This window comes from Streptomyces sp. NPDC049541, assembly GCF_044465725.1.
Lineage (GTDB): Bacteria > Actinomycetota > Actinomycetes > Streptomycetales > Streptomycetaceae > Streptomyces.
Genome location: NZ_JBITLY010000001.1, coordinates 1,460,657 through 1,516,719 on the forward strand (window position 1 = coordinate 1,460,657; position 56,063 = coordinate 1,516,719).

General features: G+C 71.6%; 53 protein-coding genes, 1 pseudogene and 1 riboswitch (2 of these 55 running past the window's edge). Of the genes and pseudogenes, 25 read left to right on the forward strand and 29 right to left on the reverse strand.

Annotated elements, in window-relative coordinates; all coding sequences use genetic code 11:
• Positions 1 to 915, forward strand: the 3' portion of a protein-coding gene (locus tag ACIBW9_RS06705; protein WP_398951837.1) for an NCS2 family permease. The gene continues 537 nt to the left of window position 1, outside the view; the window shows 915 of its 1,452 coding nt (coding positions 538–1,452); its start codon lies off the left edge, out of view; its stop codon occupies positions 913 to 915.
• A gap of 14 nt (positions 916 to 929) precedes the next feature.
• On the opposite strand, the gene ACIBW9_RS06710 is transcribed toward ACIBW9_RS06705, so the two are convergent.
• The 3 genes from ACIBW9_RS06710 to ACIBW9_RS06720 all read right to left on the reverse strand — a co-directional run bounded on the left by ACIBW9_RS06710 (position 930) and on the right by ACIBW9_RS06720 (position 3,724).
• A complete protein-coding gene (locus tag ACIBW9_RS06710; protein WP_398951839.1) occupies positions 930 to 2,381 on the reverse strand; it encodes a peptidoglycan D,D-transpeptidase FtsI family protein in 1,452 nt (483 codons plus the stop codon).
• 80 nt (positions 2,382 to 2,461) lie between these two features.
• Positions 2,462 to 2,932 carry a GNAT family N-acetyltransferase gene (locus ACIBW9_RS06715; RefSeq protein ID WP_398951841.1) on the reverse strand — a complete coding sequence of 157 codons (471 nt, stop codon included), beginning with the start codon at positions 2,930 to 2,932 and terminating at the stop codon, positions 2,462 to 2,464.
• An 18-nt stretch (positions 2,933 to 2,950) separates the two neighbouring features.
• The gene (locus tag ACIBW9_RS06720) at positions 2,951 to 3,724 is read right to left on the reverse strand and encodes an IclR family transcriptional regulator (RefSeq protein ID WP_115908899.1); all 774 of its coding nucleotides are present in this window, start codon (positions 3,722 to 3,724) and stop codon (positions 2,951 to 2,953) included.
• Between the two features lie 164 nt (positions 3,725 to 3,888).
• Here ACIBW9_RS06720 and ACIBW9_RS06725 point away from each other — a divergent pair, with 164 nt between their 5' ends.
• Both ACIBW9_RS06725 and ACIBW9_RS06730 read left to right on the forward strand, forming a co-directional pair.
• Positions 3,889 to 5,418: an aldehyde dehydrogenase (NADP(+)) gene (locus ACIBW9_RS06725; RefSeq protein ID WP_398951843.1), complete on the forward strand. Its 1,530-nt coding sequence runs from the start codon at positions 3,889 to 3,891 to the stop codon at positions 5,416 to 5,418.
• A gap of 37 nt (positions 5,419 to 5,455) precedes the next feature.
• Positions 5,456 to 6,064, forward strand: a complete 609-nt coding sequence (locus tag ACIBW9_RS06730; protein WP_398951845.1) for a DUF1349 domain-containing protein — start codon at positions 5,456 to 5,458, stop codon at positions 6,062 to 6,064.
• An 85-nt stretch (positions 6,065 to 6,149) separates the two neighbouring features.
• On the opposite strand, the gene ACIBW9_RS06735 is transcribed toward ACIBW9_RS06730, so the two are convergent.
• On the reverse strand, positions 6,150 to 7,517 hold the full coding sequence (locus ACIBW9_RS06735) for an MFS transporter (protein WP_398951848.1): 1,368 nt from the start codon (positions 7,515 to 7,517) through the stop codon (positions 6,150 to 6,152).
• Positions 7,518 to 7,588: 71 nt separating this feature from the next.
• Here ACIBW9_RS06735 and ACIBW9_RS06740 point away from each other — a divergent pair, with 71 nt between their 5' ends.
• From ACIBW9_RS06740 to ACIBW9_RS06755, 4 genes are all read left to right on the forward strand, one after another.
• Positions 7,589 to 8,584 (forward strand): GlxA family transcriptional regulator, encoded by a 996-nt coding sequence (locus tag ACIBW9_RS06740; RefSeq protein WP_398951850.1) that lies wholly within the window; start codon positions 7,589 to 7,591, stop codon positions 8,582 to 8,584.
• Positions 8,581 to 9,087 carry a GNAT family N-acetyltransferase gene (locus ACIBW9_RS06745; protein ID WP_398951853.1) on the forward strand — a complete coding sequence of 169 codons (507 nt, stop codon included), beginning with the start codon at positions 8,581 to 8,583 and terminating at the stop codon, positions 9,085 to 9,087. The genes ACIBW9_RS06740 and ACIBW9_RS06745 overlap by 4 nt, the downstream gene beginning before the upstream one ends.
• 69 nt (positions 9,088 to 9,156) lie before the next feature.
• The gene (locus ACIBW9_RS06750; RefSeq protein WP_389083013.1) at positions 9,157 to 9,873 is read left to right on the forward strand and encodes a DsbA family oxidoreductase; all 717 of its coding nucleotides are present in this window, start codon (positions 9,157 to 9,159) and stop codon (positions 9,871 to 9,873) included.
• Positions 9,874 to 9,970: 97 nt separating this feature from the next.
• Positions 9,971 to 11,020, forward strand: a complete 1,050-nt coding sequence (locus ACIBW9_RS06755; protein ID WP_398951856.1) for an aminotransferase class V-fold PLP-dependent enzyme — start codon at positions 9,971 to 9,973, stop codon at positions 11,018 to 11,020.
• A 67-nt stretch (positions 11,021 to 11,087) separates the two neighbouring features.
• Here ACIBW9_RS06755 and thpD read toward each other — a convergent pair whose 3' ends face one another.
• The 6 genes from thpD to ACIBW9_RS06785 all read right to left on the reverse strand — a co-directional run bounded on the left by thpD (position 11,088) and on the right by ACIBW9_RS06785 (position 16,463).
• Complete coding sequence (gene thpD, locus ACIBW9_RS06760; RefSeq protein ID WP_351481750.1) at positions 11,088 to 11,975, reverse strand: ectoine hydroxylase; 888 nt, start codon at positions 11,973 to 11,975, stop codon at positions 11,088 to 11,090.
• A 7-nt stretch (positions 11,976 to 11,982) separates the two neighbouring features.
• On the reverse strand, positions 11,983 to 12,393 hold the full coding sequence (locus ACIBW9_RS06765; RefSeq protein ID WP_030933607.1) for an ectoine synthase: 411 nt from the start codon (positions 12,391 to 12,393) through the stop codon (positions 11,983 to 11,985).
• A gap of 30 nt (positions 12,394 to 12,423) precedes the next feature.
• Positions 12,424 to 13,695 (reverse strand): diaminobutyrate--2-oxoglutarate transaminase, encoded by a 1,272-nt coding sequence (gene ectB / locus ACIBW9_RS06770; RefSeq protein WP_398951859.1) that lies wholly within the window; start codon positions 13,693 to 13,695, stop codon positions 12,424 to 12,426.
• Positions 13,696 to 13,799: 104 nt separating this feature from the next.
• Positions 13,800 to 14,306 (reverse strand): diaminobutyrate acetyltransferase, encoded by a 507-nt coding sequence (gene ectA / locus ACIBW9_RS06775; protein ID WP_398951862.1) that lies wholly within the window; start codon positions 14,304 to 14,306, stop codon positions 13,800 to 13,802.
• Between the two features lie 318 nt (positions 14,307 to 14,624).
• Positions 14,625 to 15,143: a DinB family protein gene (locus ACIBW9_RS06780; protein ID WP_398951864.1), complete on the reverse strand. Its 519-nt coding sequence runs from the start codon at positions 15,141 to 15,143 to the stop codon at positions 14,625 to 14,627.
• A 219-nt stretch (positions 15,144 to 15,362) separates the two neighbouring features.
• Positions 15,363 to 16,463 carry a pyridoxal-phosphate-dependent aminotransferase family protein gene (locus ACIBW9_RS06785; protein WP_398951866.1) on the reverse strand — a complete coding sequence of 367 codons (1,101 nt, stop codon included), beginning with the start codon at positions 16,461 to 16,463 and terminating at the stop codon, positions 15,363 to 15,365.
• A 189-nt stretch (positions 16,464 to 16,652) separates the two neighbouring features.
• On the opposite strand from ACIBW9_RS06785, the gene ACIBW9_RS06790 reads away from it, so the two are divergent.
• From ACIBW9_RS06790 to ACIBW9_RS06810, 5 genes are all read left to right on the forward strand, one after another.
• Positions 16,653 to 17,510 (forward strand): transporter substrate-binding domain-containing protein, encoded by an 858-nt coding sequence (locus tag ACIBW9_RS06790; RefSeq protein WP_398951868.1) that lies wholly within the window; start codon positions 16,653 to 16,655, stop codon positions 17,508 to 17,510.
• 3 nt (positions 17,511 to 17,513) lie between these two features.
• On the forward strand, positions 17,514 to 18,350 hold the full coding sequence (locus ACIBW9_RS06795; RefSeq protein WP_389082995.1) for an amino acid ABC transporter permease: 837 nt from the start codon (positions 17,514 to 17,516) through the stop codon (positions 18,348 to 18,350).
• Positions 18,347 to 19,138 carry an amino acid ABC transporter ATP-binding protein gene (locus tag ACIBW9_RS06800; protein WP_398951870.1) on the forward strand — a complete coding sequence of 264 codons (792 nt, stop codon included), beginning with the start codon at positions 18,347 to 18,349 and terminating at the stop codon, positions 19,136 to 19,138. Before ACIBW9_RS06795 ends, ACIBW9_RS06800 begins: the two co-directional genes overlap by 4 nt.
• Before the next feature lie 21 nt (positions 19,139 to 19,159).
• Positions 19,160 to 20,251 (forward strand): amidohydrolase family protein, encoded by a 1,092-nt coding sequence (locus ACIBW9_RS06805; protein ID WP_398951872.1) that lies wholly within the window; start codon positions 19,160 to 19,162, stop codon positions 20,249 to 20,251.
• A gap of 187 nt (positions 20,252 to 20,438) precedes the next feature.
• Positions 20,439 to 21,341: an SCO1860 family LAETG-anchored protein gene (locus tag ACIBW9_RS06810; protein ID WP_398951874.1), complete on the forward strand. Its 903-nt coding sequence runs from the start codon at positions 20,439 to 20,441 to the stop codon at positions 21,339 to 21,341.
• Between the two features lie 97 nt (positions 21,342 to 21,438).
• Here ACIBW9_RS06810 and cobC read toward each other — a convergent pair whose 3' ends face one another.
• The 6 genes from cobC to cobM are packed head-to-tail and all read right to left on the reverse strand — an operon-like array spanning position 21,439 to position 27,747.
• Entirely contained in the window at positions 21,439 to 22,506 is a 1,068-nt protein-coding gene (gene cobC / locus ACIBW9_RS06815) for an Rv2231c family pyridoxal phosphate-dependent protein CobC (protein WP_398951877.1), read from the reverse strand.
• Positions 22,496 to 23,422, reverse strand: coding sequence for a sirohydrochlorin chelatase (locus ACIBW9_RS06820; protein ID WP_398951880.1), 927 nt, complete (start codon positions 23,420 to 23,422; stop codon positions 22,496 to 22,498). Before ACIBW9_RS06820 ends, cobC begins: the two co-directional genes overlap by 11 nt.
• Positions 23,419 to 24,009, reverse strand: a complete 591-nt coding sequence (locus ACIBW9_RS06825; protein ID WP_398951882.1) for a precorrin-8X methylmutase — start codon at positions 24,007 to 24,009, stop codon at positions 23,419 to 23,421. Before ACIBW9_RS06825 ends, ACIBW9_RS06820 begins: the two co-directional genes overlap by 4 nt.
• Complete coding sequence (cobJ, locus tag ACIBW9_RS06830; protein WP_398951885.1) at positions 24,006 to 25,697, reverse strand: precorrin-3B C(17)-methyltransferase; 1,692 nt, start codon at positions 25,695 to 25,697, stop codon at positions 24,006 to 24,008. The genes ACIBW9_RS06825 and cobJ overlap by 4 nt, the downstream gene beginning before the upstream one ends.
• The gene (gene cbiE / locus ACIBW9_RS06835; RefSeq protein WP_398951887.1) at positions 25,694 to 26,932 is read right to left on the reverse strand and encodes a precorrin-6y C5,15-methyltransferase (decarboxylating) subunit CbiE; all 1,239 of its coding nucleotides are present in this window, start codon (positions 26,930 to 26,932) and stop codon (positions 25,694 to 25,696) included. The genes cobJ and cbiE overlap by 4 nt, the downstream gene beginning before the upstream one ends.
• Positions 26,929 to 27,747, reverse strand: coding sequence for a precorrin-4 C(11)-methyltransferase (gene cobM / locus ACIBW9_RS06840; protein WP_398951889.1), 819 nt, complete (start codon positions 27,745 to 27,747; stop codon positions 26,929 to 26,931). Before cobM ends, cbiE begins: the two co-directional genes overlap by 4 nt.
• 118 nt (positions 27,748 to 27,865) lie before the next feature.
• On the opposite strand from cobM, the gene ACIBW9_RS06845 reads away from it, so the two are divergent.
• Complete coding sequence (locus ACIBW9_RS06845) at positions 27,866 to 28,594, forward strand: ZIP family metal transporter (RefSeq protein WP_398951892.1); 729 nt, start codon at positions 27,866 to 27,868, stop codon at positions 28,592 to 28,594.
• Positions 28,595 to 28,605: 11 nt separating this feature from the next.
• On the opposite strand, the gene cobI is transcribed toward ACIBW9_RS06845, so the two are convergent.
• The 10 genes and pseudogenes from cobI to ACIBW9_RS06895 form a co-directional block, all read right to left on the reverse strand.
• Positions 28,606 to 29,361, reverse strand: a complete 756-nt coding sequence (cobI, locus tag ACIBW9_RS06850; protein WP_398951895.1) for a precorrin-2 C(20)-methyltransferase — start codon at positions 29,359 to 29,361, stop codon at positions 28,606 to 28,608.
• Positions 29,346 to 30,923: pseudogene (locus ACIBW9_RS06855) on the reverse strand (cobyrinate a,c-diamide synthase); the annotation flags it as partial. The pseudogene ACIBW9_RS06855 and the gene cobI, both read right to left, overlap by 16 nt.
• 13 nt (positions 30,924 to 30,936) lie before the next feature.
• Positions 30,937 to 31,536 (reverse strand): cob(I)yrinic acid a,c-diamide adenosyltransferase, encoded by a 600-nt coding sequence (gene cobO, locus ACIBW9_RS06860; protein ID WP_123964296.1) that lies wholly within the window; start codon positions 31,534 to 31,536, stop codon positions 30,937 to 30,939.
• The gene (locus ACIBW9_RS06865) at positions 31,536 to 33,539 is read right to left on the reverse strand and encodes a putative cobaltochelatase (RefSeq protein WP_398951897.1); all 2,004 of its coding nucleotides are present in this window, start codon (positions 33,537 to 33,539) and stop codon (positions 31,536 to 31,538) included. Before ACIBW9_RS06865 ends, cobO begins: the two co-directional genes overlap by 1 nt.
• Positions 33,536 to 37,204 carry a cobaltochelatase subunit CobN gene (cobN, locus tag ACIBW9_RS06870; RefSeq protein WP_398951899.1) on the reverse strand — a complete coding sequence of 1,223 codons (3,669 nt, stop codon included), beginning with the start codon at positions 37,202 to 37,204 and terminating at the stop codon, positions 33,536 to 33,538. Before cobN ends, ACIBW9_RS06865 begins: the two co-directional genes overlap by 4 nt.
• Complete coding sequence (locus tag ACIBW9_RS06875; protein WP_398951901.1) at positions 37,201 to 38,712, reverse strand: cobyric acid synthase; 1,512 nt, start codon at positions 38,710 to 38,712, stop codon at positions 37,201 to 37,203. Before ACIBW9_RS06875 ends, cobN begins: the two co-directional genes overlap by 4 nt.
• Positions 38,709 to 39,725, reverse strand: a complete 1,017-nt coding sequence (locus tag ACIBW9_RS06880) for a cobalamin biosynthesis protein (protein ID WP_398951904.1) — start codon at positions 39,723 to 39,725, stop codon at positions 38,709 to 38,711. The genes ACIBW9_RS06875 and ACIBW9_RS06880 overlap by 4 nt, the downstream gene beginning before the upstream one ends.
• 105 nt (positions 39,726 to 39,830) lie before the next feature.
• Positions 39,831 to 39,973: riboswitch (cobalamin riboswitch) on the reverse strand.
• Between the two features lie 270 nt (positions 39,974 to 40,243).
• Complete coding sequence (locus ACIBW9_RS06885; RefSeq protein WP_398951906.1) at positions 40,244 to 40,471, reverse strand: hypothetical protein; 228 nt, start codon at positions 40,469 to 40,471, stop codon at positions 40,244 to 40,246.
• A gap of 34 nt (positions 40,472 to 40,505) precedes the next feature.
• Positions 40,506 to 41,756: an anion permease gene (locus ACIBW9_RS06890; RefSeq protein WP_398951909.1), complete on the reverse strand. Its 1,251-nt coding sequence runs from the start codon at positions 41,754 to 41,756 to the stop codon at positions 40,506 to 40,508.
• 153 nt (positions 41,757 to 41,909) lie between these two features.
• A complete protein-coding gene (locus tag ACIBW9_RS06895) occupies positions 41,910 to 42,659 on the reverse strand; it encodes a lysozyme (protein WP_398951911.1) in 750 nt (249 codons plus the stop codon).
• Positions 42,660 to 42,854: 195 nt separating this feature from the next.
• Between ACIBW9_RS06895 and ACIBW9_RS06900 the strand changes: the two genes are divergently transcribed.
• The 7 genes from ACIBW9_RS06900 (at position 42,855) to ACIBW9_RS06930 (ending at position 50,277) form a co-directional block, all read left to right on the forward strand.
• The gene (locus ACIBW9_RS06900) at positions 42,855 to 43,586 is read left to right on the forward strand and encodes a class II aldolase/adducin family protein (RefSeq protein ID WP_398951913.1); all 732 of its coding nucleotides are present in this window, start codon (positions 42,855 to 42,857) and stop codon (positions 43,584 to 43,586) included.
• Positions 43,587 to 43,695: 109 nt separating this feature from the next.
• Positions 43,696 to 44,814 (forward strand): alpha/beta hydrolase family protein, encoded by a 1,119-nt coding sequence (locus ACIBW9_RS06905; protein WP_398951915.1) that lies wholly within the window; start codon positions 43,696 to 43,698, stop codon positions 44,812 to 44,814.
• Positions 44,815 to 45,052: 238 nt separating this feature from the next.
• On the forward strand, positions 45,053 to 46,453 hold the full coding sequence (locus ACIBW9_RS06910; protein ID WP_398951918.1) for a hypothetical protein: 1,401 nt from the start codon (positions 45,053 to 45,055) through the stop codon (positions 46,451 to 46,453).
• Positions 46,454 to 46,879: 426 nt separating this feature from the next.
• Positions 46,880 to 47,071 (forward strand): hypothetical protein, encoded by a 192-nt coding sequence (locus ACIBW9_RS06915; RefSeq protein ID WP_398951920.1) that lies wholly within the window; start codon positions 46,880 to 46,882, stop codon positions 47,069 to 47,071.
• A gap of 90 nt (positions 47,072 to 47,161) precedes the next feature.
• Positions 47,162 to 48,760 (forward strand): ribosomal protection-like ABC-F family protein, encoded by a 1,599-nt coding sequence (gene abc-f / locus ACIBW9_RS06920; RefSeq protein WP_398951922.1) that lies wholly within the window; start codon positions 47,162 to 47,164, stop codon positions 48,758 to 48,760.
• Between the two features lie 362 nt (positions 48,761 to 49,122).
• Entirely contained in the window at positions 49,123 to 49,344 is a 222-nt protein-coding gene (locus ACIBW9_RS06925) for a helix-turn-helix domain-containing protein (protein WP_004002281.1), read from the forward strand.
• Between the two features lie 129 nt (positions 49,345 to 49,473).
• Positions 49,474 to 50,277, forward strand: coding sequence for an enoyl-CoA hydratase/isomerase family protein (locus ACIBW9_RS06930; protein WP_398951925.1), 804 nt, complete (start codon positions 49,474 to 49,476; stop codon positions 50,275 to 50,277).
• 104 nt (positions 50,278 to 50,381) lie between these two features.
• Here ACIBW9_RS06930 and ACIBW9_RS06935 read toward each other — a convergent pair whose 3' ends face one another.
• Positions 50,382 to 51,095 carry a nucleopolyhedrovirus P10 family protein gene (locus tag ACIBW9_RS06935; RefSeq protein ID WP_398951927.1) on the reverse strand — a complete coding sequence of 238 codons (714 nt, stop codon included), beginning with the start codon at positions 51,093 to 51,095 and terminating at the stop codon, positions 50,382 to 50,384.
• A gap of 88 nt (positions 51,096 to 51,183) precedes the next feature.
• Here ACIBW9_RS06935 and ACIBW9_RS06940 point away from each other — a divergent pair, with 88 nt between their 5' ends.
• Genes ACIBW9_RS06940 through amaP form a run of 5 tightly spaced genes read left to right on the forward strand, consistent with a single transcriptional unit; the run spans position 51,184 to position 53,521 of the window.
• The gene (locus ACIBW9_RS06940) at positions 51,184 to 51,681 is read left to right on the forward strand and encodes an Asp23/Gls24 family envelope stress response protein (RefSeq protein ID WP_115908935.1); all 498 of its coding nucleotides are present in this window, start codon (positions 51,184 to 51,186) and stop codon (positions 51,679 to 51,681) included.
• Between the two features lie 43 nt (positions 51,682 to 51,724).
• Positions 51,725 to 51,910: a hypothetical protein gene (locus ACIBW9_RS06945; RefSeq protein WP_099927891.1), complete on the forward strand. Its 186-nt coding sequence runs from the start codon at positions 51,725 to 51,727 to the stop codon at positions 51,908 to 51,910.
• Entirely contained in the window at positions 51,907 to 52,290 is a 384-nt protein-coding gene (locus ACIBW9_RS06950) for an Asp23/Gls24 family envelope stress response protein (RefSeq protein WP_398951930.1), read from the forward strand. The genes ACIBW9_RS06945 and ACIBW9_RS06950 overlap by 4 nt, the downstream gene beginning before the upstream one ends.
• Positions 52,287 to 52,937 carry a DUF6286 domain-containing protein gene (locus ACIBW9_RS06955; RefSeq protein ID WP_398951932.1) on the forward strand — a complete coding sequence of 217 codons (651 nt, stop codon included), beginning with the start codon at positions 52,287 to 52,289 and terminating at the stop codon, positions 52,935 to 52,937. Before ACIBW9_RS06950 ends, ACIBW9_RS06955 begins: the two co-directional genes overlap by 4 nt.
• A gap of 5 nt (positions 52,938 to 52,942) precedes the next feature.
• A complete protein-coding gene (amaP, locus tag ACIBW9_RS06960) occupies positions 52,943 to 53,521 on the forward strand; it encodes an alkaline shock response membrane anchor protein AmaP (protein WP_398951934.1) in 579 nt (192 codons plus the stop codon).
• 27 nt (positions 53,522 to 53,548) lie between these two features.
• On the opposite strand, the gene ACIBW9_RS06965 is transcribed toward amaP, so the two are convergent.
• Both ACIBW9_RS06965 and ACIBW9_RS06970 read right to left on the reverse strand, forming a co-directional pair.
• On the reverse strand, positions 53,549 to 54,304 hold the full coding sequence (locus ACIBW9_RS06965; RefSeq protein WP_398951936.1) for an SDR family oxidoreductase: 756 nt from the start codon (positions 54,302 to 54,304) through the stop codon (positions 53,549 to 53,551).
• Between the two features lie 5 nt (positions 54,305 to 54,309).
• Positions 54,310 to 56,063: the 3' portion of a glycoside hydrolase family 15 protein gene (locus tag ACIBW9_RS06970; RefSeq protein WP_398951938.1), read on the reverse strand. It continues 31 nt past the right edge of the window; only the last 1,754 of its 1,785 coding nucleotides appear in the window; its start codon lies off the right edge, out of view — the gene reads right to left on this strand; it ends in the stop codon at positions 54,310 to 54,312.

Below are 56,063 nucleotides of genomic sequence, written 5' to 3' on the forward strand. Positions count from 1 at the left end.
ATCCCGGACGCGGCACAGACCACCGTGCCGGTGCAGCTGGGGGCCGTGGGCCGGCTGACCGGCTGGCCCGTCCTCGTCTTCTGTCTCGGCGTGCTGCTCACCATCGCGCTGCTCGCGCGCAAGGTGAAGGGCGCGATCCTGATCAGCATCGTGACCATGACGATCGTCGCGATCATCATCGACGCGGTGGCGGACATCAAGAGCTGGGGCCTGACCACCCCGCATGTGCCCGACAAGATCGTCTCGCCCCCCGACTTCGGACTCATCGGTCACTTCAGCCTGTTCGGCGGCTTCGCCAAGGCCGGCGTCCTCACCGCCGTTCTGCTGGTGTTCACCCTGATCCTGTCCGACTTCTTCGACGCCATGGGCACCGTCGTCGGCATCAGCGCGGAGGCCGGACTGCTCGACGAGCAGGGGCAGGTGCCGGGGATCGGCCGCGTGCTGTTCATCGACGGCGCGGCGGCGGTGGCCGGCGGTCTGGGGTCCGCCTCCTCCAACACCGCCTACATCGAGTCGGCGGCCGGTGTGGGCGAGGGCGCGCGCACCGGCTTCGCGAACCTGATCACCGGTGGGCTGTTCGGGCTCGCGCTGTTCCTGACGCCGTTGCTGACGATCGTGCCGCTGCAGGCGGCCGCACCTGCGCTGATCGCGGTCGGGTTCCTGATGATGACGCACGTCAAGCACATCGACTGGGACCGGTACGAGATCGCCATCCCGGCGTTTCTGACCATCGCCGCGATGCCGTTCACCTACTCGATCACCGACGGCATCGGGGCGGGCTTCCTGGCCTACGTCGTCATCAAGGCGGTGCTCGGCAAGGCGAAGGAGGTTCACTGGCTGCTGTGGGGGGTTTCGGCGCTGTTCCTGGTGTACTTCGCGATCGACCCCGTGGAGCAGATCCTGGGCGTGAAGTAGGCACGAACCGGGCCTCAGTTCTTCAGTGCCGCCTCCATCATGGCCTTGGCCACGGGGGCGGCCAGGCCGTTGCCGCTGACCTCCGAGCGGGCCGCGTTCGACTGCTCGACCATGACCGCCACGGCGACCTCCTTGCCGCCCTCCTTGCCGTAGGACGTGAACCAGGCGTACGGCGTCTTGCTGTTGTTCTCGCCGTGCTGGGCCGTGCCGGTCTTGCCGCCCACGGTGGCGCCGGATATCTGGGCGTTGGTGCCGGTGCCCTTCTCCACGACCGTCTGCATCGCCGACTGCAGTTGCTCTGCGGTCGAGGAGCTGACGATCTCCTTGGTGCTCGCGCTGTCGTCGTAGTTCTTCAGCACGTCACCGCCGCTGTCGGTGATCTGAGAGACCATATGCGGGGAAACCAGCTTGCCGCCGTTGGCTATGGCGGCGGAGACCATGGCCATCTGGAGCGGGGTCGCGGTGACGTCGTACTGGCCGATGCCCGTCAGGGCCGTGGAGGGCCTGTCCATGTCGGAGGGGTAGACGCTGGTGTACGCCCGAACCGGCACGTCCTGCTCCTTGTCGTTGAAGCCGAACTTCTCGGCCATCGCCCGCACCTTGTCCTGGCCCAGGTTGACGGCCATCTTCGCGAAGACGTTGTTGCAGGAGTACTGCAGCGCGGTGCGGATCGTCGCGTTCTCGCAGGGCGCGTTCGGGTTCTCGTTGGACAGGTCGCGGGTGGTGCCCGGGAGCGTGTACGGGTCCGGGCTCTTCGTGTGCTCGTCCACCGACGAGTACAGCCCGTCCTCCAACGCCGCGGCCGCGACGACCAGTTTGAACGTCGAGCCAGGCGGCAGCGGCTGGCGCAGCGCGCGGTTGGTGAGGGGCTTGTCGGGGTCGTCGTTGAGCTTCTTCCAGGCCGTGCCCGCGGTGTTGGCGTCCGTCAGCGTCGACGGGTCGAACGACGGCGTCGACACCACCGCCAGGATCCTGCCGGTCTTCGGATCGATCGCGACGGCCCCGCCCTTCTTGTCGCCGAGCGCGTCGTACGCCGCCTTCTGCACGTCCGGGTCGATGGTCGTGACCACGTTGCCCGGGTCGGCCCGCTTGCCGGTGATCGTGTCCAGCACGGTCTTGAGGCGGTTGTCCGTCCCGTCCAGGAGGTCCTGGTAGATGCCCTCCAGCTGGGTCGGCGCATAGGCCTGCGAGGCGTAGCCCGTCACCGCCGCGTACAGCTTGCCGTCCTTGTACGTGCGCTTGTACTTGAGGTCGCTGTTCTTCGTCACCGCGGAACCGGTGATCGCATTGCCGCCCACGATGATGTTCCCGAGCGGGTCCGCGTACGTCTGGATCGCGTTGCGCCGGTTGTCCTTGTCGTCCGCAAGGGCCTTGCCGTCATAGAACTGCACCCAGGTCGCCCTGACCAGCAGGGCGATCACCAGCAGCAGTGAGAAGACGGCGGCCCGCCTGATCGTCTTGTTCATCCCACTCGGAAGACGACCGGAAGCGGGTCGATCGTTCCCGTGTGTCCGACTTTCTCATCGGACGCTCATCCACGGCGGTGTCAGGCGTCCAGCGCGAGCACGAACTCCTCGATCTCCTCGCCGCGCGCGTTGGCGAACCCGGAGGCCCGCGCGGTCACCCGGAATCCGCACTTGCCCAGGACCCGCAGGGAGCCGGTGTTGTCGGCGGCCGCACGGGCGTACAGCGGACGCTCGGGCACCTGGGCCACCAGCTCCCGCAGCGCGGCCGTGGCGATGCCCCGGCCCCAGTGCGCGCGGTCGATCCAGTAGGTGACCTCGCGCTCGCCCGGCTCGCCGTACACCGCGGCGCTGCCCACCACGTCACCGTCGACCAGAACCGTGCGCAGCACGTCCCCGGAGGCCCGGATCCGTTTCCAGTGGGCCTCGAAGGCGTCCCGGTCGGCCGGGTCCTTCGGGGTGAACGCGGCCATGTGGAGGGCCTCGGGATCGTTCATCTGCCGGAAGAAGACCGGCAGATCGCTGTCGTGCACTTCACGCAGTACGACGTCCATGACGCCGCAGCCTAGGAGTCAGAGCCTGCGTGTCGCCAGGGTCAGTCGGTCGCGCGCGTCGAACAGGGCGTCCTTGACCATCTGTTCATGGGCCGGGGTGAGCCGCGCCACCGGCACCGAGCAGCTGATCGCGTCGCGCGCCGGAGTGCGGTAGGGAATGGCGACACCGAAGCAGCGCAGCCCCAGCGTGTTCTCCTCGCGGTCCACGGCGAAGCCCTGCTCCCGTACCTGGTGCAGCTCCTCGATGAGCTTCTCCCGGTCGGTGATGGTGTTCTCGGTCAGTGCCGGCAGGGTCTCCGGGAGCATCTTGCGGACCTGCTCGTCGGTGTACGTGCTCAGCAGCGCCTTGCCCAGCGAGGTGGAGTGCGCGGGCAGCCGGCGCCCCACCCGGGTGAACGGGCGCAGATAGTGCTGCGACTGCCGGGTGGCCAGGTACACCACGTTCGTGCCGTCCAGGCGGGCCAGGTGAATGGTCTCCGTGGTGTCGTCCGACAGCCGGTCCAGGGTCGGGCGGGCCGCGGCCACCACCTCGTCGCCGTCGATGTACGAGGTGCCGACCAGCAGGGCCCGCACGCCGATGCCGTAGCGCGTGCCCGTCGCGTCCGTCTCCACCCAGCCCAGCTCCACCAGGGTGCGCAGCAGCATGTACAGGCTGGACTTGGGATACCCGACGGCCTCCTGGACCGATGCGAGGGAGTGCATTCCGGGCCGGCCGGCGAAGTACTCGAGCAGCTCGACCGTCCGCACCGCGGACTTGACCTGTGCCCCGCCGCCTGTCTCGGCTACCGACATCGCCCTTGACCCCTTCGTTCGACGGGAAACCGAAGATATAGTCTCCGACAGCATATTCATCATCAGAGACAGCGTTCAGTATATCGAACGACCCTGGTGGATGACCCAGATACTGCGGCAATACAAGCAGGACATACCGCAAGACATACGTGGAGGGACCCGCGGTGGCAGCAGCACCAGTCTGGAGTGTCGACCCCCGTACCGGGAAGCAGCGTGAACAGGTTGCGGTGGAGGCCACAGCCCAGGAGGTGGACGCCGCCGTCCGCGCCGCGCACGCCGCGCGGGGCGCCCTCGCCGACCGCGCGGTCCGCTCGGCCTTCCTGCGCACCGCCGCCGAGCAGTTGCAGGCGGCCAAGGACGGGCTCGTCGAGACCGCCGACGCCGAGACCGCGCTCGGCCCGGTCCGGCTCACCGGCGAACTCGCCCGCACCTGCTACCAGTTGCGGGCCTTCGCGGACATCGTCGACGAGGGCGCCTTCCTCGACGTGATCATCAACCACCCCGACGACACCGCGACCCCGCCCATCCCTGACCTGCGCCGCTACAAGGTGCCCCTGGGCGTCGTCGCCGTGTACTCGGCCTCCAACTTCCCCTTCGCGTTCTCGGTCGCCGGCGGTGACACCGCGAGCGCGCTGGCCGCGGGCTGCCCGGTCGTCGTCAAGGCGCACCCCGACCACCCGGCCCTGTCCGAACTGGTCGCCAAGGTGCTGCGCCGGGCCGCCGCCGCGCACGGCATCCCCGACGGCGTCGTCGGCCTGGTCCACGGTTTCGAGGCCGGCGTGGAGCTGGTCAAGCACCCCCTCGTCGCGGCGGCCGGCTTCACCGGTTCCGTACGCGGCGGCCGCGCCCTCTTCGACGCCGCCGCGGCCCGCCCGACCCCGATCCCCTTCCACGGCGAGCTGGGCTCCCTGAACCCGGTCGTCATCACCGAGGCCGCGGCGGCCGAGCGCGCCGAGGCCATCGGCGCGGGCCTCGCCGGGTCGATGACGCTGGGCGTCGGCCAGTTCTGTGTGAAGCCGGGCCTGGTGCTCGCGCCGAGCGGTGCGGCGGGCGACCGCCTGGTCAAGTCCCTCACGGACGCGGTCAGCGACACGGACGCCGGAGTCCTGCTGGACCACCGCATGCGCGACAACTTCATCGCCGGGGTCGCCGAGCGTGCGGAGCTTCCCGAGGTCGAGTCCCCGGTGACGCCGGGCGCGGGCGGCGAGCACACCGTCAGCGCCGGGTTCCTGACGGTCTCGGCGGACAAGCTGACCGAGGAAGGCCAGTACGACCTGCTCCTGGAGGAGTGCTTCGGGCCGGTCACCGTGGTGGCTCGCTACGAGGACGAGGCCGAGGTGCAGCGGGTGCTGTCGCGACTGCCGGGCAATCTCACGGCGACGGTACATCTGTCGGCGGAGGAGGCCGCCGGGGAGGGCCGCGGCGCGGAACTGCTGGCCGAGCTGACACCGCTCGCGGGCCGGGTGCTGGTGAACGGCTGGCCGACGGGTGTCGCGGTGGCACCCGCCCAGCACCACGGCGGCCCGTACCCGGCGACCACGTCCACGTCGACGTCGGTCGGCGGCACGGCCATCGAGCGGTGGATGCGACCGGTGACGTACCAGACGGCACCGGAGGCGATCCTTCCCCCGGAGCTCCGGGACGACAACCCGCTGGGACTGCCCCGGCGGTTCAACGGGCGGCTGGAGCGCTAGGCCCAAGGCGGCTCACCGGGCCTGCGACAATCTGCTGATGGACGTGGAACTTCCCGAACTGCCTTTCGCCCTTCGCACCTACGGCCCCGACGGGCACTGGCTGTACGAGGACGGCATCCTCAGCGGATGGGCGGGCCCCCGGCAGGATCGTTTCGTGCCGCCCACCGGGGAGGCGTTGGAGCCCGCCTCCGACGCGCCCCGGTTGCTCGGGGCGCCCGAGGGGGACTTCCAGCTGATCGCGCGCGTCACGGTCGGGTTCGCCTCGGCCTTCGACGCGGGGGTCCTCTACGTCCATGTCGGCGAGCGCGCCTGGGCCAAGCTCTGCCTGGAGTACTCCCCGGACGTGCCCACCGTCTGCACGGTGGTCACCCGGGGCCACTCCGACGACGCCAACTCCTTCACCGTGGACGGCAGTTCGGTCTGGCTCCGGGTGAGCCGCACCGGCCGCGCCTTCGCCTTCCACGCCTCACGGGACGGCAGACGCTGGACCTTCATCCGCCTGTTCACCCTGGGCGACGAGAAGGAGACCGGCGACGCACTCGTCGGCTTCATGACCCAGTCACCGATGGGGGAGGGCTGCGTGGTCACCTACGAGCACATAGAGTTCCGGCCCGACTGGCCGGCAGATCTGCGAGACGGTAGCTGACAAACCAGCGTCTTCAGCCCGTCCGGCGTGTGAGGACAAGGCCCCTTCAGGGCCGAACGGGGTCTGGGGGCGGAACCCCCAGCACTCACCGCAACCGAGACGTAGCCGCACAAGTCAGCGCGAGCGCCCCCGCACTGATCGCCAGGCTCACCCGCATCCCCTCCGCGAACCCGTGGGACACCAACGTCCCGAACACGGCGATCCCCAAACCCCCCGCCACCTGCCGCGCCGCATTGAGCACACCCGCCGCGAGCCCGGCACGCTCCGCCGGTACCGCGTCCATCATCGCGGCCGTCAGCGGCGGCACCGTCAGCGCGCAGCCCAGGGCCAGCGGTACGAGCAGCGCCGCCGTCAGGACGGAGGACGTGCCAGCGTCGACGTACAGCAGGACCAGCAGTCCCACGACCGCCAGGGCCTGCCCCACCAGCATCGGCAGTCGCGGCCCGTAGCGTCCCGCGAGCTTGCCCGCCGCCACGTTCGTCACCGCGATCAGGCCCGTCATGGGCAGGAAGGCCAGCCCGGCGCGCAGCGCGGACAGGCCCTGGACCTGCTGGAAGAAGAGGGAGAAGACGAACACCACGCTGTAGAAGGCCACGCTCACCGCCGCGCCCGCCGCGACCGCCACGGCCACCGTCCGGTTCCGGAAGAGCCCGAGGGGGACGACCGGATGCGGGCTGCGTGCCTCCACGCGGAAGAAGACCACGGCCGCCAGGACGGCGACGGCCAGGGCCGCCCATCCCGCCGTACCGCCCTCGATCGTCGCGAACGTCAGGCCCGTGAGCGCCACCACCGCCGTCGCCTGCCCCGGCAGGTCCAGAGGGGAGGGGCGGCGTTCGGAGCGCGGGGCCCGTACCAGCAGGGCTACGATCAGCGCCCCCACCGGCAGATTGACGAAGAAGATCCCGCGCCAGTCCCAGGCGGTGGTCAGCAGGCCGCCCGCCACCGGGCCGAGCGCCACCGCCACGGAACCGCCGGCGGCCCACGTCGCCACCGCACGCGCACGCCGCTGCGGCTCCGGGTACGCCTGCCGCACCAGCGCCAGCGAGGCCGGGAGCACGACGGCCGCCGCCGCGCCCTGCACCACCCGCGCGCCGATCAGCGACGGCAGGTTCGGCGCCAGTCCGCAGGCCGCCGAGGCGAGCGTGAAGACCGTCGTGCCGAGCGCGAACGCGCGGCTCGCGCCGGTCCGGTCCGCGAAGGCCCCGGTGGACAGCATCAGCGCGGCGAAGGGGAGGGTGTACGCGTCCACCACCCACTGCAGGCCGGACATCCGCGCGCCGAGGGAGGAGCCGATCGCGGGCAGCGCCACGTTCACCACGGACGCGTCGAGGCAGATCAGCGCGAAGCCGAGGAGGGCGGCGACGAGGGTGAGCCCGGGGGAGGGCCGCTTCGGCGTCACATCCCGCTCGGTGAGGGTGGGTTGTACGTCCTTGAGGATCCGGTCGGTCGACATGGCTCCATGCTGCGGATCTCCGCCGTCGTACAGTAGTGGCCCGAATGCCATGCACCCGGAGGTTCTGGCCAATGTCCGACCGCCTCGTTCCGCACCGCATCGCCGTGATCGCGCCCTCGCCCGTCTCGATGTTCAACCTGGCCATCCCCGAGCTGCTGTTCGGCAAGGTCGAGGTGGCCGGGCGGCCGGGCTACGACGTGGTCATCTGCGCCGCCGAGCCGGGGCCCGTACCCACCAGCGGAGGGCTCGACCTGTATGTGCGCGACGGGCTGGAGGCCGTGCGGGAGGCGGACACGGTGGTCGTGGCCGGCACGGGCGCGCCCTACGAGCCGGACCCGCGGATCGTGGCCGCCGTCCGCGAGGCCGCTGACGCCGGCAAGCGGATCGCCTCCCTGTGCACCGGCGCCTTCCAGCTCGCCGAGGCGGGGCTGCTGGAGGGGCGCAGGGCCACGACGTACTGGGCGCACGCCGAGGAACTGCGCCGACGCTACCCGCAGGTCGACCTCCAGGGAGACGTGCTGTACGTCCAGGACGGCCCGTACGTCACCGCCTCCGGCTACGCCGCCGGCATCGACCTCTGTCTGCATGTCATCCGCACCGACTACGGCGCCGCCGTCGCCAACGAGGTCGCCCGGCTGGCCCTTGTCGCCCCCGTACGTCCGGGCGGCCAGACCCAGTTCACGCACACCCCGCTGCCGCCCGAGCGCGGGACCGTCTGCGCCGACACCCGCGGCTGGGCCATGCGCAACCTCGACAAGCCGCTCACCCTGACCGACCTGGCCCGCCACGCGGGCGTCTCGGTGCGCACCCTCACCCGCCGCTTCCACGCCGAGAGCGGCGTCAGCCCCCTGCAGTGGCTGCTGCACCAGCGCATCGAGCGCGCCAAGGAGCTCCTGGAGACCACCACCCTGCCCATGGACCAGGTGGCCCGCGCCTGTGGCCTGGGCACGGCCGACTCCCTGCGGGCCCATGTGGTCCGGCGCACCGGCCTGACCCCGAGCGCCTACCGGGCCCAGTTCAGCCGCCTGGGAACCGAGCCCGCCGCGGTCACGTCCTCCGCTGCATGATCAGAGCGAACCGGACCGTCGACTCACTGGTGATCAGAACCGCGCTGCCCGCCGAGGCCGCGGCCGTCGCCGCCCTGCATGTGCGCGCCCGCGCCACCTACTATCCGGACGGCCTGCCGGACGACGGCTTCGACTGGCAGACCGCCTGGAGGCAGGCCATCGAGCGCCTTGACGGCCAGGTGCTGTGCGCGGTCCGCGATGCCCGCCTGGTCGGCATCGCCTCCTTCCGCACCCCGGAGGGCGCCCCGGCTGACACGGTCAAGCTGTTTCAGTTCCACGTCGACCCCGACCGCTGGCGCTCCGGCATCGGTGCGGCCCTGCACACCGCCTGCGTCGAGCAGTGGCGGGCCGAGGGAAGGAGCACGGCCGTCCTCGACGTGCACGTCGACAACCAGCGCGCCCAGGCTTTCTACGCTCGCCAGGGCTGGGTCCCGGACCCGGAGGACCCGCCGGCCGAGGGCGACCACCACCTCTTCCTGCGCTTCGCGGTGCCCGGGGAATGATCCCCACTGCTTGAACGTTCACCCACTCGGCGGAGGCGGCCTCCGCAGCCCGAACGAGCTGGAGAGAACATGAAGGTCGAGATCTGGTCGGACATAGCGTGCCCCTGGTGCTACGTGGGCAAGGCCCGCTTCGAGAAGGCCCTCGACGCCTTCCCGCACCGCGACCAGGTCGAGGTCGTGCACCGCTCCTTCGAGCTGGACCCGGGGCGCGCCAAGGGTGATGTCCAGCCGGTGATCAGGATGCTCACCAAGAAGTACGGCATGAGCGAGGCGCAGGCGCAGGCCGGCGAGGAGAACCTGGGTGCGCAGGCCGCGGCCGAGGGCCTTGAGTACCGCACCCGGGACCGCGACCACGGCAACACCTTCGACATGCACCGTCTGCTGCACTTCGCCAAGGAGCACGGCAGGCAGGACGAGCTGATCCAGCTCCTCTACCGGGCGAACTTCGCCGAGGAGCGGTCCGTCTTCACCGAGGGCGACGAGCGGCTGGTGGAGCTGGCCGTCGCCGCCGGTCTGGAGGCGGAGGACGCCCGCAAGGTGCTCGCCGACCCGGCCGCGTACGCCGACGAGGTCCGTGCCGACGAGCGCGAGGCGGCGCAGCTCGGCGCCAACGGGGTGCCGTTCTTCGTGCTCGACCGCAAGTTCGGCGTCTCGGGCGCCCAGCCCGCCGAGGTCTTCACCCAGGCGCTGACCCAGGCGTGGGGTGAGCGCTCGCCGCTGCAGCTGATCGACCAGGGTGACGCGGACGCCTGCGGTCCCGACGGGTGCGCGGTGCCGCAGCACTGAGACCGTGCAGGTCGGGGCGGACGTATAAGCGTTGCTTAGCGAAACCACGTAAAAGTCGGCAATGGACTATGGGTTCTCGCGGGCTCACAGTGGATCCATGGAGAGCTTCGAGAGCCTCGTCCGGGCCGAGTTCGCCCCGAAGAACATTTATCTGAACACCGCGAGCACCGGGCTGCTGCCGGCGCGCACCGTGACCGCCATGCACATCGCCGTGGAGGCGGCCGCGGCCGGGGAGCCGACCGACATGTTCGCGGACGTCGAGGCGAGCCGCGCCAGTTTCGCGCGGCTGGTCGGGGTGCCCGGGCGCCGGGTGGCGGCCGGGGCCTCCGTCTCCGTCTACAGCGGGCTGATCGCCGCTTCCCTGCCGGAGGGCGCCGAAGTCCTCACTGCCGAGGGCGACTTCAGCTCCGTGGTGAACCCCTTCCACGTCCGCTCCGACCTCAAGGTGCGCAGCGTGCCCCTGGAGCGCGTCGCCGAGTCCGTGCGGCCCGGCACGGCCCTGGTCGCGGTCAGCGCCGCGCAGTCCGCCGACGGGCGTGTGGCCGACCTGCCCGCCATCCGGCAGGCGGCGCGCGAGCACGGAGCACGTACGTACATCGACGCGTCCCAGGCCGCCGGCTGGCTGGACTTCGACGCGGACGCGTACGACTACTGCGCCTCCGTCGCCTTCAAGTGGCTCGTCTGCCCGCGGGGCGCGGCCTTCCTGGTCGTACCGGAGGACCTCGGCGGGCTCCCCCCGCTGTTCGCCGGCTGGGTGGCGGGGGAGCACCCCTGGGACGCCTGCTACGGCCCCATCGACGAACTCGCCCACTCCGCACGGCGGTTCGACGGGAGTCCCGCCCTCTTCTCCTACGCCGGCGCCCGCCGCTCCCTGGAGCTCCTGGAGGAACTCGGCACGGACGCCGTACGCGCCCACGACCTGGCCCTCGCCGACCGCTTCCGCGCGGGCCTGGCCTCCCTCGGTCACGAGCCCGTCCCCTCGCCCCGTTCCCCGATCGTCTCGGTGCCCGGACTGGGCCGCCGTCAGGGCGAGTTGAGCAGTGCCGGAGTGGAGGTCTCCGACCGCGCGGGCAACCTGCGTGCCGCCTTCCACCTGTACAACACCGCAGCCGACGTCGACCGGCTGCTGGACGTCCTGACCGGGTGAACCCCGGTGCGCAGCGCACCGGAGCGGGCGGCTGTGACGCCGCCCGCTCCGGAATGAGCTACCCAGGTCACCGCACGGGAGTGAAGTCCCTCGCGCCAATGAACTCAGGCCGTCGGATCGGTGCCGCGAACGGCTCGACCGCCGTGTTCTCCACGCTGTTGAACACGATGAACACGTTGCTGCGCGGGAACGGCGTGATGTTGTCGCCCGAGCCGTGCATGCAGTTGCAGTCGAACCAGGTCGCCGAGCCGGCCCGGCCCGTGAACAGCTTGATGCCGTACTCGCTCGCCATCGCGGTCAGCGCCTCGTCCGAGGGCGTGCCCGCGTCCTGCATCTGCAGCGACTGCTTGTAGTTGTCCTTGGGCGTGGCTCCCGCACACCCGAGGAACGTCTTGTGCGACCCCGGCATGATCATGAGGCCGCCGTTGGTGTCGTAGTTCTCGGTCAGCGCGATCGAGACGGACACCGTGCGCATGTTCGGCAGGCCGTCCTCGGCGTGCCAGGTCTCGAAGTCCGAGTGCCAGTAGAAGCCGCTGGCCCCGAAGCCCGGCTTGACGTTGATCCGCGACTGGTGGACGTACACGTCCGAGCCGAGGATCTGCCGTGCCCGGCCCACGACCCGCTCGTCGCGCACGAGATTCGCGAACACCTCGCTGATCTTGTGCACCTCGAAGACGGAGCGGATCTCCTTGGACTTCGGCTCGATGATCGAGCGCTCGTCGGCCCGGATCGCCGGGTCGGTGACGAGGCGCTCCAACTCCTGCCGGTAGACGGCGACTTCGTCGTCGGTGATGAGCTGGTCGATGGCCAGGAAGCCATCGCGCTCGAACGACTGGAGGTCGCCGGTCGTGATCGGGCCCGGGGTGTCGGGGGAGCCCCACACGACGGGGTCCTGGCGCGGGGTCGACACCTCGGTGGTGCCGCGGCTGGGGTAGAGATCGGTGACGGTGGTCATGGTGATGTCACACCTCCTCGGGCTCGGGCTCGGTGAGCAGCGGGTAGACGCCGTTCTCGTCGTGGTCCTCCCGGCCGGTCACGGGCGGGTTGAAGACACAGATGCAGCGGAAGTCCTCCTTGATCCGCATCGTGTGCCGCTCGTGGCCGTCGAGGAGGTACATGGTGCCGGGCGTGATCGTGTACTTCTGCCCGGTCTCGTCGTCGGTGAGCTCGGCCTCGCCCTCGACGCAGACGACGGCCTCGATGTGGTTCGCGTACCACATCGACGTCTCCGTACCCGCGTACAGGATCGTCTCGTGCAGGGAGAAGCCGACCCTCTCCTTGGCGAGGACGATGCGTTTGCTCTCCCAGGTGCCGGACGCGGCCTTCACATGCCGGTCGGTGCCTTCGATGTCCTTGAACGAACGGACGATCACGGTGCTTGCACTACTCCTTGCTGGTCGTTGCTAGTGGGTTTCGCGCACGGCGCGGGCGAGGATGCTGAGCCCCTCGTCCAGCTCGTCGGCCGTGACGGTGAGCGCCGGGAGGAGCTTGACGACCTCGCTCTCGGGGCCCGACGTCTCGATGAGCAGCCCGAGTTCGAAGGCGCGCTTCGCGATCCGGCCGGCCCGGTCCTTGTCGTGGAACTCCAGGCCCCACACCAGTCCGCGTCCGCGGTACTCCTTGACGTCGGCGCGGTTCTCCTCGGTGATGGCGGCGAGGGCCTGCTCGACCTGCTCGCCGCGCGCCCGGGTCTGCTTCTCCATCGCGGACCCGTCCGCCCAGTACGCCTCCAGGGCGGCGGTGGCCGTGACGAAGGCGGGGTTGTTGCCGCGGAAGGTGCCGTTGTGCTCGCCCGGCTCCCAGATGTCCAGCTCCGGCTTGAACAGGCAAAGGGACATGGGCAGTCCGTAGCCGCTGATGGACTTGGAGACGGTGACGATGTCCGGGGTGATCCCGGCCTCCTCGAACGAGAAGAAGGCCCCCGTCCGCCCGCAGCCCATCTGGATGTCGTCGACGATGAGCAGCATGTCCTGGCGCTCGCACAGCTCGGACAGCGCCCGCAGCCACTCGGGCCGCGCGACGTTGATGCCGCCCTCGCCCTGCACGGTCTCGACGATCACGGCCGCGGGCTTGTTGAGCCCGGACCCCTGGTCCTCCAAAAGCCGCTCGAACCACAGGAAGTCCGGCACCTTGCCGTCGAAGTAGTTGTCGAACGGCATGGGCGTGCCGTGGACCAGCGGGATGCCGGCCCCGGCCCGCTTGAAGGCGTTCCCGGTCACGGCGAGAGAGCCGAGGGACATGCCGTGGAAGGCGTTGGTGAACGAGACGATGGCCTCGCGCCCCTTGACCTTGCGCGCCAGCTTCAGGGCCGACTCCACGGCATTCGTACCCGTCGGGCCCGGGAACATGACCTTGTACGGCAGGTCGCGCGGCCGCAGTACCAGGTCCTGGAAGGTCTGCAGGAAGGAACGCTTGGCGGTGGTCGACATGTCGAGCCCGTGCGTGACGCCGTCCCGCTCCAGGTAGTCGATCAACGCCCGTTTCAGGACGGGGTTGTTGTGGCCGTAGTTGAGCGAGCCCGCTCCGGCGAAGAAGTCCAGGTACTCATGGCCGTCCTCGTCGTACATGCGGCTGCCGTGCGCACGGTCGAAGACGGTGGGCCAGCCGCGGCAGTAGCTGCGCACCTCGGACTCGAGGGTCTCGAAGACGCTGAGGTCGGGCTGGGTGATGGTCACGACGAATCGCTCCTCGTTGCGTGGGGGGAGTGCGTGTGGGTCGTCAGTGGGGTGGGTCGTGGGTGCCGTCATCGGTGTGGTCGTCCGCGCCGGTCAGAGGGAAGTCAGAGGGAAAGGGGCCCGATGCGGTACAGGACTTCGGGGTCGTGCGGCCCGTCGGGGAACAGGTCCTCGTCGAACAGCACCTCGCGCTCCACGAGAGCGCCGTGCCGCTCGGCGAACGAGGTGAACAGACGCTCGGAGCCGATGTTGCCGGGCGTGATGGTGGTCTCGACGGCGGTGATCCGGTGCGCGGCACCGGCCCGCGCGACGACCCCGTCGAGCAGGGCGCCGGCCAGGCCCCGCCCGCGGTACGCCTCGTCCACGGCCACCTGCCACACCAGCAGGGTGCGCGGGCGGTCCGGCCGTACGTACGCGGTGACGAAGCCGACCGGCTCGCCGCGCCCGTCGCGGGCCACGGCCGAGGTGGCCGCGAAGTCGCGACACCACAGCAGATAGCTGTACGACGAGTTCAGGTCGAGGGCCTTCGAGTCCTTGGCAATCCGCCACAACGCGGCTCCGTCCGCGACCTGCGGACGGTCGATGTGCAGATCTGCTTGAGCGGCAGTCATGCGGATTGAATTTACCGAGGGAAATTCAAAATTGCATCGCTGGTGAGGGTTACGAACGGCGGCCTTGTGTGTTATCACGCGGGCGCGAGCGGTCGCATGAGATGGAGGCGATAGGTGCGGTATTGTCCGGAAAATACGGGGCAAATCGACCGCGATGTGTAACGCGTCACAAGCATGTAACCCACACGAGATCTGCCCGAATTCCCCCGCCTGGCGTTCGCGAAATCTTTGCGTTTAGGCCAGGGAAAAGCGGGCAGAAGAATACGGGAGGCTATGCAGGAGTGAATTCCTGAATTGTACTCGGAGTTTGACCTGGAATTAGAAGCCGGTAACCCCGTCGATCCGTTCCCGCAAGATATCGGCGTGCCCGTTGTGCCGGGCGTACTCCTCGATCATATGAATGAACACCCACCGCAGACTGACCTCCAGCCCCGCCATGGGGCCGTCGACGAGCCGCCCGGTGTCCTCCAGCGACCGCCCGGCACACAGCTCCCGCCCCCGTGCGATCTCCCGGCGCCATACGTTCAGCGCCTCGTCGAGCCCGCGCGCCGGGTCGAGCACGTACCCGGTCTCCTCGCCGAACACCGGCGGTACGTCGAGCCCGCCGACCACCCGCTGGAACCAGTTCCGCTCCACCTCGGCGAGGTGCTGCACCAGCCCGAGCAGCGTGAGCGCCGAGGGCTCGGCGGACGCCGTCCGCACCTGCGCGTCGTCCAGCTCCGCGCACTTCAGGGCCAGGGTGCCCCGGTGGAAGTCGAGCCAGCTCTCGAGCATGGGGCGCTCATCACCGGTGAGGTGGGGTACGGGACGCCCGTCGGGAAGGGTCTGGGTAGCCATGGGGCGAGCATGACACCGCACTGGGGGCTGCCGCCCCCAGACCCCCGCGTTCGGCCTGAACGGCCTCGTCCTCAAACGCCGGACGGGCTGAAAAGATCAAGCCACGGCGGACGAAGGTCAGTGCAAAATTCAGCCCCTCCGGCGTTTGAGGAGCGGGGGTCCGGGGGCCGGCCCCGGGTCGGGACGGGTAGGGGCGGCCGGGGCGAAGAAGTCCGGCGGTCACACCCAGCTCTGCTCCACGGCCCGCCGAGCCCCCGCAAGATCAACCGTCACCCCCAGCTCCGCCAGCGCACCGCCCAGCGCCGCCAGGCAGGACTGCACCACCCCCACCGAAGCATCCACGCCGTAGTGATTGACCCGAACCATCTCCTTGGCCAACGCACCCCCACCCGCCGCCAACGGCAGCGAAGGGTCGCCCTCGAGTGCCCGAGCCACCAGCTCCGAGGCCACCACCCCGGCAGGGACCCTCAGCGTCGTGGCCACCGGCGCAGCCTCCCGCGCCTCGTACACATACGGCTCCAGCCCCCCACCCAGAGCCACCGCCCCCGCCCGGGTCGCCGCCGCGGCCGCGGCATGCCGGGCCATGACGGCATCCAGCCCCACCGTCTCGATCCGCTCGACACACGCCTCGAGCGCCAGCATCTCCAGCTGCGCCGGCGCATGCAGCAGCGCCTTCCGCCCGCCGTCGACCCACCGCTCCTTCCAGTCGAGGAGCGACAGATACGACCGACGCGGCGCGCCCGGGTGGGCGGCCATCCGCGCCCACGCCCGCTCGCTCACCGACACCGCCGACACCCCCGCCGGCCCGCCCATCGCCTTCTGCGCCCCGATGACGCACAGATCCACACCCCACGCGTCCGGCAGCACCGGCTCCGCCCCGATGGAGGCGACGGCGTCCAGGTAGAACAGCGCGCCCTGCTGCCGTACGACCTCCCCGATCTCCGCGACCGGGTTGGTGTTTCCGGTCGCCGCCTCCGCATGCACCAGCGACACGAAGTCGATCTCGGGCCGCTCCGCGAGCGCGGCCCGGATCTGCTCGGCGGTGACCGCCGTGTGGAAGGGCACGGCCAGGTCGATCACCGTCGCCCCGCAGTCCCGCAGCCAGTTCCCGAAGGTCTGCCCGTAGGGACCCGTGATGACGTTCAGCGCCACCGTCCCCGGCCCCGCGGTCGCGCGGATCGCCCCCTCCAGCGGCAGCAGCGCCTCACCCTGCATGATCACGACGTTCTGCTCGGTGCCGAGGAGCCGCGCCACCCGGTCCTCGATCGACGCGAAGTGCGCGGCGCTCATCGGGGGCAGATCGAGGAAAGGGTGGGTCACGGCGGTGCTCTCTTCGTTCACGAGTGGTCGGCTCGGTCGAGGGTATCCACCACCCGTGACCCCACTCCCGCCCCTCCCGCCACTTACGACTTCTTAGGCCGGACAGCCCCGCAGCCATCGGTTTGATTTGAGAGACCCAAACATCTCCTTATAATCGGAACCCACAGTTCTCACACAGGAGGCCACCCCGTGAAGACGTTCTCCGGGCGCCGGACCCGCATCCTGGCCGCCACCACCGCGACGGCCGGGCTGGTGCTCGTGGCCGCCTGCACGTCCACCGGCAACGGCGGCAGCGGCAGCAAGACCGCCGCAGGTGGCGTCCAGCTCGTCAAGGCCGGACAGCTGACCACCTGCACCCACCTGCCGTACCCGCCCTTCCAGTCGGAGATCAACGGCAAGGTGCAGGGCTTCGACGTGTCGCTGATCGACCTCGTGGCCAAGGACCTGGGAGTGAAGCAGCAGATCCTCGACACGCCCTTCGAGAACTTCAAGACCGGCGCCTTCCTCAACTCCGGCGAGTGCGACGTGGCCGCGGCCGGCATGACCATCACCGCCGAGCGCAAGAAGAACGTCGACTTCTCGGACCCGTACTTCGACGCCACCCAGGCCCTCCTGGTCGACAAGAGCAGCGGCATCAGCTCACTCGCCGACGCGAAGGCCAAGAAGGTCAAGCTGGGCGCCCAGGCGCAGACCACCGGCGAGGACTACGCGAAGAAGCAGGGCTTCGACCCGGTCTCCTTCGAGTCCTCCGACGCCGTCCTCAACGGCCTGCGCACCGGCCAGGTCAAGGCCGTCATCATCGACTACCCGGTGGTCCAGGGCTGGCTCAAGGACAAGGCCAACGCCGACAGGTTCAAGGTCGCCGACAACCTCAACACCGGTGAGCAGTACGGCTTCACGGTGAAGAAGGGCAACACCAAGCTCCTCGCCGCCGTCAACAAGGCGATCAAGGACGCCAAGGCCGACGGCACCTACAAGAAGCTGTACGAGAAGTGGATCGGCCCCTACAACCCGTCCGCCACCTCCCCGTCCCCCGCCGCGTCCTGACCCATGACCACTGACACGGACGTACAACTCCCGCCCAGGAAAAAGGGCCTGACGCGCAGTCAGAAGCGCAGCCTGTCGCGTGGCGCGCAGTACGTCGTCTTCGTCGCCGCCGTGATCGCCTTCGCGGTCTCGGCGGACTGGGGGCGGCTGAAGAACCAGTTCGCGCAGGGCAGCATCGCCCGGCAGATGTTCCCGGACGTCATCACGATGGCGCTGAAGAACACCGTGCTGTACACGCTGTCCGGGTTCGTCGTCGGACTGGCGCTCGGCATGGTGATCGCGCTGATGCGGCTGTCCTCCGTGGGCCCGTACCGCTGGCTGGCCGGCATCTACATCGAGATCTTCCGCGGCCTGCCCGCGCTGCTGATCTTCATCTTCATCGGCGTCGCCGTCCCGCTGGCCTTCCCCGGCACGGAGATCGTCGGCGGCACCTACGGCAAGGTGGCCCTCGCGCTCGGCCTGGTCGCCGCCGCCTACATGGCCGAGACGATCCGCGCGGGCATCCAGGCGGTGCCCAAGGGCCAGATGGAGGCGGCCCGTTCGCTGGGCTTCTCGCCGGGCCGCGCCATGGTCTCGATCATCATCCCGCAGGCCTTCCGCATCATCCTCCCGCCGCTGACCAACGAGCTCGTCCTGCTCTTCAAGGACTCCTCGCTCGTCCTGTTCCTCGGTGTCACCCTGGAGGAGCGCGAACTGTCCAAGTACGGCCGTGACCTGGCCAGTACGACCGCCAACTCGACGCCGATCCTGGTCGCGGGCCTGTGCTACCTGCTGATCACCATCCCGCTCGGCTTCGTCGTACGCCGTATGGAGGCGAAGGCCCAGGAGGCCGTCAAATGAGCCGTCCGGAAATCGAAGTACGCGGCCTGCACAAGTCCTTCGGCGACAACGAGGTGCTGCGCGGCATCGACCTGGACATCGGCCAGGGTGAGGTCGTCTGCGTCATCGGCCCGTCCGGCTCGGGCAAGTCGACCCTGCTGCGCTGTGTGAACCTGCTGGAGGAGCCCACCAAGGGCCAGGTCTTCGTCGGCGGCACCGAACTCACCGACCCCGATGTCGACATCGATGCCGTACGCCGCCGTATCGGCATGGTCTTCCAGCAGTTCAACCTCTTTCCGCACCTCACGGTGACCGAGAACCTCACGCTGCCGCAGCGCCGCGTGCTTCGGCGGGACAAGGCGAAGGCCGCGCAGGTGGCCGCCGAGAACCTGGCGCGCGTGGGCCTCTCCGAGAAGGCGGACGCCTACCCCGCCTCCCTCTCCGGCGGCCAGCAGCAGCGCGTGGCGATCGCCCGCTCGCTGTCCATGGGCCCCGAGGTGATGCTGTTCGACGAGCCGACCTCGGCACTCGACCCCGAGCTGGTCGGGGACGTACTGGCCGTGATGCGGATGCTCGCCGACGAGGGCATGACCATGATGGTCGTCACCCACGAGATGACCTTCGCCCGCGAGGTCGCCGACCGGGTCGTCTTCATGGACGGCGGCAGGATCGTCGAGGACGGCACCCCCGACCAGGTCATCGGCGCCCCCGCCCACGAACGCACCCGCCACTTCCTGTCCCGGCTCCTCGACCCGGCCATGGCCCAGGTGGAGGAGGAGACCTCGGACCAGGTGGGCAAGGCCGACTAGCCGGTCACTAAGGTGCGGTACATGAGCGATCGCGCGGTGCTGCACGTGAAAGGGCGGGTGCTCGTCGGCCCCGAGGACGTCCGGGACGAGCTGTGGGTGGTCGACGGCCGCATCTCCTACGACCGTCCCGGCGGCGCGGACGACGTCCGTACCGTCGAGGGCTGGGTCCTCCCCGGACTCGTCGACGCCCACTGCCACGTGGGCCTGGGCCCCCACGGGCCGGTCGAGCAAAACGTCGCCGAGAAGCAGGCGCTCACCGACCGCGAGGCGGGCACCCTGCTCATCCGCGACGCGGGCTCGCCCTCGGACACCCGCTGGGTCGACGACCGCGAGGACCTCCCGAAGATCATCCGGGCCGGACGCCACATCGCCCGCACCCGCCGCTACATGCGGGGCTACGCCTGGGAGATCGAGCCGGACGAACTCACCGCCTACGTCGCCCAGGAGGCCCGCCGCGGCGACGGCTGGGTGAAGCTGGTCGGCGACTGGATCGACCGCGACCTGGGTGACCTGGCCCCCAGCTGGCCCCGGGAGGCCGTGCAGGCGGCCATCGCCGAGGCCCACCGCCTCGGCGCCCGCGTCACCGCGCACTGCTTCGCCGAGAACTCCCTCCAGGACCTGGTCGAGGCCGGCATCGACTGCATCGAACACGCCACGGGCCTGACCGACGACCTGATCCCCCTCTTCGCCGCGCGCGGCGTCGCGATCGTCCCGACCCTCGTCAACATCGCGACCTTCCCGCAGCTCGCCGACGGCGGCGAGGGCAAGTTCCCCACGTGGTCGGCCCATATGCGGCGGCTGCACGAACGCCGTTACGAGACCGTGCGCAACGCCTACGACGCCGGCATCCCGGTCTACGTCGGCACCGACGCCGGCGGTCACCTCGCGCACGGCCTGGTGGCGGGCGAGGTGGCGGAGCTGGTCACCGCCGGCATCCCGCCCGTCGAGGCGCTGTCGGCGACCACCTGGGGCGCCCGGAAGTGGCTCGGCCGCCCCGGCCTGGAGGAGGGGGCCCCGGCCGACCTCGTGGTGTACGAGAGCGATCCTCGGGCCGACGTACGGGTACTCGAGGCCCCACGGCGGGTGGTGGTGAACGGACACGTCGTCGGCTAGCGCAGCCGGTCGACGCGGGAAGCAAGGCGATACGGCGGTGAAAGCGCGGAACGCCTGTGTCTGGGGATTCGAAAACGTTCACGGCGAACACACGATGGGGTGAAGTGGCGCCGGTATGCCGTCAGGGCACCCCCGGTGCGCAATTCTTGACGGGTCCCGAGCAAGAATCCTCTGAGGGGTCCCCACCTTGAACGGCAAGAACCTCCGCATGCCCGCACGCCGTCTCGCCACCGTCGCGACGGCCACGGCCCTCGCCGCAGGTCCCGCGGCACTGGCCGGCGCGGGCGCCGCGCACGCGACCGGCGACCAGGGCCGGGCGAGCGCCGTCGTCCTGCGCACCGGGCTCGACGTCTCCCTGCTCAACAAGACCGTGAACGTCCCCCTCTCGGTCTCGCTCAACCAGGTCGAGGCACCCCGCAGCGCCGAGAAGACGGCGCTGAGCGCCGAACTGGACGGCGTCAACGGCGGCAGGGCCTTCAGCGTGCTGGACGCGAGGACGGCGAAGTCCGCGGCGAGCGTCACCTCCGACCGCGCCGAGGGCTACACCAGCCTCGCCCACGCCAGCGTCCACGTCCCGGGGCTGCCGCTGCTGTCCCTCATCGAGCTGGAGCAGGTCACCTCGAAGGCGGTCTGCGAGGCCGGGAAGAAGCCCGTCGCCTCCTCGAACCTGGGCGGCTCGGTGACCGTTCTGGGCAAGAAGGTCACCCTGACGAGCGGCGGCACCACGGAGGTCAAGGTGGCCGGCATCGGTGAGGTGCGACTCGACCTGTCGAGGACGGAGACCACGTCGCGTACGGCGGCCGCCACCGCCCTTGAACTCAAGTTGTCCGTCAACCCGTTGAAGCTGAACGTGGCCGAGGTGGGGGGTACGGTCACGCTGGCGAAGGCGACCTGTGAGGCGCCTCCGGCGGGTGCGCAGGGGGCGGCGCCGGGCGCCGCGGGTTCCGGTGGCGCCAAGGCGCAGGGTGGGGAGGCCGGGCTTGCCGAGACCGGCAGCAACTCCATGACGCCGTATGTCGCGGGTGGTGCGATCGCCCTGGTCCTGGCGGGTGGGGGAGCGGTGGCGCTGGCGCGGCGGGGTCGTAGCTGAACGCTCCGCGGGGAGGGGGCTTTTGTCTGCGGGTTCGTGGGGGCTGCTCGCGCAGTTCCCCGCGCCCCTTACGGGGCGCTGCCCCCGCCCGCGGCCATCAGCGACCCGGCGACGACGCCAGCGTCAGGGCGCGGTCCAGGGCCTGTAGGAAGCTGTTGATCGTCGCCCTGTCCCGCACCGCCAGGCGTAGCCACTCCCCGCTCAGCCCCGGGAACGTGTCGCCGCGCCGTACCGCGAAGCCCAGGTCCCGCAGGTGTCCGCGTACGGCGGCCGCCTGGGGGAGTCGTACGAGGACGAAGGGGCCCTCGGCGGGTTGTGTCACGCGTAGTCCGGCCGAGGTGAACTCGCCCAGGCCGGTGATGAGATGGGCTCGGTCGGCGGCGATGCGGTGGGCCGCGTGGGCCGCCTCCGCGAGGGCCTGTGGTCCCATGCAGGCCTCGGCGGCGGCCAGCGCGGGTGTGGACACCGGCCACAGGGGCTGGGCGCGCTCCAGTGCGGCGATCGTGTCGGGGGCGGCGAGGACGTAGCCGATCCGCAGGCCGGCCAGCCCCCAGGTCTTGGTGAGGCTGCGCAGGACCACGAGTCCGGGCACGTCCGTCCGCCCGGCGAGCGTCTCCCGTTCACCTGGCACCGCGTCCATGAACGCCTCGTCCACGACCAACGTCCGTCCAGGGCGGGCGAGTCGGGCGACGGCCGCGGCGGGGTGCAGGACGGATGTCGGGTTCGTGGGGTTGCCGATCACCACCAGGTCGGCGTCCTCGGGTACCGCCGCCGGGTCGAGGCGGAAGCCGTCCTCCTCGCGCAGCAGCACCCGGTCCACCGTGTGGCCCGCGTCCCGCAGGGCCGCCTCCGGCTCCGTGAACTGCGGGTGGACCACGACCGGCTGACGGACCTTCAGGGCACGGGCCAGCAGTACGAAGGCCTCGGCGGCGCCCGCCGTCAGCAGCACCCGCTCCACCGGCAGGCCGTGCCGTGCCGCCACCGCCGCCCGCGCGGCCCGTCCGTCCGGGTAGGCCGCGAGGGAGCCGAGCGAGCCGGCGATGCGCTCGCGCAGCCAGGCGGGTGGGGTGTCGGCGCGGACGTTCACCGCCAGGTCGACCAGGGCGGAGCCGTCGTCGCGCACCTCGGCGTCGCCGTGGTGACGGAGATCGTGCTCAGTGCGCATGGGCGTGTCCGCCGTGGTGGTGGTGACCGTGGTGATGGTGGCCGTCGTCGTCCGGGTGGAAGTGCGGCTGCTGCGGCAGCCCCACCTTGTCCTCGAAGCCCGGCAGCGCGATCCGGTACACGCACGAGTCGCAGTTCATGCGCAGATCACCCTTGACGGCCTCCTCGTACCGCTCCATCACCAGATCGAGCAGCTCCGGCTCCGGGCCGATGACGTCCGCGGAGCGCACCTCGACCTCCGGGTGCGCGGCCGCCCAGCCCTCGGTCTGCTGCCGCACCCGGTCCGGCAGGATGCCGGTGAACAGGAAGTAGGGGAGGACGACGATCCGGCGCGCGCCCAGCTTCGCGCACCGGTCCAGGCCGCTCGGCACGTCCGGCGCCGCCAGCGACACGAACGCCGTCTCCACGCCCGCGTACCCGCGCCCCTCCCACAGCAGCCGCGCCGCCTTGTACACCTCGGCGTTGGCGTCCGGGTCGGTCGACCCGCGCCCCACCAGCAGCACGGTCACGTCGGCCCGGTCCTGAGGCGTCCGCGCGGTCCCTCCGAGCGCCTCGTCAAGGCGCCGCTCCAGGACCGACAGCAGCGAGGGGTGCGGGCCCAGCGGGCGCCCGTACGTGTAGGAGATCCCCGGGTGGCGCTCCTTCTCGCGGGACAGGGCCGCCGGGATGTCGCCCTTGGCGTGCCCGGCGGAGACCAGCATCAGCGGTACGGCGGCGAAACGCCGCACCCCCCGCTCCACCAGTTCGGCGACCGCCTCGCCGAGCGGGGGCGGAGACAGCTCGATGAAGCCGCCCGCGACGGCCAGGTCGGGGTGGCGGTCCCCCAGCTGCCGTACGAAGTCGCGGAACGCCTCGGCTCCGGCCTCGTCCCGGGTGCCGTGACCGGCGATGAGCAGGGCGGGCGGCGGGGTGGTCACGATGTCTCCTCGGAGTACGAAGTGGGGTGGTACAGCAGGGCGTTCAGGGCGGCCGACGCGACCGCCGAGCCGCCCTTCTCGGACACGTTGCTCACGGCGGGCAGCCCGCTCTCGCGCAACGCGGCCTTGGACTCGACCGCGCCGACGAAGCCGACGGGCAGGCCGATGACGAGTGCGGGGGCGGCGTCCAGGGTCAGCAGCTCCTCCAGGGCGGTCGGCGCGTTGCCGATCACCCACAGGGCTCCCGGGCCGACCTGTTCGTAGGCGAGCCGAATCGCGTGCGCCGAGCGGGTCAGTCCGGGACCGGCGACGGCGTCCCTGAGCCGGCACACCGTCTCGCGCCGGGTGATCCCGGCCGCGACCATCTCCACGTCCACGACGACGGGCGCCCCGCCGTGCAGCGCGGCGTACGCCTTTTCGAGGGCGGCCTCGTCCATGACGAGATCGGTCGCGTAGTCGAGGTCGGCGGCGGAGTGGACGACCCGCTCCACCACCGCCCGCGTCAGCGGCGGGAAGTGCGAGGTGTCCAGGCGGGCCCGCAGCCGCCGGTAGGACTCCTCCTCGATCGGATGGACCACACGGTTCACTGGGCTGCCTCCTGCCAGCGGTAGCCGCGCGGCGTCACCATGCGCCCCGCGATCTCACGGGTCGCCGTGTTGCCCACGGTCACGACCGTCATCATGTCGACCGTCGCCGGATCCAGGGAGCCCAGGTCGGTCACCCGGCTGGATTCGTCCGGTCGTGACGCGTTGCGTACGACACCGACGGGCGTCCTCGGCTCCCGGTGCTCCGCGAGGATCGCGAGCGCCTTCGGCAGCTGCCAGTCCCGGCCTCGGGAACGGGGGTTGTAGAAGGTCACCACCAGGTCCGCCTCGGCCGCCGCGCGCACCCGCCGCTCGATGACCTCCCAGGGCGTGTGCAGGTCGGAGAGGCTGATGGACACGTGGTCGTGGCCGAGCGGCGCCCCCAGGATCGCCCCGGCCGCGAGCGCGGCGGTGACGCCCGGTACGCCGATCACGTCGATGTCGTCTGAGGCCTCGGCGAGCGCGGGGGATGCCATGGCGTACACGCCGGCGTCGCCGCTGCCGATCAGCGCGACCGCCTGCCCCTTCCGGGCTTCTGCGACCGCGGTCCGGGCCCGCTCCTCCTCGGCGCCGAGCCCGGACTCCAGGATCCGGGTGCCGGGCCGCAGCAGATCGCGGATCTGGTCGACGTACTGGTCGAGCCCGACGAGCACGGAGGCGCGCCGCAGTTCGGCCGTGGCGCGCGGGGTGAGCAGGTCACGGGCGCCGGGGCCGAGCCCGACGACTGCCAGTCGGCCGCGGGCAGGGCGCCGTACGACGGCACAGGTCGCCATCGAGGCGTGCCCGTCCGCACGGGCCGACTTCCGCTTGGGGACGAGGAGTTCACCGCCACGGACGAGCGCGGAGGCCTCGGCGACCGACGCAGTGCCCACGGCGGCGAGCGGGGCGTCGGAGGGGTTGGGGACCTCGACCTTCGCCAACTCCTCGGGGGAGTACGTCACCAGGGGCACTCCGAGCCGCGCGGCCGCCTCGACGATGCCGGGCTCCTCCCGCTTGGCGTCCACGGTCGCGATCTCGGCGAGGCTACGAGGAGACAGCCCCGCGTCCCGCAACGCGCCCTCGACCAGCCCGAGCACTTCCTCGGCCGGGGCACCCTTGGACGCGCCGACGCCGACGACGAGGGACGGCGGACGCAGCAGCACCTCACCGTCGGCGGGTTCGACCGCACGGTCCGTCAGCCGGACGGTGTGCGTGCCCTCCGCCGCGAACGGCAGCGGTGGCAGCGGCCACGCCACTTCGGCGTCCAGCGCGACCGGTTCACCGTCCAGCAGCGCCCGCGTCACACCGGCCACGTCGCCCTCCACGGGGAGGCCGAGCGTGTCCAGACCGGGGATGCCGACCGCGTCCGTCGCGGTGGTCACCACGGGCTCGGCCCCCAGCAACTCGCCCACCCGCTCGGCGAGTTCATTGGCACCCCCGCCGTGCCCGCCCACCAGCGACACGGCGAACCGCCCGCCCTCATCGACGCACACCACCCCCGGGTCGGACGCCTTGTCACCGAGCAGCGGCGCCACGAGCCGTACGACGGCCCCCGTCGCCAGGAAACACACGAGCTGCTCGCACTCCGCGAACGCGGACCGTACGGCGTCCCCGACGGGACCCTCGTACACCCGCGTGCGGTCCGGCCACGCCGCGGCCAGCCGGTCGCGCGCCGCCGCCCCCGCCGCGGTGGCGGAAATGAGGCCGATCACAGGGCAACTCCTTCATGGGAAACGGGGGTTGTGGCCCCCCACAGCAGGAAAACCGGATTGGTCGCCGCCAGCCGGGTCACGTCCCCCGGCAGCGGTGCGAGCCGCGAGGACTGCAGCAGCACCCCGTCGCAGGTGAACCCGGCCTCGGTGAGCGCCGTGCGCACCGCGGGCACCCGGTCCAGTGCGGCCATGGCGACCACGACCGTCCGTCGGGCCCGCCGTGCGCACGCACGCACGATGTCCGGCAGCTCGCGCCCCCCGCCGCCGACGAACACGGCGTCGGGATCGTCGAGTCGGTCCAGCGCGTCCGGTGCCGTCCCGTGCACCACATGCACGTCGACGCCGTGCGCACCGGCGTTGGCGCGGATCCGCTCCACCCCGTCCGGTGCCTTCTCGACGGCGCTGACGGCGGCGCCCAGCCGCGCGCACTCCACGGCCACGGAACCGGAGCCGGAGCCGACGTCCCAGACCAGGTCGCCGGGGCGTGGCCCGAGCCGGGCCAGGGCCAGGGCCCGCACCTCGAACTTGGTGATCATCGAGTCGCGGTGCGCGAAGCCGCCCTCGTCCAGAGCCCATCCGGAGGGGCGTACGGCCGCTCCCGCCAGCGTCCGTACGGGACCGAGCACGCGCGTCTCGTCGAGACACAGGACGACACTCACCGCCGTACCCCAGTCGCGGCCCGCCGCCTCGGCGGGGGAGACCTGCTCCAGGCACTCCTCGTCGGAGCCCAGCGCGGATGCGACGACGAGGACCCGGCCGGGAGCGGTACGGGCGAGCGCGGCCCCCAACTCGGCCGGACCGGCGCCGGGCCCGGTCAGCACGGCCACCTTCGGGTGCGCCCGGCACACGTTGACGGCCGTGCGCGGCTCCCGCCCGTGCGCGCTGACGACGACCGCGTCGTCCCAGGTCAGCCCCAGCCGCGCGAAGGCGGTGGCGACGGACGAGACACCCGGCCGTACGTCCAGATGCTCCGCGCCGAACCGCTCGGCCAGCGCCCGCACGATCCCGAAGAACCCGGGGTCGCCGGAGGCCAGCACGACCACCCGCCGGTCCTTGCCGACGTACTCCTCCATGGCGTCCAGGGCGGGCGCCAGCGGCCCGAGCACGATCCGCTCGGCACTCTCGGGCAGCCGTACGGCGTCCAGGTGCCGTCGCCCGCCCACGACGAGCTCGGCCCCCGCCACCGCTTCGAGAGGAACGGGCGCGCCCGTCCCCGTACCGACGACCGTGATCACGTACTGGCACCCCGCGCACGCAGGGCCCTGCGGGCCTCCGGGTCGGCCTTGCGGTAGCCGTGGAAGTGACCGGGGTGGTACAGGTGCGAGCGGGTGCCCTCGGCGTCCAGGGCCGGGCCGACCAGGAAGAGGGTGTGCTTCCAGAGCTTGTGCTCCTTGACCGTCTCCTCCAGCGTCCCGATCGTGCACCGCACGACCAGCTCCTCCGGCCAGGTCGCCTGGTAGGCGACGACGACCGGCGTGGACGTCGGATAGCCGCCTTCCAGCAGTTCCCGCACCAGCTGCCCGCTGCGGGCGGCCGACAGGAAGATCGCCATGGTGGTGCCGTGCTTGGCGAACTCCCGCACCTCCTCACCGGGAGGCATCGGCGTCTTGCCGCCGCCGAGACGGGTCAGCACGACGGACTGCGCGATCTCCGGGATGGTCAACTCGCGCTGCGCGAGCGCGGCGACGGCCGAGAACGCGGACACACCGGGCACGACCTCCGTCTCGATGCCGATCCGCGCACACCGGTCGAGCTGCTCCTGCGTACCGCCCCACAGAGCGGGATCTCCGGAGTGGATACGGGCGACCTTCAGACCGGTGCGATGCGCGCGCTCGTAGACGGCGACGACGTCCTCAAGGGACATGGTCGCCGAGTCGAGGATCTCCGCGTCCTCGCGCGCGTGCTCGAGGACCTCCGCCTGCACCAGGCTCGCGGCCCAGATCACGACGTCGGCCTCGGCGATGGCGCGCGCGGCACGGAACGTCAGCAGGTCGGCGGCGCCGGGGCCGGCACCGACGAAGGTCACCTTGCCGGTGGGGGCATCGGCCATGGGAACGGTCCTCTCTAGCAAAGCTCTGGGTTCTGGCTCTTGGTGTGGTGTCACGAGTGCGGTGTGGTTATTGCCGTCGGACGTGCGTGAACGGGGGTTGATCGGATAGCAAGGGCGTATGGCGGTCTTCGTCGCGCTCGGCGCGTTCCTGATGACGCTGGCCGGCGGCTGGACGGCACAGCGTGTGACCGACCGCCGCCACCTGGTTCTGGGCCTGGCCGGCGGACTGATGCTCGGTGTCGTCGGCCTGGACCTGCTGCCGGAGGCGCTCAAGGCGGCGGGCGAAGAGGTCTTCGGCGTACCGGCGGCCCTGCTGCTGTTCGTGGCCGGCTTTCTGCTGGCCCATCTGGTGGAACGCCTGCTGGCCGCCCGCCAGGCCGCCCACGGCGGGGAGGAGAGCAACGGACGCGCGCCCGAGGTGGGCCTCACGGCGGCCGCGGCGATGGTCGGTCACAGCTACATGGACGGCGTGGCGATCGGCGCGGCCTTCCAGGTCGGCGGGGGCATGGGAACGGCGGTCACGCTGGCGGTGGTCGCCCACGACTTCGCGGACGGCTTCAACACGTACACGATCACCAGCCTGTACGGAAACGCCCGCCGCAAGGCCCTGACCATGCTGTTCGCGGACGCGGTGGCCCCGGTGGCCGGCGCGGCCTCGGCGGCGTTCGTCACCATCCCGGAGGGTCTGCTCGGCGGCTACCTCGGCCTGTTCGGCGGCGTACTCCTCTACCTCGCCGCCGCCGAGATCCTCCCCGAGGCGCACCACGAGCACCCCGCCCGCTCGACGCTGCTGTGCACGGTGGTGGGTGCGGCGTTCATCTGGCTGGTGGTGGGCCTGGCCGGGTGAGCCGGTGGGGGTCACAGCTTGCCGCCCCGGCCGCCGTCGCGCGGCGCGGGCGCGATGAGCGTGGAGAGGTAGGGGAGGGGCTCGCCGTCGAGCTGGGACGCCGGCCGGATGGACTGCGACTCCAGCCCGAGCGCGGAGCCCCACACGGCATCGTCGATCCGGCCGGTCTCGCGCAACGCCTCGGCGACCTCGCCGGCCTGCCGCCCGAACTTGTAGGCGACGACCGTGCCGGGCCCGCTCAGGGCGTCCTTCAGCACGGCGGCCCCCGCGGTGACGGGCACGAGGGTGAGCGGCTCGGTGCCCTCGGTGAGCACGGCACCCGAGCGCGCCGCGAGATCCTGCATGGCGGTGATCCCCGGCACGGTCTCGATGCCGGTTCCCGGCACCAGCTCGGCGATGGTCTGCGCGAGATAGGTGAAGGTCGAATAGACGTTGGGATCGCCGATGGTGGCGAACGCGACGACCCCCCGCTCCCGCAGCAACTGCGCGACCCGTTCTCCGGCAGCGTCCCAGGCCGCCTCCCGCCGCCCGCGGTCACTGCGCTCGTTCAGCGCGAACACGACGCGCACGACCTTCTCCGCGGGCACGTAGTGCAGCACGGTGGCCTCGGCCCGCCCGCGCTCCAGTGTGTCCATGACGGGCACGACGACGACATCGGCGGCCCGCAGGGCATTGACGCCCTTGACGGTCACGAGCTCGGGGTCGCCGGGACCCACCCCGACCCCGATCAACCTGCTGCTGTTGCTGCTGCTCATGACGTCCGGCACCTCTCCACGAACCGACGGGCGACACCGGGCTCGGACGCCCAGTGCGTGTGCAGATAACTGGCGTGCACACCTTGTTGTACGAAGCCTTCGACCCGCGGCACAGGGGCGCGCACACCCCAGGCGGGAGCCGCCCCCGCCCCCGGTTCGACGACCGTCCGGTGAAACTCATGCCCCCGCATCCGGGTCCCGGCGGGCGCCAGCACGCTGTCACCGACGGCCACGGCGTCCCGATACCCGAGGGTCAGCCGCCCGCTCATCCGCGCCCTCGCATCGAGCACCCCGCACATGGGCTGCCCGTCGAGCTCCCGGCACAGATACAGCAGCCCGGCACACTCGGCGGCGACGGGAGCTCCGCCCTCCGCGAGCGCGGCGACGGCTTTGCGCAGCGGCTCGTTGGCGGACAACTCGCTCGCATACACTTCGGGAAACCCGCCACCGATGACCAACCCGCGTGTCCCGTCGGGCAGTTGCTCATCCCGGAGCGGATCGAAGACAACGACGTCGGCACCCGCGGCAGCGAGCAGTTCACTGTGCTCGGCGTAGGAGAACGTGAACGCGGCCCCACCGGCAAGGGCAACCCTCACCGCCTGGGAGTTTCGCCCCCGCCGCCCCTTCCCGTCCCGACCCGGGGGCCAGCCCCCGGACCCCCGCTCCTCAAACTCCCCCACTGCCCTAAGGGCGTGGGGGGATCCCCAAGGGGCTGATTTCGATCTTTTCAGCCCGTCCGGCGTTTGAGGACGAGGCCGTTCAGGCCGAAAGCGGGGGTCTGGGGGCGCAGCCCCCAGGGTCGGGACGGGAAGGGGCGGCGGGGGCGAAGAAGCAAGCGCCTCAGCCGCATCCCAGACCGCACACGACAACGCACCAGCACTCCGCGCCAGTCCCGCCAACGCCTCAAGATCGCACCCGGCGGAAACCTGCGCCGCCATGGCGGCAACCGCCTCCACCGCCTCAGCCCGCCGCTCGGCAACCGGCACCAACCCCAGATGCCGCGAAGGCGTATCCACCTGAGCCACCCGCCGCAACACCCCGAGCACAGGCACCCCGGCCGAATCCAACGCCTCCCGCAACAGCTCCTCATGCCGATCCGAAGCGACCTTGTTCAAGATCACGCCCCCGACCCGAACCTCCGGATCCCAGGACGCAAACCCATGCACCAACGCCGCCACGGACCGAGACTGCGACGACGCGTCAACGACCAGCACGACAGGCGCCCCGAGCAGCTTCGCCACATGAGCGGTGGACGCCAGTTCACCCTCCCCCGCGGCCCCGTCGAACATCCCCATCACACCCTCGACGACGGCGATGTCACACCCACGAGCCCCGTGCAGGAACAACGGCCCGACCAGCTCCGGCCCGCACAGATACGCGTCGAGGTTCCGCCCCACCCGCCCGGTGGCGAGCGCGTGATACCCGGGGTCGATGTAGTCCGGCCCCACCTTGTGCGGGGACACGGCAAGCCCCCGCGCGGCGAACGCGGCCATCAACCCCGTGGCGACGGTGGTCTTGCCGCTGCCCGAGGAGGGCGCGGCGATGACCAGCCGGGGGACGGAGGACAGGGAGGAACTCACGACGACATCACCACTCGATGCCCCTCTGCCCCTTCTGGCCGGCGTCCATCGGATGCTTGACCTTGGACATGTCGGTCACGAGATCGGCGAACTCGACCAGCTTCTCGGGCGCGTTCCGCCCGGTGATCACCACATGCTGGGTCCCCGGCCGGTTCCGCAGCACGTCCACGACCTCGTCGGTGTCCACCCACCCCCAGTGCATGGGATAGGCGAACTCGTCCAGCACATACAGCTTGTACGTCTCCGCGGCGAGGTCCCGCTTGACCTGCTCCCAGCCCTCGCGGGCCTTCTCCTCGTTGTCCATCTGGGAGTCCCGCTGCACCCAGGACCAGCCCTCGCCCATCTTGTGCCAGTCGACGGTCCCGCCCTCGCCCGAGGCGCCGAGCACCCGCAGCGCGTTCTCCTCGCCGACCTTCCACTTCGCCGACTTGACGAACTGGAACACCCCGATCGGCCACCCCTGGTTCCAGGCCCGCAGCGCAAGCCCGAAGGCGGCCGTGGACTTGCCCTTGCCGATCCCCGTGTGCACGACGACCAGCGGCCGGTTACGACGCTGACGAGTCGTCAGCCCGTCGTCCGGCACCACACTCGGCTGCCCCTGCGGCATTACGCGGCCCTCCTCTTCGTCCCACCCTGTACGTCCCTGACCAGCCCGGCGATCGAGTCCGCCCGCAACTCGTCGAGCGTCACCGCCGTTCCGCCCAGCTCACCCGCGAGCTGCCCGGCGAGCCCGAGCCGCACGGGCCCGGACTCACAGTCGACGACCACGGAGGCGACCCCGTCGGCCGCGAACAGCCGAGCGGCCCGCCCGGCCAGCGCGACCGGCTCGGGGCCGCCGGTGGCCCGCCCGTCGGTCACCACCACGACCAGCGCCCGCCGCGCCGGATCCCGCAACCGCTCCACCCGCAGCACGTCGTGCGCGCGCAGCAGCCCGGCCGCGAGCGGCGTCCGCCCGCCGGTCGGCAACGACTCCAGCCGCACCGCCGCCGCGTCCACGGACGAGGTCGGCGGCAGCGCGACCTCGGCGGCCGAGCCCCGGAACGTCACCAGCCCCACCTTGTCCCGCCGCTGATACGCATCCAGCAGCAGCGACAGCACGGCCCCCTTCACGGCACTCATCCGCTGCCGGGCCGCCATCGACCCCGAAGCGTCGACCACGAACAGCACGAGGTTTCCCTCGCGGCCCTCCCGGGTGGCCTGCCGCAGATCGTCCCGCCGTACGACCAGCCCCGGCCCCGACCGCCCCCGAGCCCGCTGATGCGGCGCGGCGGCCTGCACGGTCGCCGCCAGGTGCAGCTTGGTGAGCGCCCCCTGGGGCCGCCGTGCCCCCGTCGTCCGCCCGTGCTCCGTCCGCGCCCGCGAGCGCCGCCCGGCGGCCCCCTCACCGATTCCGGGCACGCTCAGCACCTTGGTGCGGAAGGGCTCCGAGGCCCGTACGGCGGACTGCTCGGCAGCTCCCGAGGCCTGCGGCTGTCCGCCCTCCCCGGCCTCGGGCCGCGCGTCGGTGTCACCGCCCTGCGGACCGTCGGAGTCCCCGGAGGGCGGCTGCCCGCCGCCGCCCGGTCCGCCGCCGTCGGGGTCCGGGTCGGGATCGTCGTCGCCGGAGAACTCCTCCAGCGTCTCGTCGAGCTTGTCCTCGTCGAGTCCGGGCGCGTCGAAGGGGTTACGACGGCGCCGGTGCGGCAGCGCGAGCAGGGCCGCCTGCCGTACGTCCTCGGCGAGCACCTCGGTCCGCCCGGCCCAGGCGGCCAGCGCGGCGGCCGTACGCGCCATCACGATGTCGGCCCGCATGCCGTCCACCTCGAAGGCGGCACAGGTCGCCGCGATCTGCCGGAGCGCCCCGTCGCCCAGCCGCACCGACGGCAGCAACTTCCGTGCGGCGACGATCCGTTGACGTACGGAAGCCTCCTCGTCCGCCCAGCGGGCCACGAAACCGGCGGGATCGTCGTCGTAGGCGAGTCTGCGCCGTACGACCTCCACCCGCTGGTCCGGCTCCCGGGAGGCGGCGACCTCGACTGTCAGTCCGAACCGGTCGAGCAGCTGCGGCCGCAGTTCGCCCTCTTCGGGGTTCATCGTGCCGACGAGCAGGAAGCGTGCGGCATGCCGCACCGAGACGCCCTCGCGCTCGACGTACGACGCACCCATCGCGGCCGCGTCCAGCAGCAGGTCGACGAGATGGTCGTGCAGCAGGTTGACCTCGTCGACGTAGAGGATCCCGCGGTGCGCGTCCGCGAGCAGACCGGGCTCGAAGGCCTTCACACCCTCAGACAGTGCCCGCTCGATGTCGAGGGCGCCGACCAGGCGGTCCTCCGAGGCGCCGACCGGCAACTCGACCATCCGCGCGGGCCGTTCGGTACCGGGCCCGGCCTCGTGCGGGCCGTCCGGGCAGGACGGGTCCGGTGCCGCGGGGTCGCAGGAGAAACGGCACCCCGGGACGACGGCCACCTCGGGCAGCAGCGCCGAGAGCGCCCGCACGGCCGTCGACTTGGCGGTGCCCTTCTCGCCGCGCACCAGCACACCGCCGACCGCCGGGGACACGGCGTTCAGCAGCAGCGCGAGCCGCAGGTCGTCCTGGCCGACGACGGCCGTAAAGGGGAAGGGGGTGGTCACTGGTCGCCCTCCAAGTCGCCTTCCAGCTCCAGGTACGTGGCGCGCAGCCGCTCCAGCGTCTCAGCGTCCGGCTCGGCCCACAGGCCGCGGTCGGCGGCCTCCAGCAGGCGTTCGGTGATGCCGCGCAGCGCCCATGGGTTGGACTGCTTCATGAACTCCCGGTTCTCCGGGGCGAAGACGTACTCGGCGCTGAGCTTCTCGTACATCCAGTCGTCGACGACGCCGGCCGTGGCGTCGTAGCCGAAGAGGTAGTCGACGGTCGCCGCCATCTCGAAGGCGCCCTTGTAGCCGTGCCGCCGCATGGCCGCCATCCAGCGCGGGTTGACGACCCGCGCACGGAAGACGCGGTGCGTCTCCTCGCCCAGCGTCCGCGTCTTCACCTGGTCGGGGGTCGCGGAGTCGCCGACGTACGCCTCGGGGCTCTCGCCCGTCAGATGCCGCACCATGGCGACCATGCCGCCGTGGTACTGGAAGTAGTCGTCGGCGTCGACGAGGTCGTGCTCGCGGGTGTCGACGTTCTTCGCGGCCACGGCGATCCGCTTGAACGCCGTCTCCATGTCCCCGCGTGCCGCCCGGCCGTCGAGCCCGCGTCCGTACGCGTAGCCGCCCCAGACGGCGTACACCTCGGCCAGGTCGGCGTCGGAGCGCCAGTTGCGGGCGTCGATCAGCGGCAGCAGCCCGGCACCGTAGGCGCCCGGCTTGGAGCCGAAGATCCGGGAGGTCGCGCGCCGCCGGTCGCCGTGCTGGGCCGTGTCCTCGTCCGCGTGGGCGCGCACGTAGTTCTGCTCGGCGGGCTCGTCCAGCTCGGCGACCTTGCGGACGGCGTCGTCGATCAGCCCGACGACGTGCGGGAACGCGTCCCGGAAGAACCCGGAGATACGGACGGTGACGTCGATGCGCGGGCGCCCGAGCTCCGCCAGGCCGATCACCTCGAACCCGGTCACCCGGCGGGAGGCGTCGTCCCACACCGGCCGGCAGCCCAGCAGCGCCAGGATCTCGGCGATGTCGTCGCCCTGGGTGCGCATCGCGGACGTGCCCCAGACCGTCAGGCCGACGGACTTCGGGTACGCGCCGGTGTCCTGCAGATACCGCTGGACGAGGGAGTCCGCGAGGGACTGGCCGACCTCCCAGCTCAGCCTGGAGGGGATGGCCTTGGGGTCGACCGAGTAGAAGTTCCGGCCGGTCGGCAGGACGTTGACCAGCCCGCGCGTCGGCGAACCGGAGGGACCCGCAGGGACGTAACCGCCGTCGAGCGCCTTGAGGATGTGGCCGATCTCGTCCGTCGTACGGGCCAGCCGCGGCACCACCTCGGTGCAGGCGAACTCCACCACCGCGACCGCGTCCGGCAGCTCGGTGCCGAGCACCCCGCGGACGAGAGCCGGGGCGAGCGTGACGTCCCAGTCCCGAGCCTCCATGCCCTCCGCGATCCGCCGGCACAGCTGCTCCAGCAGGTCGATGGCGTCGGCGGCCGTACGGGAGGGGCCCTCGACGAGATCGCTCAGCTCGACCGGCACCTTCACCGGAGCACCGGGCTCGGCCAGCAACTCCTTCTCGACCAGCCCGAAATGAGCGGCCAGCGAAGCCCTGAGCCCCGGCAGCGCGTTCGCCTGCCCGCCCCACACCTGCGAGGCGCGCAGCACGGCCAGTACGAGGTTCACCCGCGGTTCGCCGACCGGCCCGCCACCCAGGATGTGCAGTCCGTCGCGGATCTGCACGTCCTTGATCTCGCACAGATAGCCGTCGATGTGCATGACGAACTCGTCGAACTCGTCCTCGTCCGGCTGCTCGTCCACATGCAGGTCGTGGTGGAGCTCGGCCGCCTTGACCAGCGTCCAGATCTGCGCGCGCACCGCGGGCGCCTTCGTCGGGTCCAGGTCGGAGACCAGCGCGTACTCGTCGAGCAGCTGCTCCAGCTTGGCCAGATCGCCGTAGGTGTCGGCGCGGGCCATCGGCGGTACGAGGTGGTCGACGACCGTGGCATGCCCGCGCCGCTTGGCCTGGGTGCCCTCACCGGGGTCGTTGACGATGAACGGGTAGATCAGCGGCAGCTCACCGAGCACCGCGTCGGGCGCGCAGCCGCCGCTGAGCCCGAGCCCCTTACCGGGCAGCCACTCCATCGTGCCGTGCTTGCCCATGTGGACGATCGCGTCGGCGCCGAACCCCCCCTCCGATGTTGCAGCGTCGAGCCAGCGGTAGGCCGCCATGTAGTGGTGCGAGGGCGGCATGTCGGGGTCGTGGTAGATCGCGATCGGGTTCTCACCGAAGCCGCGCGGCGGCTGGATCATCACGACGACGTTCCCGAACTGGAGGGAGGCGAGGACGATGTCCTCCCCGTCGACGTACAAGTTGCCCGGCGGCTCGCCCCACGCCTCCAGCATCCCGTCCCTGAGCTCAGGGTCCAGCTTGTCGAACCAGGCCCGGTAGTCGGCCAGCGGCACGCGCGCGGGCGCGGCGGCCAGTTGCTCCTCGGTCAGCCACTCGACGTCGTGACCGCCGGCCGCGATCAGCCGGTGGATCAACTCGTCGCCGCCGGAGGGGTATTCGGTGAGCGAGTACCCGGCGTCCTTCAGCGCGTCCAGGACCTGCACCGCGGACGCGGGCGTGTCCAGACCGACCGCGTTGCCGACCCGCGAGTGCTTCGTCGGGTACGCGGTGAACACGAGCGCCAGCTTCTTGTCCGCGTTCGCCTTGTGCTTCAACTGCGCATGCCGTACGGCGATCCCGGCGACCCGCGCGGCCCGCTCCGGGTCGGCGACGTACACGGGCACGTCGTCGGGGCCCTGCTCCTTGAAGGAGAACGGGACGGTGATCAGCCGCCCGTCGAACTCGGGGATCGCGACCTGCATCGCCGCGTCCATGGGGGACAGGGCGGCGTCCGACCCGTCCCAGGCCTCACGGGAGGACGTCAGGCAAAGGCCTTGCAGGACGGGCACGTCGAGGTCGGCGAGCGCGCCGATGTCCCAGGCCTCCTCGTCACCGCCGGCCGAGGCCTGCGAGGCGTGTGTGCCGCCGGCGGCGAGGACGGTGGCGACCAGGGCGTCGGTCCGGCCGAGGATCTCGTACAGCCCGGCGTCCGCGCCACGCAGTGAACCGCAGTACACGGGAAGGGCGTTGGCGCCCTTCGCCTCGATCGCGTCGCACAGGGTGTCCACGAAGGCGGTGTTGCCGCTCAGCTCGTGCGCCCGGTAGAAGAGCACGCCGACGGTCGGCCGACCGTCCACGAACGGACGCTCGCCGTGGATGCCGTACTCGGGCATCTTCTGCGGCTCGACGAACCCCTCGCCGGTCAGCAGCACCGTGTCGGACAGGAACCGGGCGAGCTCGGTGAGGTTGGCGGGCCCGCCCTCGACGAGATACCTGAGCGCCTCCGCCACGACACCGGCGGGCACGGACGACTCGGCCATCAACTCGGCGTCGGGGACGGCCTCCCCGCCGAGCAGCACGGTCGGGATCCCTGACGCCTTGAGCGCGGTGAGCCCGTCCTCCCAGGCCCGCTTTCCGCCCAGCAGCCGTACGACGGCGATGTCGGCGCCGTCGAGGAGGCCGGGCAGCTCCTCGGTCACATCCACCCGGGTCGGGTTGCCGATCCGGTAGTCGGCACCGGACGCGGCCCGAGCGGCCAACAGATCCGTGTCGGCGGTCGACAACAACAGCACTGTGCTCATGCGGGCGCTCCCGGTGGAATGAAAGGCAGTCCTTGCGGCGCGCCCGACTCGATGAGCCGCCACAGCGCGTCCGTGTCCGCGTGTTGTTCGATCAGGTCGCCGAGCCGGTCGAGCTGCTCCTCGCGCAGCGCGGCGAAAGAGGTGTCGGGCGCCGGTACGAAACGACGGCCCGCGGCGGCCGCCACCTCGCGCAGAAAGGCCCGCCGGAAACCGTCCGACTCCAGCGAACCGTGCCAGTGCGTGCCCCACGTCTGCCCGACGCGGATGCCGTCCAGGAAGGCCTCCCCGCCGGCTATGTCGGCGACGCCGTGATGGATCTCGTACCCCTCGACCTGCTCGCCGAGGGCTTCCCCCACGGGCCGGGTGAGGGTCTTCTCGCGGGCGAACCGCACCCGCACGGGCAGCACTCCGAGCGCTTCGACATGCCCGCGTCGGCTCTCGACCTCGTCCTCGATGTGCTCGCCGAGGACCTGGAAGCCACCGCAGATGCCGAGGACGGGCCGCTGTTCGGCGGCCCTGCGGACCAGGGCGTCCGCAAGTCCCCGCGCGCGCAGCCACTCCAGGGCCTTCACCGTCCCGCGGGTCCCCGGGATGACGACGAGGTCGGCGTCCGCGAGTTCCTCGGGCCGGTCCACGAACCGCACCACGACGCCCGGTTCGGCGGCCAGGGCGTCCACGTCGGTGAAGTTGGACATCAGCGGGATCGCGCACACGGCGACCCGCAGCACGTCCTCACCGACGGGCGGCGCGACGTTCGACTCCCGTACCGTCCCGCGCAGCGAGACCCGCAGCCCGTCCTCCTCGTCGATGCCGAGGCCGTGCTGGAAGGGCAGGACGCCGTAGGTGTGCCGTCCGGTGAGTCCGTGCAGCATGTCGAGCCCGGGCTCCAGGAGGCTGACGTCCCCGCGGAACTTGTTGACGAGGAACCCGGCGACCAGCTCCTGGTCCTCGGGGGAGAGCAGGGCGACGGTGCCGAAGAAGGAGGCGAAGACCCCGCCGCGGTCGATGTCACCGACCACGAGCACGGGAAGCCGCGCGTTACGGGCGATCCCCATGTTCACGATGTCGGTCCGCCGCAGGTTGATCTCGGCGGGAGAACCCGCCCCCTCACAGATCACGGCGTCATACGTGCCCCGCAACTCGGCCAGGCAGTCGAGCACGGTCCCCAGAAGCTGCTGCTGCCGCCCACCGTGATAACCGCGCGCGCTCAGCTCGCCGACGGGCTTGCCCATCAGCACGACCTGGCTGCTCTGCTCGCCACCGGGCTTGAGCAGCACGGGGTTCATCAGCGCGGTCGGCTCGATCCGGCAGGCCTGCGCCTGCATGGCCTGAGCCCGCCCGATCTCGGCACCCTCTCGCGTCACGAACGAGTTCAGGGACATGTTCTGCGCCTTGAAGGGCGCGACCTTGACCCCCTGCCGCACCAGCCAACGACAGATCCCGGCGGTGACGACACTCTTCCCGGCATCCGAGGTGGTACCGGCGACAAGAAGCCCCCCGCCGGTCATGACACCCGCCCCGACCGCTGTGGGCAGTCGTTCCGCAGGGCGGAACGGGTGGGCACAGCCCCCACCACCGGTCGCCGTGCGACCCGGGCACGTGACACCGCCCCAGCCGCGCTGACCCCCAACGCCAGCCACCCCACCCGCCGCGACAACCGCACGGCACGCTCAATGTCGCCGACTTCCACCGCACGCCCCTCCCCGTTCAGCACAGGCCGATGCTCAACACGCCCCCCATACGACAAGGTCCCCCCGAGCCGAACCCCCAGCGCCCCCGCGAACGACGCCTCCACGGGCCCGGCGTTGGGGCTCGGATGCTTCGCGGCGTCAGAACGCCAGGCGCGTACGGCCCCCCGGCCGTCACCCCCGGCAGCGGCGGCCAGCACGGCGGTCAGCCGGGCCCCCGGCCACCCCGCCACGTCGTCCAGTCGCGCGGAAGCCCACCCGTATCGCCGGTACTTGGCCGACTTGTGCCCCACCATGGCGTCGAGCGTGTTGACGGCCCGGAATCCGAGCAGCCCCGGCACCCCGCCCACGGCCCCCCACACCAGCGCCCCCACGACGGCGTCGGAGGTGTTCTCGGCGACGGACTCCACCACCGCCCGCGCGATCCCGTCGGCGTCCAGGGCCTGCGGGTCCCGCCCGCACAGATGCGGCAGCCGGGCCCGGGCGGCCTCGACGTCCCCGGACTCCAGCGCCCGTCCGATGCCGCGGGCCTCGCGCGCGAGCGAAGTCCCCCCGACGACGGCCCACGTGGCGGCCGCGGTCAGGGCGAGGGAGGCGGCACGGGACGGACGTACGGCCCTCTGCGCCACAGCACCCAGCGCGAGGGCGCTCCCGGCGCACACGGCGGTGTGCAGCGCGCCCCACCCGCGGTGGTCCCGCCACAACACCCGCTCCACGGCCCCGGCGGCCCGCCCGAACACGGCGACCGGATGCCCACGGCGCGGATCGCCGAGCAGATGGTCACCGAGGAGGCCGGCGGCGGCGCCGTACGCGAAGACGCGATCGGCACGCATCGGCTCAGCCGGCCGTGGGGTGGGGCAGCGACCTGGTACTGGTCCTGTACGTCACACGGCAGGCTGGCATGGCGACATGTCCTCACTCAGGGTGTCCACGCCCTGGTTCGACGAGACCGGCGGTGAGAGTTCCTGGCTCCCGGGGCTTACTACCCCGGTGACAGTGGCGGGACCGCGCCGGACTTGCACCGGCTTCCTCTCGCGCCGCCGTAGCTGGCTTCGGCAGTCCACCACGCGCCCGAACGGCAGTCAACTTGCCGTTGACCTGCGACGGGGGAGTGTGCTGAGGCCCACACCCGGCGCCCTGAACCCTGCATGAGAAACCCGCGGGGGGGGGGGGGGGGGGGGGGGGGGGGGGGGGGGGGCGCCGGGGGGGGGCGGGGGGGGGGCGGCGCCCCGCCCCCCCCCCCCCCCCCCCCCCCCCCCCCGCCCCCCCCCCCCCGCGCCCCCCCCCCCCCCCCCCCCCCCCCCCCCCCCCCCCCCCCCGGGACGTGGAGAAAGCCGGTCCGGCCGCGGCCTCAGGCCTTGGCGATCACCAGATGGATTCCGTACGCCACGGCCGCCGCGCAGCCCGCGAAGGCCACGTATGCGCCGGCCACCGCCAGGGATGCCGAGTTGCCCTGCGCCACGGCCCGCTCGCGGCGCGACAGGCCCATGATGCCGAGGGTGAACAGGGCCACGAGGCCCACCGTGACCGCGAGGCTGACGCCGAAGACGGAGCCCAGGGCTGCCCAGTCGATCTTCATGCTGCTTCTCTTCCTTCGTACCGGGTGGGCGGGCTCAGACGGCCGCGGCCGGCGGGGTCGCCGGGTCGGGGACGGCGCTCACGGGGGCCGGGGCGGGGATCGTGGCCGTCAGGTCCTCGGTCACCGTGCCCGCCGGGGGCGGGGTCACGGCGGCGATCGCCGTGGTCACCACGCCGGGCGGCTCCTCGCTCTCGTTGACATTCGACGCGTCGATGACCTCGCGCCGGGAGATCTTCCAGATGGCCGCACTGGCGACGACCAGGAAGACGGCGACGACGGCGGTGCCCCAGTCGCCGAGATCCGTCACGGACTCCGCGCCCGCACCGACCAGCGCCGCGGCCGGCAGCGTCAGGCACCAGGCCACGAGCATGCGGGTGGCCGTCGACCAGCGGACCACTCCGCCCTTGCGGCCGAGGCCGGCGCCCATCACCGAACCGGAGACCGAGTGGGTGGTGGAGAGGGAGAAGCCGAGGTGCGAGGAGGCCAGGATGACCGTGGCCGCACTGGTCTGGGCGGCGAAGCCCTGCTGCGGCTGGAGCTCGGTCAGGCCCTTGCCCATGGTGCGGATGATGCGCCAGCCGCCGAGCCAGGTGCCGAGCGCGATGGCGAGGCCCGCGGAGAGGATGACCCAGGTGGGCGGGTCGGAGTCGGGAGCGACGGCGCCGCCGGCGACCAGGGCGAGGGTGATGATGCCCATCGTCTTCTGTGCGTCGTTGGTGCCGTGGGCCAGCGAGACCAGGCCCGCGGAGGCGATCTGGCCGACGCGGTAGCCCTTCTCGGCGGCCTTGCCGTCGGCCTTCTTGCCGAGGGTGTACGAGAGCCGGGTCGCGAGCAGCGCTGCCAGGCCCGCGACGATCGGGGCGGCGAGCGCCGGGATGAGCACCTTGGTGACGAGCACGTCACCGTGCACCGCGCCCATGCCGGCCGAGGCGATGGTGGCGCCGATCAGGCCGCCCATCAGGGCGTGCGAGGAACTGGAGGGAAGCCCGACGAGCCAGGTCAGCAGGTTCCAGAGGATCGCGCCGACCAGCGCCGCGAAGATGACCTCGGGACGTATGCCGGTCTCGTCGACGAGACCCTTGGAGATCGTGTTGGCGACCTCCACGGAGAGGAAGGCACCCGCAAGGTTCAGCACGGCGGACATGGCCACCGCGACCTTGGGCTTGAGCGCGCCGGTCGAGATGGTGGTGGCCATCGCGTTGGCGGTGTCGTGGAAACCGTTCGTGAAATCAAACGCGAGTGCGGTTACCACCACAATCGCGAGGATCAGCGAGAAGTTTTCCATTTACCCAGGCAATCGTTCGAAGTCAACGGTCGGTTGACCGTAGGCAACCTGGGTGAACGGAAGATGAACTGAGGGCGGCTGCACGATGTCTGGATGAGGGGGTCGCCGCTCCGCCCTGGTCCCGGCGACCCCCGCTCCCGCGGTGCCCCTTGGTCAGTAGCCCCGGGCGAACTTCCTCAGCTGGGTCCGGGACCCGTTGAAGAGATTCTGGTCACCCGGCAGTCCGCCGCTGTTGTCGTACTGCCAGAAGGTCCAGAACGACCAGCCGGCCGGCAGGGAACCGGAGGTCCCGGACCCGTGACGGGCTATCCACAGCGCGTGGTTCGAGGCGAACGCGCTGCTTCCGCCGGTGCAGGTGTTCCACCAGTGGGTGGTCGTGTAGATCACGGGGTGGCGGCCGGTGAGCCGCTTCACCTCGCCGCTGAACGCCTTGATCCAGCCGACCATGCGCGCCTTGCTCAGGCCGTAGCACCCGTGCTTGGGGCTGTACGGGTTGTATTCGATGTCGAGGGCGGGCGGCAGCGTCCAGCCGTCCGACCTCCAGCCGCCGCCGTGGTTCACGAAGTACGCCGCCTGCGCCCTGCCCGACGACTTGTCCGGCAGTGCGAAGTGGTAGGCGCCGCGGATGATGCCGGCGCTGCGGGCGCCGTTGTACTGCTGCCCGAAGTACGGGTTGCGGTAGTTCGTGGACTCGGTCGCCTTGACGTAGACGAACCTGGCGCCCTTGGCCTTCGCGCCCGACCAGTCGACGTTCTTCTGGTGCGAGGAGACGTCGTGCCCCTGCGGCAGACTCGCCGCCGAGGCCGGAAGCCCGGCGAGAGCCGCCCCGGTGACGGTGAGCGCCGCCACGGAGACCGCGAGAACGCGGGTGCGGCGGCGCAGCGGTTTGTGATCACGAGCCATGTTTCCCCCCGGAATGGCGACGTGCACGACAAAACAACGGGAGATTACTGGAAGGTCGTCGAATGCCCGGTGATCTCCGGCCAAGAATGGAGAGAGGCTGATATGTCCCTGTAAGGGGCCTTTCGGAGGCGTGGCTTCCGCCCTAAAGTGCCCCGCCCGACGGCGCGGCGGAGGTGCGCCTGGCAGGATCGCGGCATGGCTGAGCAGCGGCGGGACCAGCGAGGCGAACGGGATGCGCGGGACGGTGTGCAGGACGTGCCGGAGCGCTGGGGGAGGGGCGTGAGTGCCGAGGTGGGACACGCCTGGGAGGCGCTCGTCGCGACCGCCCGCCGCACGGTCGCCGACGGTCTCGTCGTCGGCACCTCCGGCAATGTCTCGGTGCGCGTCGGGGACACCGTGCTGGTCACACCCTCGGGCGTGCCCTACGACCGGCTCACGCCCGAGGACCTGACCGGCGTCGACCTCGACGGCCGCCAGGTGCTCGGCACCCTCGTCCCGACGAGCGAACTCCCCATGCACCTCGCGATCCACCGGACCACCGACGCCCGCGCCGTGGTCCACACCCACGCCGTGCACGCGACGGCCGTCTCGACGCTCGTCCCCGAGCTCCCGGCGATCCACTACATGGCCGGCGCCCTCGGCGGACCCGTCCGAGTTGCCCCCTATGCGACATACGGCAGCGACGAGTTGGCCGAGAACATGCTCCACGCCCTCGCCGACCGCACCGCCTGCCTGCTGCAGAACCACGGCACGATGGCCTACGGCGCCACCCTCGACCAGGCCTACGACCGCACGGCCCAATTGGAGTGGATGTGCCGCCTGTGGCTGACGGCCTCCTCGGTGCCGGGCCTGTCCCCGACACTGCTGTCCCGCGAGCAGATGGCGGAGGCGGGGGAGAAGCTGCGGGGTTACGGGCAACGGAAGTGAGGCCCGGGGCACCGCACTCGGGGCGAGCGGGCACACCCCGCCGCGATCCGCATCACCCCGCCCCGTCCTCCCGCTGGCCGGTGGCCGGGTCCGCCAGGACACTGGACGGGTGCGCACAGTCAAAGCGACGGCCGCAGCCGTCACCGTAGCCCTGGCGGCCGGCGCGGCAAGCGTGGCCGCCGGCCGGTTCGCGAGCGACGCGGCGCTCAAGGCGCCACCGGGCCGGCCCCTGCCCACCGAACCCCAGCTCACCGTGCACGCCACGGCCGCCGGACAGATCGCGCTCACCCGCGACCTGGCGGCCATGCGGCCCGGCACCTACGGCCTCGCGGGCGACGGCACCCACGCGGTCGTGGGACCCGTCCTCGCCACGGCAACGCACTCCGCCGACACCGTCGTCCGCCGCCTGGAGCGGGTCACCCACGGCACCCTGGAGCCCGGCGACAAGGTCTGGCTGACCCCGAACCTGCACACCGGCGACCCCGGAAGCGCCCTCGGCCTGCCCCAAACCGACGTCGCCATCCCCGGCGAACTCGGCTCCCTGCCCGCCTGGTTCGTGCCCGGTGTGCGGGACACCTGGGTGATCGCCGTGCACGGTCTGGGAGCCACCCGCGAACTCACCATGAACATCATGGAGTTCCTGCACCGCCAGCGCTTCCCGGTGCTCGCCCTCGCCTACCGCGGCGACCCCGGCGCGCCCCGCTCCCAGGACGGCCTGAGCCACCTCGGCGAGACGGAGTGGCGCGACGTGGACGCCGCGATCCGGCACGCCGTCAGCCACGGCGCCCGACAGGTCGTCCTGCACGGCTGGTCGACCGGCGCCACCATGGCGCTGCGCGCCGCCGCCCACTCCGGACTGCGCGACAGCATCTCCGGACTGGTCCTGGACTCCCCGGTGCTCAGCTGGGCCACGACGCTGCGCGCCCTCGCCGCCGCCCGCCGCACACCGGGCGCACTGCTGCCGCTCGCCGTGCGGGCCGCCCAGGGGCGTACCGGCATGGAGCGCGAGCGCACCGCCGAGGCCGAGCGGCTCACCGTGCCGACGCTGATATTCCACGGTCCGGACGACACCCTCGCCCCCTGGGAGCACTCGCGCCGGCTCGCCCACGCCCGTCCCAACCTGATCGCTCTGCGCACGGTCCCGAACGCTCCCCACTCAGCGATGTGGAACGCCGACCCGGAGGCCTACGAAGAAGCCTTGCGCCGCTTCCTGACCCCGCTGATGTGACCGCTCCCGCCGGCCTCTCGCCGCGTTCCCGCACCGCTCGCGCGACCCCGTCCGGCGCCCCCGCCCGCGGCGTCGGGCCGGAGCGGAACTGAACAGTCGGCACCATTCCGTTTAAGGCCCTACCACTGGCCTGTTCCCGTCCCCGCGCCGCCCGCCGGACCCCGTGCGTTGGCCAGTCCCGTCGCCCGCCGTGACATTCCGTTTGGGTTTTCGGACCGTCAACCGGAAGACTGCACCCGTGACGTCCCGTATCCCGCGCGACTCCAGGCTTCGACTCGTCGGCCCGCGAACCCTGTCCGCCGCCCCCAGAGCCGTGAACCAGCGCCGCCCACGCCGCGCCGCACCCCGCCCTCCGGAGGGCACCCCGGCACCCGCGGAGCTGGCCAGAATGGCTCGCTCCCAGCTGGCCGCCGCGGCCCGTGTCGCCCGCTGGGCCGACGCCGCGCTCGGCCCGGGCAGCGACGGCGCGACCGCCGACGGCAAGGCCACCCTCGCCGACGCGACCGCCGAACGGGCCGCCCGGGACCTCGGCCTGACCGTGGCTCAGGTCCGCGCCGACTGGGACACCGCCCGCCTCGCGGGCCTCGTCGAGGTGCACGGTGACAGCGCCCGCCCCGGCTGGCGGCTGCGCGCCTGGAACCGCGACGACAGCGCCGTCCTGCGCGGCTGGGTCGCCCTCTTCGACGCCTGGTCCCTCGCCCACGGCGAGCCCGCGGACCACGAGCCCGCCGCTGTCGCCGAGGTCGTCTCGGCCATGCCCCAGGTGCTCTCCTTCCTCCAGCTGTCCGCCGGGCCCGTCCCGGTCGACCAGCTCCTCGACCTCCTGGAGCAGCGGGTCACCGAACTGCGCACCGAGCGCTGCGAGATCCCCTACGGCCCGCAGCCCGAGCCCGCCGAGCAGCCCGCGGCCCTCGACGCCCCGCTCGCACCCCTCCTCGACTGGGCCCTGCACGCCCTCGCCTCCGTCGGCGCCCTCACCTACGGCGGCGGACAGGCCACCCTCACCCCGCTCGGCAGCTGGGCCGTCTGGGTCAAGCTGGAGCAGATCTGCGTCGCCGCGCAGAGCCCCGCCGGGAACATCGAGGTCGCCGCCGACGTGATGCTCCGCGGCTGCGCCCAGCTGCGCCCCAACGCCGCCCGCGCCGAATACCGCGCCTGGCTCGCCGCCCGTCCCGTCGGCAGCGCCGTCACCGAGCTCATCGCCGCCGCCCGCGGCGACGACGCCCTGCTGCGCGGCCTCGCCTTCGAGGCCCTGCGCGTGGTCGGCGCGCCCGCCGAGCCAGACGTCCGTGCGGTGGCCGAGGAGCCGACCCTGCGCCCGTACGCCCTCCTCTGGCTGGCCGAGCACGACGGCGTCGACCCCGAGGACGCCCACGAGGTCCTCACCCGTGAGGAGGCCACCTGGCTGTGGGTCGACACCGCCGCCGCGGTCGCCGACCACGGCGAGGCCCCGATGCTCGTACGCCACCTGGAGTCGGCAGTACAGCCGACGGTCCCCCTCCTCCTGGAAGAGGTACGCGCGGTCGGCCACCCCCGCACCGTCCAGGTCCTGGTCGCGCTCGCGGCGGCCCACCCGGACCCGGCCCTGGCAAAGGCCGTGCGCCGCGCCGCCTTCCAAGTGCACACCGGCGGCAGCTGAGCAGGGACAAAGATCCTCGGCGGCCCGACAGCGGCTTTCCGTCCGGCGGCCCAGCGGAGGCTTCTGGTCCGGTGGTCGGGCGGCGCTTTCAGGTTGGCGGTCGGGCGGCGGCTTCTGGGTCCGGCGGTCGGGCAGCGGCTCTCAGGTCGGCGGTCGGACGGCGGCTTTCCGTCCGGCGGCCCAGCGGAGGCTTCTGGTCCGGTGGTCGGGCGGCGCTTTCAGGTTGGCGGTCGGGCGGCGGCTTCTGGGTCCGGCGGTCGGGCAGCGGCTCTCAGGTCGGCGGTCGGACGGCGGCTTTCAGGTTGGTGGTCGGCAGCGGCTTTCAGGGGCGCGGGGAACTGCGCGACAAGCCACGACGGCGCCGCAGTCGCACGACGGCATACCGCGGCGCATCGCTGGGCGCCAGGCGCCGCCCCGCACCCGCCCTTGCGTGCCGTACGTCACGCCGAGGCGCTGACCGTCGCCCAGCCCTGCCCGGCGTCGTCATGGACGCCCCAGCTCATCGCCGTCGACGACCTGGGCCGGATCACCCCGCACCGCACAGCCTCCGGCAACGACGTCCCCGGCAGGCGGTCCGAACACCCGAACACAGAAAAAGTGCTTGCACGGCCCCGTTAGACTTGGCCCATGGCCATTCTCCTCGCGCATTAGACGGCGGGAACGCCTCAGCCGCCCACCCGTCAACCCTTTCTGCCCAGGAGCCTGTCCGTGATCTCCGCCTCCGGTATCGAGCTGCGCGCCGGTGCCCGCGTCCTCATCGAGTCCGCCTCCTTCCGTATCGCCAAGGGCGACCGCATCGGCCTGGTCGGCCGCAACGGCGCCGGCAAGACCACCCTCACCAAGGTCCTGGCCGGCGAGGGCATCCCGGCCGGCGGCACGGTGACCCGCTCCGGAGAGGTCGGCTACCTCCCGCAGGACCCCCGCACCGGAGACCTCGACATCCTCGCCCGCGACCGCATCCTCTCGGCGCGAGGTCTCGACGTACTCATCCGCAAGATGCGCGAGAACGAGCAGCGCATCGCGAACGGCCAGGGCGCGACCCGCGAGAAGGCCCTCAAGCAGTACGAGCGCCAGGAGACGGAGTTCCTCACCAAGGGCGGGTACGCCGCCGAGGCCGAGGCCGCCACCATCGCCGCCGCGCTGAACCTGCCCGACCGGGTGCTCGGCCAGCCGCTGCACACGCTCTCCGGCGGTCAGCGCCGCCGTATCGAACTGGCCCGCATCCTGTTCTCCGACGCGGACACCCTGCTGCTCGACGAGCCGACGAACCACCTCGACGCCGACTCGATCGTCTGGCTGCGCGACTACCTGAAGACCTACCGCGGCGGCTTCATCGTGATCTCCCACGACGTCGACCTGGTCGAGACGGTCGTCAACAAGGTGTTCTACCTGGACGCCAACCGCGCCCAGATCGACATCTACAACATGGGCTGGAAGCTCTACCAGCAGCAGCGCGAGGCCGACGAGAAGCGCCGCAAGCGCGAGCGGGCCAACGCCGAGAAGAAGGCCGCCGCCCTGCATTCGCAGGCCGACAAGATGCGCGCCAAGGCCACCAAGACGGTCGCCGCGCAGAACATGGCCCGGCGCGCGGACAAGCTGCTCTCCGGCCTGGAGGCGGTGCGCCAGAGCGACAAGGTCGCCAAGCTGCGCTTCCCCGAGCCCGCGCCGTGCGGCAAGACGCCGCTCACCGCAGAGGGACTGTCCAAGTCGTACGGCTCGCTGGAGATCTTCACCGACGTCGACCTGGCCATCGACAAGGGCTCCCGCGTCGTCATCCTCGGCCTCAACGGCGCCGGCAAGACGACCCTGCTGCGCCTGCTCGGCGGCGTCGAGAAGCCCGACACCGGCGAGGTGGTCCAGGGCCACGGACTCAAGCTCGGCTACTACGCGCAGGAGCACGAGACCCTCGACCCGGAGCGCTCGGTCCTGGAGAACATGCGCTCCTCCGCCCCCGACCTGGACCTCGTCGAGGTCCGCAAGGTGCTCGGCTCGTTCCTGTTCTCCGGCGACGACGTCGACAAGCCGGCCGGCGTGCTGTCCGGCGGCGAGAAGACCCGCCTGGCCCTCGCGACCCTGGTCGTCTCCTCCGCGAACGTCCTGCTGCTCGACGAGCCGACCAACAACCTCGACCCCGCCAGCCGCGAGGAGATCCTCGGCGCCCTGCGCACCTACAAGGGCGCGGTCGTCCTGGTCACCCACGACGAGGGCGCCGTCGAGGCGCTGCAGCCCGAGCGGATCATCCTGCTGCCGGACGGCGTCGAGGACCTGTGGGGCGCGGACTACGCGGATCTGGTCGCCCTCGCCTGAGCGCGGTGGATCGTCAGCGCAGCTTGATCGAAGGCGTGATCCACAGCGTATGGATCATTCGGCCGATCCGTGATCCATCATCTGTGTGAGATCTCCTCGTACCGAGGTGTGTCCTACATCCATTTCACGGCCGAGCCCTTTATCGACAAGGGCTCGGCCGCCGTACGTCCCTGACCTGGCACTTCATAAAAGAACCCGTTCGGCGGTACGAACGCAGCCGGGAGGAATTACGGATTCCGCTTGTGGGGATGCGCTCCTGTCGTCAAAACCCTGTCTCACGGACCTTGCCGAATGGGTGGCCATGAAAGCCCGGAGGGGTGATCATGAGGGGACCAGAGCGCACTTCCCATGAGGAGGCACGGGTGGCCGAGACTCTGAAGAAGGGCAGCCGGGTAACCGGCGCCGCGCGCGACAAGCTCGCGGCAGACCTGAAGAAGAAGTACGACTCCGGTGCGAGCATTCGGGCGCTGGCCGAGGAAACCGGCCGCTCGTATGGCTTCGTACACCGGATGCTCAGTGAGTCGGGCGTCACGCTCCGTGGGCGTGGCGGGGCGACGCGGGGCAAGAAGGCCGCCTCGTCCTGATCCCGGGCGGCCCATCGGCTTCGATGGTGGCCACCCGGTCGGTCGGCAGATCGGCCGGGTGGTTACTGTGCAGTCACTTAGCTTTGCGCTTTAGCTTGCTCTGCTGACCGCACTCATCGGAGGCACTCCATGGCTTCGCCCGCCCAGGACCTCGGTCCGGTACTCGACAAGGACGGCGTACGGCTCACCGTCGACGACGCGATCGCCACGGTGACGCTGACCAACCCGGCCAAGCGCAACGCGCAGAGCCCCGCGATGTGGCGTGCGCTCGCCGAGGCCGGGCGGGTCCTGCCGGGCTCCGTCCGCGTCGTCGTGCTGCGCGCCGAGGGGCAGTCCTTCTCGGCCGGGCTCGACCGGCAGATGTTCACGCCCGAGGGAATCGAGGGCGAGCCGACGTTCATCGACCTCGCGCGCAGCAGCGACGGTGAACTCGACGCGAGCATCGCCGAGTTCCAGGCCGGTTTCACCTGGTGGCGGCGGAGCGACCTCGTGTCCATCGCCGCCGTCCAGGGCCACGCCATCGGCGCGGGCTTCCAGCTCGCACTCGCCTGTGACCTGCGCGTCGTCGCCGACGACGTGCAGTTCGCCATGCGCGAGACCAGCCTCGGGCTGGTGCCGGACCTGACGGGGACGCATCCGCTGGTGGGACTGGTCGGCTATGCCCGCGCGCTGGAGATCTGTGCGACCGGGCGCGCCGTCCTGGCCGAGGAGGCCGTCAGCACGGGTCTCGCCAACCTCGCGGTGCCGGGCGACCAGCTCGACGGGGCGGTGAGGGATCTGGCGTCGGCGATTCTGGCTGCGCCGCGGGATGCCGTGATCGAGACCAAGGCGCTGATCCGTGGGGCCCAGGGGCGGTCCTTCGATGAGCAGCGTGCCGCCGAGCGGGCCGCTCAGGCTCGGCGGCTGCGGGATCTTGCCGGGCTCGGTGAGTGAGCCTCCGGCGGTGGTGCGGTATTTGTCTGCGGCGCCGTTGTGGCTGGTCGCGCCCGCGCGGCGGAGCCGCACATTGACACAGCCCCGCGCCCCTTTGGGGCGCGTCAGCTGACCGCAGTTACCAGCACCGCCACCGTCGGGTGATCCGGTAGCGAGGCGGTGACCGCTGTGCGGACCTGCCGGGCCACGTCCGATGCCCGGTGGTTCGCGCTCACCGCTAGTTCCACGCGCGCGTGGCGGTGCGGGAGTGCGCCCTCCTCATGGAGGGCCGTGATGTGCACCGCTGCCCGGCCCAGGCCGCCCGTCAGACGGGTGACGCCCGGGACCATCAGGGCGGCGGTCGCCGCGCGCAGTTCGTCCGCGTCGTCGGGCTCCGCGGCGGGCGGCGGTGCCGGTGCTCGTACCGGGGCGGGTTCCGGGTCCTCGTCCAGCAGGGCCGTCACCCGCAGGTCGACCTCGGCCACCGCCAGGCCGAGGAGTTCTGTCGCCGCGGCTTCCAACGTCGTACGCACCAGGGCCGCCGTCGTCGGCAGTGGCTCGGACGCCGTCGTGGCGAAGTCCGCCGTCACACGCAGCGGTCCGGGCGGAAGGGCGCTCGGCGGCGGCGGTACGGCGGGGTCGTCGGCGGTGTCCGGGGCGGCGAGCGCGATGCGGAGCGCGTCCAGCCGTACCCCGCGCAGTTCCCGGGTCGCGCGCCGGAGCACCGCCTCGGCCGCCTCCTCCGAGATCCACGCGCCGTCGTGAGGTCCGCCCAGCGGCAGGAGTCTGCCGAGGCCCAACTGATGCCGCACTGCGTGCGCCCACTGTTCCGTCGTCATTCCTCCAGCCTGCCGCATCCCCGGCGCGCGGCGGCGGAACCCCGCTTACCGTGGTGGTAGGACGACGAACCGAAAGGGACGTGCGGCGATGACCGATATGACGGAGCAGGGCCGGACGAGGAACCCGCAAGGGACGAGCGAGGTGACGGACCCCCCGACGATGCGCAAGGCGCAGCCGACGCGGCGCGGCGGAGGAGACCCCGCCACCCGGGGGCGGACGACGATCGCCGACGGGGTCGTGGAGAAGATCGCCGGGCTGGCCGCCCGGGACGTGGTCGGCGTACACGCCCTGGGCAGCGGGCTCAGCCGCACCTTCGGAGCCGTGCGCGACCGGGTGCCCGGAGGGTCGAAGTCCGTGACGCGGGGCGTGAAGGTCGAGGTCGGCGAGGTGCAGACGGCGCTCGACCTGGAGATCGTGGTCGAGTACGGCGTCTCGATCTCCGACGTCGCCCACGCCGTGCGGGAGAACGTCATCGCAGCGGTGGAGCGGATGGCGGGCCTGGAGGTCGTCGAGGTCAACATCGCGGTGAGCGATGTGAAGCTGCCGGAGGAAGAGGACGAGGAGCCGGAGACCCGGCTTCAATGACCTGCCGACGACCGGACAACCGCACCGCTGAGGGGAGCGCACGATGAGCAGGGCCGTGGTCGGCATGATCGCCGGAATGGCGCTGGGCTTCGCCGGATACTTCGGCGGTTTCGGCGCCTTCGTGCTGGTGGCCGCCCTGGGCGCCATCGGGTTCGTCGTCGGCCGGTTCCTGGAGGGGGATCTGGAGATCGGCGACTTCTTCCGTACGCGTGACGACCGTCGGCGGTGAGCACGGTGAGCGGCGGTGTCGGTGAGCTGCGCAGACCCCCGGCCGCCGTCGCGCCCGGCGAGCGCGGGGCCACCAGGATCGCCGACCGGGTGGTCGCGAAGATCGCCTCCCAGGCGGCCAGGGAGAGCCTCAGTGACCAGACCGAGGACAGCTCACCCGCGCACGCCACCGTCGTCGTCCACCATGAAGCCGCACACGTGCGCGTCCACATCGAACTCGACTATCCCTGCGACATCGGCGCCCGCTGCGCGGATGTGCGTCGACATGTCGCTTCGCGGGTAGGCGCGTTGGTGGGCATGGAGGTGCCGGAGGTCGCCGTCCACGTGGAGCGGCTGCATCTGACCCCGGCGCACGGCGTGGCACAGGGGAGGACGCGATGAGCGAGCCCCAGGGCTCCGAGGGCACCACACAACGACTGCCGGTCATCGAGAAGGCACCCGCCGACGAACCGGCCTACGGGCCCCCGCCGTCCGGCCGCGACGGCGACCAGGGCCGCTTCTGGTCGGCGCGCCGCGTCCCCGCGGGCATCGTGTCGTTGCTGGTCCTGTCGGTCGCGGGCCTGTTCCTGTACGACATCGCGGCCGTACGGGCGCACCGGCCCGCGATGGCCTGGCGGCGCGAACTCGCCCGTCAGCTCGCAGAGCGCCACCTCGACGACACCTGGGTGCTCGTCGGCGCCGGGGTCGCCGCCGCCCTCGGCCTCTGGCTGCTCGTGCTGGCGCTCACGCCCGGCCTGCGCGGGGTCCTGCCGATGCGGCGCACCCACGTCGACGTCCGCGCCGGACTGCACCGCGAGGCGGCCGCCTTCGTGCTGCGCGACCGCGCCATGGAGGTCGCCGGCGTCCAGTCCGTACGGGTCCGGATGCGCCGCACCCGCGCCGATGTGTACGCCCTCTCGCACTTCCGCGAACTGGGCGACGTACGCGCCGACCTGATCGCCACGCTCGACGAGGCGATCAGCGGCCTGGGGCTCACCCACCCGCCCGCGCTGTCCGTGCACGTACGGCGTCCCGGACGGAAGGGGTGAGGGCGGTGCCCAGGATCGTCAACCGGGTGCTGATCGGGATCGTCGGACTCGTCCTGCTCGTGGTCGGCGGTTCGGTCCTGGCCGTCGGGCTGGGCGCTCCGCCCCCGTCCTGGTGGATCCACCACGGCCGGCACGACGTCCTGCTCAGCGATGCCGAACGCACCCGCTGGCAGGGCTCCGGCTGGTGGTGGCCGACCGTCATCGCGGCACTGGCCGTCCTGGTGCTGCTCGCCCTGTGGTGGCTGACCGCGGTCCTGCGCCGGCGCCGCCTCACCGAGGTCCTGGTGGACACCGGCGACGGCGAGGGCGCACTGCTGCGGGGCCGGGCCCTGGAGGGCGTACTGGCGAGCGAGGCGGGCGCGCTGGAGGGCGTGGCGCATGCCCACGTCCAGTTGACCGGTCGCCGCACCGCCCCCGAGGCACGCGTGCGACTCCACCTGGAACCGCACGTGGACCCGGGAACGGCCCTGCACGACCTCACGACCCGGGCCCTGACGCACGCACGCAATTCCGCGGGTCTCGCCGCATTTCCCGCAGAGGTGCGGATGAAAGGCGTCAAACACCGCGCGGAAAGGGTGAGTTGACCTCTTTGCGCTGCTTTCGGCGGGCTTTCAGAATCCGTGCCGCATTCCGCCGTCGACCGGGACCATGATTCCCGTCAGATAGGAAGCCGCCGGGGACAACAGGAAGGCAGCCGTCCGCCCGAACTCCTCCGGGGTGCCATAACGCCGCAGCGGAATACGGGATTCGTTGGCGGCCCGTGTCGCCTCGGGGTCCGCGGACAGCCCGTCCAGCTCGCGCACGCGGTCCGTGTCGATACGTGACGGCAGCAGACCCACGACGCGAATTCCGCGCGGACCGAGCTCGTCGGCGAGCGACTTGGCGAACCCGGCGAGTCCCGGGCGAAGCCCGTTGGAAATCGTCAGTCCCGGAATCGGCTCATGCACCGACCCGGACAGCACGAACCCGATGACACCCCCGGCCTCCAACTCACCGGCCGCCGCGCGAGCGAGCCGTACCGCTCCCAGGAACACCGAGTCGAAGGCCGCCCGCCACTGCTCGTCCGTGTTGTCGGCGACGAACCCCGGCGCCGGCCCACCCACACTCACGAGAATCCCGTCGAACCCCCCGAACCGCTCACGCGCCGCCGCGATCAGCCGCGCCGGTGCCTCCGGATCGGCGTTGTCGACGGCCAGCCCGACAGCGTTCGGCCCCAGCTTCTCCGCCGCGGCGCGCGCACGCGCCTCGTCCCGCCCCGTGACGACCACCTTCGCGCCGTCCGCGACGAGCTCACGCGCGGCGGCGTTGCCGAGGCCCCGCGTGGCCCCGGTGACGACATACACCCGGTCCTTCAGTCCAAGATCCATGGCCCCTATCCTGCCTCGTCGTCCCCGAACAGGGCGAGGGCGGTGTTCACCAGGCCGACGTGGCTGAAGGCCTGCGGGAAGTTGCCGAGCTGGCGGTCGTCGACGGGGTCGTACTCCTCGGAGAGCAGACCCACGTCGTTGGTGAGCCCCACCAGCCGTTCGAACAGCTCCCGTGCCTCCTTCGTGCGGCCCGTCATGTGCAGGGCGTCCGCGAGCCAGAACGAGCACACCAGGAACGTGCCCTCGTCGCCGGGCAGCCCGTCGACCGTCGTCTCGTCGGTGCTGTAGCGGCGCAGGAAGCCGCCGTGGTCCAGTTCCCGGCGGATCGCGTCGATGGTGCCGGCCACCCGCGGGTCGTCCGGGGGCAGGAATCCCACGCGCGGGATGAGCAGCAGCGCGGCGTCGAGTTCGCGGGAGCCGTAGGACTGGGTGAACGTGTTCCGCTCGGCGTCGAAGCCCTTCTCGCACACCTCGCGGTGCACCTCGTCGCGCAGTGCGCGCCAGCCGTCCAGGTCGCCGCGCAGCTTCGGGTTCTCCTCCAGCGTGCGCACGGCACGGTCGGCGGCCACCCACACCATGATCTTGGAGTGGACGAAGTGGCGCCGGCCGCCGCGCACCTCCCACAGCCCCTCGTCGGGCTGCCGCCACTCGGCGTGCAGCCAGTCCATCAGGGAGGCCTGGATCGCCCACATGTGCGGTTTGACGGACAGGCCCGCCTTCCGGGCCAGCCACAGCGAGTCCAGCACTTCGCCGTACACGTCCAACTGCAACTGGGTCACGGCCCCGTTGCCGATCCGTACGGGCGTCGAGTCCGCGAAGCCCGACAGCCACGGCAGCTCGAACTCGGGCAGCCGCCGCTCGCCCGCCAGGCCGTACATGATCTGCAGGTCGGCCGGGTCGCCCGCGACCGCGCGCAGCAGCCAGTCCCGCCACGCCTCGGCCTCCTCGTGGTAGCCGCAGGCCAGGAGCGCGCCGAGGGTGAGGGTGGAGTCGCGCAGCCAGCAGTAGCGGTAGTCCCAGTTGCGCACCCCGCCGAGCTCCTCCGGCAGGGAGGTGGTGGGGGCGGCGACGATGCCGCCGGTCGGCGCGTAGGTGAGGGCCTTGAGAGTGATCAGGGAGCGCATCACGGCATCGCGGTGGGGACCGTCGTAGCGGCATGCGGCGGACCACTTCTGCCAGTCCTTCACGCTGGAGTGCAGCGCCTTGTACGGGTCGATCCGGGGCGGACGCGGATGGTGCGAGGGGTGCCAGGTGAGCACGAACGCGACCTTCTCCCCCTTCTTGACGGTGAACTCCGAGTGCGTGCCGTAGTCCTCGCCCCAGGTGTGCACCGCGGGTTCGGTGCGCAGCCACACCGAGTCCGGGCCGGCGATCGCCACCCGCCGGCTGTCGGATCTGCGCATCCACGGCACGATCGAGCCGTAGTCGAAGCGCAGCCGCAGCGTGCTGCGCACGGTCACCTCGCCGTGCAGGCCCTCGACGATGCGTACGAGGTCGGGGGCGCGGTCGCGCTGGGGCATCAGGTCGGTGACGCGCACCGCGCCCTCGTCGGTCTCCCACTCGGTGTCCAGGACGAGGGTGTCGGGGCGGTAGGCACGGCGGGTGCAGTGGCCGGCGCCCTTGGGCGCGATGCGCCAGTGGCCGTTCTCCTTGTCGCCGAGCAGCTTGGCGAAGCAGGCCGGCGAGTCGAAGCGGGGCAGGCACAGCCAGTCGACGGAGCCGTCCCGGCCGACCAGGGCCGCGGTCTGTTCGTCGCCGA

Bases quoted from the DNA above. Each gene is read 5' to 3' on its own strand.
- ACIBW9_RS06735 (WP_398951848.1), bottom strand. From the start codon at position 7,517: ATGTCGACCGACCGGATCCTCAAGGACGTACAACCCACCCTCACCGAG.
- ACIBW9_RS06945 (WP_099927891.1), top strand. From the start codon at position 51,725: ATGAGCAGGGCCGTGGTCGGCATGATCGCCGGAATGGCGCTGGGCTTC.
- ACIBW9_RS06715 (WP_398951841.1), bottom strand. From the start codon at position 2,932: ATGGACGTCGTACTGCGTGAAGTGCACGACAGCGATCTGCCGGTCTTC.
- ACIBW9_RS06745 (WP_398951853.1), top strand. From the start codon at position 8,581: ATGATCAGAGCGAACCGGACCGTCGACTCACTGGTGATCAGAACCGCG.
- ACIBW9_RS06780 (WP_398951864.1), bottom strand. From the start codon at position 15,143: ATGGCTACCCAGACCCTTCCCGACGGGCGTCCCGTACCCCACCTCACC.
- ACIBW9_RS06880 (WP_398951904.1), bottom strand. From the start codon at position 39,725: ATGCGTGCCGATCGCGTCTTCGCGTACGGCGCCGCCGCCGGCCTCCTC.
- cobN (WP_398951899.1), bottom strand. From the start codon at position 37,204: ATGAGCACAGTGCTGTTGTTGTCGACCGCCGACACGGATCTGTTGGCC.
- ectA (WP_398951862.1), bottom strand. From the start codon at position 14,306: ATGACTGCCGCTCAAGCAGATCTGCACATCGACCGTCCGCAGGTCGCG.
- ACIBW9_RS06935 (WP_398951927.1), bottom strand. From the start codon at position 51,095: ATGACGACGGAACAGTGGGCGCACGCAGTGCGGCATCAGTTGGGCCTC.
- ACIBW9_RS06940 (WP_115908935.1), top strand. From the start codon at position 51,184: ATGACCGATATGACGGAGCAGGGCCGGACGAGGAACCCGCAAGGGACG.
- ACIBW9_RS06900 (WP_398951913.1), top strand. From the start codon at position 42,855: ATGGCTGAGCAGCGGCGGGACCAGCGAGGCGAACGGGATGCGCGGGAC.
- ACIBW9_RS06750 (WP_389083013.1), top strand. From the start codon at position 9,157: ATGAAGGTCGAGATCTGGTCGGACATAGCGTGCCCCTGGTGCTACGTG.
- ACIBW9_RS06795 (WP_389082995.1), top strand. From the start codon at position 17,514: ATGACCACTGACACGGACGTACAACTCCCGCCCAGGAAAAAGGGCCTG.
- cobM (WP_398951889.1), bottom strand. From the start codon at position 27,747: ATGGCCGATGCCCCCACCGGCAAGGTGACCTTCGTCGGTGCCGGCCCC.
- ACIBW9_RS06805 (WP_398951872.1), top strand. From the start codon at position 19,160: ATGAGCGATCGCGCGGTGCTGCACGTGAAAGGGCGGGTGCTCGTCGGC.
- ACIBW9_RS06755 (WP_398951856.1), top strand. From the start codon at position 9,971: ATGGAGAGCTTCGAGAGCCTCGTCCGGGCCGAGTTCGCCCCGAAGAAC.
- ACIBW9_RS06890 (WP_398951909.1), bottom strand. From the start codon at position 41,756: ATGGAAAACTTCTCGCTGATCCTCGCGATTGTGGTGGTAACCGCACTC.
- ACIBW9_RS06730 (WP_398951845.1), top strand. From the start codon at position 5,456: ATGGACGTGGAACTTCCCGAACTGCCTTTCGCCCTTCGCACCTACGGC.
- thpD (WP_351481750.1), bottom strand. From the start codon at position 11,975: ATGACCACCGTCACCGATCTCTACCCCAGCCGCGGCACCACCGAGGTG.
- ACIBW9_RS06885 (WP_398951906.1), bottom strand. From the start codon at position 40,471: ATGAAGATCGACTGGGCAGCCCTGGGCTCCGTCTTCGGCGTCAGCCTC.
- ACIBW9_RS06740 (WP_398951850.1), top strand. From the start codon at position 7,589: ATGTCCGACCGCCTCGTTCCGCACCGCATCGCCGTGATCGCGCCCTCG.
- ACIBW9_RS06895 (WP_398951911.1), bottom strand. From the start codon at position 42,659: ATGGCTCGTGATCACAAACCGCTGCGCCGCCGCACCCGCGTTCTCGCG.
- ACIBW9_RS06800 (WP_398951870.1), top strand. From the start codon at position 18,347: ATGAGCCGTCCGGAAATCGAAGTACGCGGCCTGCACAAGTCCTTCGGC.
- cobC (WP_398951877.1), bottom strand. From the start codon at position 22,506: ATGCGCACTGAGCACGATCTCCGTCACCACGGCGACGCCGAGGTGCGC.
- ACIBW9_RS06875 (WP_398951901.1), bottom strand. From the start codon at position 38,712: ATGACCGGCGGGGGGCTTCTTGTCGCCGGTACCACCTCGGATGCCGGG.
- ACIBW9_RS06930 (WP_398951925.1), top strand. From the start codon at position 49,474: ATGGCTTCGCCCGCCCAGGACCTCGGTCCGGTACTCGACAAGGACGGC.
- cobO (WP_123964296.1), bottom strand. From the start codon at position 31,536: ATGCCGCAGGGGCAGCCGAGTGTGGTGCCGGACGACGGGCTGACGACT.
- ACIBW9_RS06710 (WP_398951839.1), bottom strand. From the start codon at position 2,381: ATGAACAAGACGATCAGGCGGGCCGCCGTCTTCTCACTGCTGCTGGTG.
- ACIBW9_RS06845 (WP_398951892.1), top strand. From the start codon at position 27,866: ATGGCGGTCTTCGTCGCGCTCGGCGCGTTCCTGATGACGCTGGCCGGC.
- ACIBW9_RS06720 (WP_115908899.1), bottom strand. From the start codon at position 3,724: ATGTCGGTAGCCGAGACAGGCGGCGGGGCACAGGTCAAGTCCGCGGTG.
- ACIBW9_RS06965 (WP_398951936.1), bottom strand. From the start codon at position 54,304: ATGGATCTTGGACTGAAGGACCGGGTGTATGTCGTCACCGGGGCCACG.
- ACIBW9_RS06955 (WP_398951932.1), top strand. From the start codon at position 52,287: ATGAGCGAGCCCCAGGGCTCCGAGGGCACCACACAACGACTGCCGGTC.